The organism is Cupriavidus sp. FW305-3-2-15-C-LB2 (genome assembly GCF_058787575.1).
Window position 1 is genome coordinate 1 of the sequence record NZ_JBYSZW010000028.1, and the last position, 57671, is coordinate 57671.

The following is a 57671-nucleotide window of genomic DNA, read 5'->3' on the forward strand; positions in this document are numbered from 1 at the left end:
GGGGCGGCGGCGGCTTCGACGGCGGCGGCGCCTCGGGCAACTGGTGACAGCACAAGGAACGAAGACAATGCCGAATCTCCGACGTGCCCTGCACCATATCGCCACCACGGCCAGCGCAGCCCGCAAGCACTTTCCAGCCGAAGCCCAGCAGCAGCTGCATGCAGCCGTGCATGCCGGCGAAGCCAGCCACCGCGGCGAGATCCGCGTGGTGATCGAAGCCAGCCTGCCGGTGGGCGATGCCTGGTCCGGCGTCACGCCGCGCGAGCGCGCCCGCTTCCTGTTTGGCGCGCTCGAGGTCTGGAACACCGCGGACCATACCGGCGTGCTGCTCTATATCAACCTGGCCGACCATGCGGTCGAGCTGCTCGCCGACCGCGGCATCGACGCCAGCGTGGGGCCCGCCACCTGGCGCGAGCTGTGCGACGAACTGGTGCTGGGACTCAGACAGGACCTGTCGGTACGGCCGGTGCTGGCCACGGTGGCGAGCATCCATGCACTGCTGGCCACGCACTTCCCCTCCGACGGCGGGCACAACCCGAACGAGCTGGACGACCGTCCGGTCTTTCTCTAGGGTCTGGCCGTTCGACCGCGCTCGGCCGCTTTGCCGGGGTTCGGTCGGCGATCCCGTGATTCGGCCCTCCGTCCCCCCCGGGGAATCATGCCCACCAGCTTGCTCAGCACTGCAGGCAATGAGCTGTTTTCATTGGCGAAACATACTTTTGCCCGATATGACGTCTGGCGCTCACAGGCTACGCTTGGTGAACAACTGCATTACAGCCAGTGAGGCGGAGCGCCCAGACTCCGCTGAAACAAGGGGATGCCATGCCAGAAAGCCCAGCGGACAAGGATCGGGGGAGCCCTGCGCCCAGAACAGACCTTCGAGAATTCCTCTTGGAGGCTAGTCTCAGAAGTGCCACCGCCGCACTGCTTGCAGGATTCGCGTACGCTGCTATTCGGCACTGGCTCGCTGACCCAACGCGAATTACCTTGCTGATGCTCGTGTTGGCAAATTGCCTGACCCTTGGCCTGTCTCTATTTGTCCGGGTTCCGAAGAGACGAGACTGGAATCCGGTCACAATCATCTGCTCGTTAGGCGCTTCATACTATTTCCTTGCAATTCAGCTGGCGCCAGGAGAGCGCCTGGTACCGGAAATACTTGGCGCGGGCCTGCAGGTCATAGGGATCACCTGGCAAATCTATGCAAAGATCTCGCTCCGTTTCTCGTTCGGGATACTGCCTGCCAATCGCGGAATCGTGTCGAGCGGGGCTTACCGATTCGTGCGACATCCGATCTACCTTGGCTACCTCATCGCTGACGTCGGCTTCGTGCTCACAAACTTTGGGCTGCAAAACTTGCTTGTCTATGCCGGGTTGTACGCGCTGCAGGCTGTGCGGATAAATCGCGAAGAAAAGCTGCTGTCCGACGACCCCGAATACTGTCGGTATCGCGAGAAAGTGCGATTCCGCGCGTTGCCAGGCGTGTACTGAGCGTGCCGAACCCTTCCTTGGGATTGGGGTAGGCCGCCAACCGCGGGCGACGACGCGAAGGGGATTCAGGTCGGGTCAGTCATCGTCAGCGAGGGCGGCGCGCACCCATCAGGTACCACACGGCCGCAGATATTTGCAGCGCCACCAGTCCGCCCCACGCCGTCAGGTGTGCAGCCTTAGGATAGTGTCCGGCCGTGGCGGGCCACAGATCCAACACCAGCCCCACACCCACCTGGCAGGCAAAGGTCGACAGGAACACGGTCAGCGTCAGTGCCGTGGTCGCCCTTCCGATCAGCGCATCCGGGAAACTACGCGCCAGCACCGCATAGGTCAGGATGCCGCTGGAGCCGAACACGCCATAAGCCACCCACAGCAGCACCGGCGGCAGCGGGACCTGCGCCATCAGCAGCAGCTGGACCACGATAAAGGCGGTCATGCCAGTGCCGGCAAAGGCATACAGGCTTACGCCGATACGCTCCAGGTGGCGCGCGGCCCAGCCCGCGCCGACGCAGCCGGCCATCATCGCGAAGCCGATCACCGAGACCAGTTGTGCGCTGCTGGCTGGATCGAAGCCGGGCACGTCGCGCAGGAACGCACCCACCCATAGCGTCTGCACCGCCATGAACACGCCCTGGTTGAGCAGTGTCAGCGGCACCACGCGCCAGAAACGTTCGCTGGCCAGGATCTGGCGCGTGCCGCGCAGCTGTTCGCGCAGGCTTTCCTTGCCGGCGCGCGGCTTGTCCGGCACGCCGAACCACAGCAGCACCGCCATCGCCAGCGATATGCAGGTCAGCCCCATGCTGACCGTGCGCCAGTCAGTCAATGACAGCAGCCACGACAGCGGCGCGCCGACCAGCACCGCGCCCAGGCCGCCGATGGCCATCACCACGCCGTTGAGCAAGGGCATGCGCGACAGCGGGAACCACATCGACAGCGCCTGGATGGTGGCGCCCAGGCACACCGACACGCCTACCCCGATCAGCAGCCGGCCGGCGGCCAGCCCGCCCATGCCGGGCGCCAGCGCGAACACCATCGAACCGGCCACCGCCACCAGCAGCATCACGGCCTCGGTGCGGCGCGGGCCGTAGCGGTCCAGCAGGATTCCCGCGGGCAACTGGGCGCAGGCGAAGCCGAGGAAGTAGAAGCTGGTGAGCAGGCCCAGGTCGCCGGCATTGAGCCCGAGCTCGCGCGTCAGGTTCGGCGCAAAGCCCAGGTTGACGCCGCGGAACAGATAGGACACCAGGAAGCCCAGCGAGAATACCGCCAGCACGCGCCAGCGGGCGCCGGCAGCAGCACCAGGGGCAAATCGCGCTTGCGAGGGCGCGGAAGACAAGTTTGAAGTCGTAGTCGTCATGATGGCCCGAATTGTCGTTCTTCCGGCAAACCAAAGCCAACGAAAGATACCCGCGGCAATTGTGAGTAGAATTTGACGGCCATGGCCAAATCCCCCGCCAAACCCGCCCAACGCCCCGTCCACCTGCCGCCGCTGCAAGCGCTGCGTGCGCTCGAAGCCGCCACGCGCCACCGCAGCTTCTCGCGCGCGGCCGAGGAACTGGCCCTGACGCACAGCGCCATCAGCCACCATATCCGCGCGCTCGAGACCAGCCTGGGCACCAAGCTGTTCCAGCGCACCGGCAGCCAGATGACCCCCACCAGCGTGGGCGCGCGGCTGGCGGAACAGGTGCGCGGCGCGCTCGACAGTATCGAAAGCGCGCTGCGCGAGGCCGGCAACAGCGCCGCGCCGCCGGTAACACGGCTGCAGGTCAGCGTGATGGCCGACCTGGCCAATGCCTGGCTGATCCGGCGCCTGCCCAGCCTGCACGCCCAGGTGCCGTCGCTGGACCTGCACCTGCGGCTGCATGCGGAGATCACGCCGCCCGACCCGTACAGCGTCGATGTCGGCATCTGGCACCAGCGCATCGACCTGCCCGGTTTTGAATGCCACAACCTGATCGAGGACCATGTGATCGCGGTGGCCAGCCCGGCGCTGCTGGCGCGCTACCCCGGCTTCACGCTGGCCGACGTGCCGCGCATGCCGATGCTGCGCTTTGCGTTGCGCCCGTGGCGCGACTGGCTCGAAGCCGCCGGCCTGCCAGGCGACGAGCCCGAACGCGGCCCGATCTTCCAGGATGCCGGCCTGATGCTGCAATCGGCCGTCGCCGGGCTCGGCGTAGCCACTGCGCGCGCCCAGCTGGCGCACGATTACCTGGCCAGCGGCGAACTGGTGCAGATCGGGCCCACCCGCATCCCGTCCAGCCTCCATTACTGGGTCACCTGGCGCGAAGGCAATCCGCGCGAGAAGGCCATCCAGCAGTTCCATGCCTGGCTGGAGGAACAGGTCCGGCAGGAAGCCGGCCACGTCCACCCTGGCGCCGACGGCAGCACGCCCGCCAAGCGGTTTCATGCATGAAATTGTTTGAGGCGCAGATGTTGGCAATACGAATCATTTTCGTCTAGACCAGTGAAATCAAGGGCTTGGCGGGTGCCGCAAGCCCTGCGATGGCCTGCCGTACGCGGTGCCGCGGCGTTGCCAGAGCGGTCCGAGTTTCACCAATGCAACCAGATCGCACACCGTGCCAGCGTCCGTGAAAAATCTACCCGCCCCATCCAAAGAGATGAGATACGGCCGGGCCCGCCCGGCGCCGCATCGTGCAAACGCTTGTCAACGCGTCGATTCCGTCCACCCAACCGCGCCCGCAACCGCGTGCGCGGCGCCAAAAGGCTGAAGACAACCGCGGCACGCCGGGGTGGCTACCGAGGTACAGAGTTCAAAACGTTGTAACGGAAATGAAACTACCTGGCAGCTTCACTCGCGTGCTGCATTCGAGCCCTGACGCCTGTCCGTTTGAAATTTTGCTCTCCCTCCTTCGGATGGGCATTGCCGGTGAAAAGTAGGTTTGTCGACACTCGCTTGCCACGCACTGTGATCCATGCGCCTAATTACCCGCTCGCCGAATGCTGCGCTGCAATATAGAAATCCCGCCAGATGTATCAGAAGCGGAACGTTATTGATCGCCAGCAATTGCCCAAGGTCAGCCGAAAATTTCCTTTTCCTTTTGTTATCAAAGGATTAGCCATATCTGGCACGTTCGTCGCACATATGTCCGCGCGAACAGAAGCCCGGAACAGGGGGACGTCTGAAACCGAAGCGGCAACACACTGGCACGCGTTCGCCGAAGATCAGTTTCAGGACGACCCCGCATCCCAGGGCGGGATTCGGACTGGCGCTGTAAGCGTGGGCCACGCGGCAGGAACTGGTCCGCATCGGCTGGCCAGGTGCAGGGGTCGTCGACAAGATTAGCGGAGGTCGTTCAGGAACACGGGCCGCAAGCGGACGAAAAGCGGCCCGTGGTACCTGGACTATGCGGCACGCCACGGCTGAACGGGGCGGCACGCAGACAACAAGCGGACGCATCGGCCGAGCCGGCGCATCCGGACAAGAAACGGGGTGAAGCAACAGCCTGCCATGCAGGCGATGCGAAGCGGCAGCCGCCGCGACCGATGCCAGGGAGGTGAGGTCGCGGCGGCGGCGAAAACGGGCCCACCGGCCCGCGCAACGCAGCGCCGCGGGCAGCAATTTTGGGAGAGCGCCAGGCCGTGGCATTGACATGTTGCGGCAGGCGCAAGCCTTAGAGCCAACGAAACCAGTGACCCGCAACAGCAGGCCACCGGCTTTGTAAAAGCAAAAGATCCGGGGAAATTTATGAGCGCGTACACCAACCGCCCGCTGCTGTACCTGTCGCAGCACCACGACGCCATGCTCTGCAGGTTGCTCGCACAGCGTGGCTGGAAGATCAGCTTCGCCTCCAACCTGCAAGACCTCCACGCGCTACCCCCGGGCAACCAGCCGCTTGCGGCGATGCTCGACCTGCAAGGCGGCTTCAGCGATGCCGACCTGGAATCGTTCGAGCCCTGGCTCTCGCTGCCGCATATCGGCTGGATCGGCATCATCGCCGGCCAGGAGTCCCTGACCGAATCCGCGCGCCGGCTGCTGGGCCTGTACTTCGTCGACTATTACACCGCACCGGTCCAGCACCCTCGCCTGGCGGAATCGCTCGGCCACGCGCTCGGCATGGCGCAACTGCGCCCGGGCGCGCAGCATGCCCGCCCCGGCACCGCACGCCCGGACGGCATGATCGGCAGCTGCCCGGCCATGCAATCGCTCTTCCGCGGTATCGAGAAGGTGTCGCGCTGGGACACACCCGTGCTGATCTCCGGCGAGTCCGGCACCGGCAAGGAACTGGCCGCTCATGCCATCCACCGCGCTTCGGAGCGGGCCTCGCGCCCCTTCGTCGCGGTCAACTGCGCGGCGATCCCTCCCACGCTGCTGATGTCAGAGCTGTTCGGCTATGAGCGCGGCGCCTTCACCGGCGCGACCAAGCGCAAGCCCGGCCGCATCGAGATGGCACAGGGCGGCACCCTGTTCCTGGATGAAATCGGCGACATGCCGATCGAAAGCCAGACCAGCCTGCTGCGCTTCCTGGAGACCGGCCGCATCGAGCGGCTGGGCGGCACGGAATCGGTGGAGGTCGATGTGCGCATCATCTCCGCCACCCATGTCGACCTGGAAGCCGCGATCGCCGCCGAACGCTTCCGCGGCGACCTCTACCACCGGCTGTGCGTGCTGCGCGTGCGCCAGCCACCGCTGCGCGAACGCGGCAGCGACATCCTGCTGATCGCCGAACACGTGCTGGACAACGTGCGCAAGCAGTCGCCGGCACGCATCCGCGGCTTTTCGCCGATGGCGCTGCGCGCGATCCAGCAGCACAACTGGCCCGGCAACGTGCGCGAGCTGATCAACCGCATCCGCCACGCCGCCGCCATGTGCGAAGACGGCGTGATCCAGCCCGACGACCTGGAGCTGGCCACCCCCGCCGACGACCGCCCGCTCACGCTCGCGGCCATCCGCGAAGCGGCCGAGCAGACCGCGATCGTCGAGGCGCTGCAGCGGCATCATGAACGGCTGATTGACGTGGCGGCAGAGCTGGGGATTTCGCGGGTGACGCTGTTCAGGTTGATGCGGGATTACAAGCTGCAGGTGAAGAAGGGGGACCTGGGGTTGATCTGCGTGCAGGGTTAGCAGCGGCATGTCAGCTTGCGGCAAACTCTCGGGCTCACGCAGCACCACGACAGGCGTATCCACGCGCCGCCACTGCCCGGCAGTCTGGCGCCATCTGTGCGCGCGATCAGAGGGACAGATGGTAAGGCCGGCGTTCACGTCCATGTGACCGCCGGTTACGGCCGCGTCAGTGGCGACGCCCCTTGGAACGGGCCTGCAAGCCGCACCACCCCTGGCCGAATGGCATCACTTAGTCTTGCTTGTTCGCGACCAGGGAGATGACTCTGGCCTCCCGCCCCGCGCGCTCTTGTGGGCGACGCGCCTGATAGCGTCGCTTGACCAGGTAAATCGGGCGCCCCTTCGATTCATCGTAGATGCGAGCAACATATTCACCCATTATCCCCAGGCCGATTAGCTGCAATCCGCCGACGAACAGCATCAGCGTGAGCACCGGCGCATAGCCCGGCATGTCCACGCCAGATATGAGGTTGCTGGCAACGATGTATATGCCGTAGCAGCCTGCAAGCACGGCGCTGCAAATACCCAGGTATGTCCAGCTGCGCAGCGGCACTGCGCTGAACCCGGCAACACCCTCGAGCGCTCGAACCCTTGGCCCCCAGTCTGGACGTCCAGTCCGGCCCGCGTTGCCGAAAGGCTGTTCATACTGCACGGTCACTGTGTTGAAGCCGACCCATGCAAGCAGACCCTTCATGAAACGGTGCCGCTCCGGAAGCTGCTTCAGCGCATTGACCACGGCACGGTCCAGCAATAGAAATTCGCCGACGCTCCTGGGGCTCTTCTGAGCCGATACATAATCCTGCAACCGGTAGCGGGCGATCCGGCCCAGTCGCTTCAAGACCGAGCCGTTTCCGCCCCCCTCGCATTGGGCAAGTACAACCTCCGCGCCTTGGCGCCACCGACGAACCAACGTCGGAATAAGCTCAGGCGGATCCTGAAGGCCGACATCGATCGGAATCACCGCGTCACCAATTGCCTCATCGATGCCGGCGGTCAGCGCCGCTTCTCTGCCAAAGCTGCGTGTCAGGTCCAGCACCCGTATCCTGGCGTCGCAGCGCGCCGCATCGACAAGCTTGGCCAGCGTGTCGTCCGAGCTGCCGTCGTTGACGCAAACGATCTCGCACTGCATGGCGGGAAGCAACTCCAGAATCGGCAGCACGCGCGCAAAGAATGCAGGCATCGCTGCCCCATCGTTGTAGCACGGCACCACCAGGGACAGCAGCCTGGCTTCATTGTCAGACATACTCTGCTTCCTCCCCGGCACGCACAGCAAGAAGCCTGGCTTCGATCCACGCGCCGAAAATTGTCATCAGCGGGAAAGCCCGGCACAGCGGCGCGACACGGACTCATGCTCTCCTCGCTCAGTGTTATCGCGCCATCTAGCAGAACGCAAGACGGCGAGCATCTTCCGCACAGGCACGACCGCCGTGAATCATCGGCACGATTTGCGATGTTTCTGCTCTGAATCACGCGGCTCCACCGGTCGACGAGCCACAAATACACAAGGATTGCAGCGAATCCCTCCGCCATTCCGGGCTCCGGCGGAGGGTCAAGGGAACCGATCGACGTTTCGTTCCAGAAACGCTGGCCCGACAGGCAGCGCCCTCGTCCATCAGACGGCCACATGTTGAGACCAGCCGCCGCAGGCTGCAATCGCCTCCTTCGTCTGCGGTATGCGCGGCACGCATCCGTTCGCGCCACATCATGCTTTTGGCTGAAGGGAAAGCCTCGTCCTGACCAACCGTGCGCGCGGCGTTGCAACGCGCCCTCATCCATTGGTCGCCCCATCCACATTGCCTTGTGCGGCGCGCGTTTCCAGCCGGCAACGAAGAGCGGCCAAAACACCGCTTCAGGGACGACAGGACCGGATCCGGGCACGCCCCGCTTTCCGAAAAGCCTTATGGCAGAACGGTTTCGCATGGGCTGGCCCGTGGATTGCCTATGTCCTGGCAACGCAGCAACGCCATCAGGATCGAATTGCCGCGATGCCGGCGCAACTGGCCGGCACTAAGAACGATACGGGGAGCTTCACCATGCCTGCCGTCCGCCAACCCGCGCTGCCGCACCGGAACGCTTGCCACGCTGGCACTGCCCGCATTGGCCCCAGCGCACCGTTTCGCCGCATGGCCCGCATGGGGCATGCACAACATGCGGCGCGATGCATGCACGCCTCTGCGGAACGCCGGTTGCAGGCGCGCAGCCCACAGGGTTCGCGCGGCGGACCCGGCCGCTGGCCGTTCCACGCATGCGCGATCTGCGCACCGCCCTGCTGCCGCGTTTCCCGGCATTGATATCCGGTGCCGGTGTTGCCTGATCCGTAATTCCGTAGTTCCGTAGTCCTGCAGTGCTTGTTCCCAAAACCAAAGGAGTTAGTCATGCAAAATCTGACCACCATGCTCAAGCAATTCATCCGTGATGAAGACGGTGTGACCGCCATTGAATATGGCCTCATTGCCGCGCTCATTGCAGTTGTCATCATCGGGTCGGTCCAAATCGTCGGTACGCAATTGGACGCTACGTTTACCGCGATTGGCACGGCTCTGACAGCCGCCAACTAGTAGCGGGTGCAAGCGCATGGCGGGCCTCTGCCGGGCCGCCATGCAGTCGGCACTGCGCCCAACACCCCACGATGTATCACCGGAGACGCCAAATGCAGAAGTTCCTCACCCGCATTAGGGACCTGTTGCACGAAGACAATGGCGTCTCCTCCATCGAATACGCATTGCTCGGCATGTTGATTGCGATGGCCATCATCGGCTCCGCCATCACGCTCAGCGATACCTTGAAATCGACGTACCAGTTGATCGCCGCCAGGATGCCTTGACGCATGCGACCAACGAACTCCCTGAACACCACCCGAGCTACCAGCCCATATCGCCATGCAAGCCGCCACTGCCCTCGCCCCCCTCGTCGGCCCCGCCACGATCGGCATCGTGCTCACAGCCGCGGCCATCGACCTGGACCGGCGCCGCATTCCCAACTGGCTCACCTTCGGCGCCTGGATCACCGCACTGCCCGTGCTGGCAGCCATTCACGGCCTCGCTGCCGGGTCGCTGGCGTGGCTCTGTGGCTGGACGGTGGGCCTGGTGCTGTTTCTGCCCTTCTATCTAATGCGCGGCATGGCGGCCGGCGACGTCAAGTTGATGGCAGCCGTGGGCGCCTGGCTTGGCGTAAGCATGGTGCTGAAAATCGCGTTGGCAACCTGCGTGATTGGTGGGGTCTGGGCACTGGTACTGCTGCTCGCCACAGGACAAGGACGCGCGACCCTCACCCGCGTGGGCCACATGCTGATCGCCACCCTGGTGCCTGGTTCCCGGCCGGTGCAACCTCAAGCCGGGGCTTCCGCCGGCTCCATACCCTACGGCGTAGCGATTGCCGCCGGGACGCTGACCATGCTCTTTGCCGGCACATGACACGAGCGACACAACGCGCCGGCCAGCCACAGGCGCCTTCAGGAATGAGAACACACTGACCAGAAAACAGGGGACGGCAATGAACGAGCATCACGACACAGGTCACGCACCGCGGCTCCTCGAGCCCGTCGCGACCAGCAGAAGTGCCCATGCCGAACATGGCACGCTGCCGCTGCCGCCATGGCACGTCCTGCCGCGCACCATCGCCGACACCGGCCTGGAGATCGCGCAGTTGCTCGGGCTGCTGATGAAGGCCGCCTACCAGCACCGCACCGTCACGCTGGCGGTACTGACCGACACGCTCAAGCTGCCGGCCCTGGTGGTCAATGAAGTTGCCGCGGTGGCCGTGCGCGAGCGCCTGCTTGAAATCGCGCACCGCGGCGCCAGCGACCTGGATGTGCGCTTCCGGCTCACTGATGCCGGCTATACCCGCGCGGCGGAAGCATCGGCGCGCTGCAGCTATGTCGGTACGGCGCCGGTCACGCTGGATGCGTACCTCGATGCCATCAAGCGCCACTCGGTCAATCATGCTTCGGTGACCAAGGCGGACGTCACCGCAGCCTTCCATGACCTGGTGATCCCGGTCCACCTGCTCGACGCGATCGGCATGGCGCTGAACACCTGCCGCGCGCTGATGATCTATGGCCCGGCCGGCAGCGGCAAGACCTACCTGGCACAACGACTTGGCACGCTGCTGCCCGGCGCAGTACCGGTGCCGCACGCGATCACCGTGGCCGGCGAGATCATCCAGGTGTTCGATCCGCTGGTCCACGTGCCGTTCGACGACAGCCAAGCCTCGCTGGCGCGCCGCTCGCTGGACCGCCGCTGGGTCCTGTGCCATCGCCCGGTGGTACTGTCGGGCGGCGAGCTGACTCTGTCCATGCTGGACCTGCGCTATGACCGCACCTCCGGCTTCTACCAGGCGCCCCCGCACATGAAGGCCAACAACGGCATCTATATCGTCGATGACCTGGGCCGGCAGATGGTCGGCGTCACCGACCTGCTGAACCGTTGGATCGTGCCGCTGGACCGCGGCATCGACATGTTCACGCTGCAGACGGGCGTGCGTTTCTCGGTGCCGTTTGATGTCTGGCCGGTGTTCTCGACCAACCTCGAACCGTCGGCGCTCGAGGACGACGCCTTCCTGCGCCGGCTTGGCAGCAAGCTCTATGTGGGCCCCCTGTCCGTGGACGACTACCGCGAGGTCTACCAGCGCACCGCCGCCAACTTCGGGCTGGCCAGCACGGATGCGATGTTCGACTTCCTGGTGGACAGCCTGCACTACGCCAGCGATACGCCGCTGCTGGCCTGCATTCCGCGCGACCTGCTGCGCCTGGTGGATTCGGGCGTGCGCTACCACGGGCAAGCCGCGCAGGTCACAGAGGCCGGCCTGGTGGCTGCCTGGCAGAGCTACTACGGACTGCGTACCTCGGCCGACGCCATGCCGCCACCTGGCGCCGCCCATCGATGGTCGGACGATCACCGCGCCGCAAGCTGAACTGCACCACCGAATACTCGGACAACTGTAGGGGAGAGTCATCATGAAGAACACACGTGCAATCCTGATGCTGTTGATTGCCCTCGTCGCCGGCGTGGCGGCGGTGGTGTCGGCGTCGCGATGGCTGATCCAGCAGTCATCCAGTTCGGTCAGGCAGGTGGTGGTTGCGGCCAACGACCTCAACCTCGGGCAGCCGCTCAACGGCAGCCAGTTGCGGCTGGTCAGCTGGCCGGCGGGCAGCGTGCCGCCGGGTGCGTTCGAAGACCTCAAGGTGCTGGAGGGCCGCGTGGTGCGCACCAGCCTGCAGCGCGGCGAGCCGGTCCTGGACGCCAAGCTGGCACCGGTCGGCACCAAGGGTGGCCTCTCGGCGGTGATCAATGACGGCAAGCGCGCCATCACGGTCCGCGTCAACGATGTGGTGGGTGTGGCCGGCTTTGCGCTGCCGGGCAACCACGTCGACGTGATCGTCAATACCAACGAAGAAGCGAAGACCACGCAGAACAGCAGCATCTCCAAGATCGTGCTCGAGAAGATCCTGGTGCTGGCGGTAGCGCAGCAGGTCAGCCGCGACGACACCCAGCCCAAGGTGGTCAATGCGGTGACGCTGGAAGTCACGCCCGAGCAGGCCGAGAAGCTGGACGTGGCGCGCAGCGTGGGCACCCTGTCGCTGGTGCTGCGCAACCAGATGGACGTGGCCGACATCAACACCGGCGGCGCCACCAAGGGCACGCTGCTCGGCAAAGCGCCGGAAGCTCCCGTCAAGGTTGTCACCCAGACGGCGACGCGCACTGTGGTGAAGACCCGCACCGTTGCCGCGCCAGCCCGCTCCGGCAATTGCATCGGCGTACTGGCAGGCATGCAGGGCGGCATCGAGTGCTTCTGACCACGTTCCACACAGCATCCAACGAATTCTGAGCTGCAACACAGCCTCTCCGGGGGGAGATTCAAAATGAACCAGAAACGATCCGAAGCTGCAGGCGGCACCCGCATCCTGGTGCTGGCCGCCTTCCTCTGCACGCCGCTGGCAGTTGCGGCACAGGCCGCCATCGAGGCCGGCAACCTGACCAGGGCGACCGCGCCCGCTGCCGCCAAGGCGCCCCAGGGCCCGGCGCAAATGACCATCAGCATGACGCACGGAGCGGCCGCGCCGGCCACGTCGGCCCCGCCCGTACCGCCCGCGGAGGCGCGCGGCCCCAACTGCACTGGCGCGATCCGCAGTGAGTCCAGCGTGATGGTGCCGGTCGGCAAGTCGCAGCTGATCACGCTGCAGGAGCCGGTACGCAACCGCACACTGGGCAACCCCAGCGTGGTGCAGGCCACCATGGTGTCGCCGCAGACACTCTACGTGCTGGGCCGCGCGGTGGGCACCACCAACATGATCGTGCAGGGCCGTAGCGGCAGCTGCAGCATCATCAACGTGGTGGTCAATGCCGATGCCGGTGGGCTGCAGACTTCGCTCGGGCAACTGCTGCCGGGCGAGCCCGGCATCCGCGTGATGACGGCCGCCGACAACCTGGTGCTGACCGGAAGCGTCACCAACGCGCAGTCCGCGCAGCAGGCCATGGACATCGCTCAGGCGTATGCCAACGCTGCGCAGGGCGACGGCAGCAAGAACGGGAACGGAAACGGGAACGGCAACAAAAAAGGCGGCGTGCTCAATATGCTGTCGGTCGACAGCCCGCAGCAAGTGATGCTGGAAGTCAAGGTGGCTGAGGTTTCCAAGACACTGCTGAACCAGCTCGGCTCGACGGTGAACCTGCAGGGCGGCTTTGGCTCCTGGAGCGGCGGGCTGGTGACGTCGCTGCTGACCGGTGCCTCGACTGCGATCTTCGCCAGCAAGGCCAACAACCGGCCATTCGACATCGCCCTCGATGCGCAGAAGAACGACAGCCTGGTCAAGATCCTGGCCGAGCCCAACCTGGTCACGATCAGCGGCCAGGAGGCCAGCTTCCTCGCCGGCGGCAAGATCTACATCCCGGTGGCGCAGAGCAATGCGATCGGCGGCAACGCGACCATCACGCTGCAGGAAGAAGAATTTGGCGTGGGGCTGAAGTTCACGCCTACCGTGCTGGCCAACGGCCGCATCCACCTGAAGGTGTCGCCCGAAGTGTCGGAGCTGTCGCCCACCGGCGCCACCGTGCGCGGCAGCAGCCTGACCGGCCAGACCGTGCTGCCGGTGATCACCACGCGGCGCGCCTCCACCACCGTGCAGATGCGCGATGGCGAGAGCTTTGCCATCGGCGGCCTGCTGACGGACAGCGCGCGCGGCTCGCTCAAGGCGGTGCCGGGTGCCGGCGAGGTGCCGGTGCTGGGCACGTTGTTCCGCAGCACGCAGTACCAGCAGGACCTGACCGAGCTGGTGTTCATCATCACGCCGCGCCTGGTCCAGCCGATGCAGACCAGCAACTACCCGCTGCCGACCGACAGCTTCTCCACGCCGAACCCGCTGTCGCTGTACTTCATGGGCAATATGGAAGGCAGCGGCAAGCGTCCGCCGCAACCCGCGCCGGCACCGTCGCAGCCCGCCGCACCGGCCGCAGCGCCTGCCACGCCGCCCACGGCACCGCGCAGCGAAGGCGCGCCCGGCACCTCGGTCTCGGCCGTGCCGAATGGCAAGCCGCTGGATGAGCCCGTGCCGGCCGCCCGGGAACCAGCTGCCGCTACCAATACGCGCCCTGTCCTGCCAGCCCCGGCGCCCGCCCGCAACACGGCGGCCGCGCCGCCGGCCGAGGACACCACAGCGCGCATCGCCCGCATCGAAGCCACCGCCGCCCGCCTGGCCCAGGCCAGGGCCGCGGCCACGGCCGGCCGCACCGCCTCGGGCGGCAACTGATCCGCCGCGCCACCAGCAGAATCGGAGAACGACCATGAGCAAGACACTGAAGCTTTCGCGCGGCGCCGCCGTCCTGACGCTGGGCAGCCTGGCCTGCCTGGGGCTGTCGGCCTGCATGACCTCGACGCCCGTGTGGGACGGCCAGCGCGGTGTGGCACTGGCCACCGTCACGCAGATGCAGATCATCAATCCTGACGCGCCCGCCGGGCTGCCCACCGTCACCGGAACGGACGGCAAGACGGCCGTGGCGGCGATGAGGAACTTCGACCGTTCGCTGTCAAAAGGCCAGCAAGGCGGCACGCCCGCCATGACGATCGACTTCGGCGCCGGCGGCTATGGCGGCGTGGGCATGGGCGGCGGCGGCTCACGCTGAGCTCAGTGCTCATGGAGTGAGGTTCGGAGATGACTGAAAACTGGAGATGACACCATGCTGAAGATCCTGATCACATCCGAAGACGCCGACCGCCTGGCAGAGATCAACCGGCTCAGCGTCGTGGTCGGGAACTTCCAGGCCATGTTGCTGCAGGAGGGCCTGGCTCGCTTCCCGTTCCATGCCAACCGTCTGCGCATGGCCGATCTGCTGATCCTGGAGCTGCCCGCCATCGGACCTACCCAGATGCAGGCCATCGAAACCCTGCGCCAGCAGCATCCCGATCTGCCATGCATCCTGATCACGCAGGCGCCGGGCTCCGACGTGCTGATCAAGGCCATGCGCGCCGGCATCCGCGACGTGTTGTCGTGGCCGCTGGACAAGGGCCAGCTGGCTGAGGCGCTCAAGCGCGTGGAAGCGACCCACGTGCCGCGCGTGCACGAGACCGCGCAGGTGATTTCCGTGATCTCCTGCAAGGGTGGCGCAGGCACCAGCTTCGTGGCTGCCAACCTGGCCGACGCGCTGGTCAGGCACCAGGGTAAGCGAGTGCTGGTGGTGGATCTGAACCGGCACTTCGGCGACCTCACCCATATCGTCAGCGACAAGACCCCGCCCTCTACGCTGCCCGACATCTGCGGTCAGATAGACCGGATGGACGCCTCCTTCCTTGATGCCTGCCTGGTCCACGTGGAGAAGGGCTTCGACCTGCTCGCCGGAGCCACGGATCCCGTCAAGGCCACGCAGATCCAGAAGGACAAGCTGGAGTGGATCCTCTCCGTGATGCAGCCCAACTACGACTTCGTCGTCTTCGACATCGGCCAGAGTATCGACCCCTTGTCGATCAGCGTGCTGGACCAAAGCGACCGCATCTGCGTGGTGGCCGAGCCCACGGTCGCCTTCGGGCGTCCCGGCCGCCGCCTGGTCGACATCTTGCGCGCGCTGCACTACCCGGCGGACAAGATTCAGCTGGTGCTGAACCGCACCGGCCGCAAGAACGAGGTACCGCGCGCGACGATGGAGGAAATCTTCGGCATGAAGGCGGCGATTTCCCTGCCCGACGACCCCTCGGCAGTGGAAGAAGCCGTGAGCCATGGGGAGCCTGTTGCCAAGCTGAGCCGGCGTAGCGCCATTGCACGCGCGCTGCAGTCCTTGTCCACGCAGCTGTTGGCCACGCCGGAACCCGAGCGCCGTAGCCGGCCTGAACCCGTATCACCGCTGCGCCGGCTGATGCTGCGCGCGAAGAGTACCTGATTGCAGCCGGCCTGGTCCGGTCAACAGATTCCGACTTGAAGGAGCCCAACATGTCAATCCGCGAACAGCTGGCTGGTGCCGGCCCCGCACTCATCGCCAACGGCCACGCCGCGATCCAGTTTTCAGCATCCGCGAGGCCGACGTCATCGGGCTATCACACCCTCAAGCGCGATGTGCATGAAACCGTGCTGGACCGGGTAGAGCTTGAGCGGCTGGCGCGCTATCCGCAGGAGCAGGTAAGGCAGGAGATCGCCACGCTGGTCAACCTGATCATCGACGAGCAGAAGGTGCTGCTCAACGACAGCGAGCGCCGCCAGCTGACGGTGGAGATCTATGACGAGATGTTTGGCTTCGGCCCTCTGGAGCCGCTGCTGAAGGATCCCACGGTGTCGGACATCCTGGTCAACACCGCGCGCCAGACTTATGTGGAACGACGCGGCAAGCTGGAACTGACCGACGTGCTGTTCTACGACGACGCGCACCTGATGAAGGTGATCGAGAAGATCGTGTCGCGCGTGGGCCGCCGCATCGACGAGACCAGCCCGATGGTGGACGCGCGCCTGCCGGACGGCTCGCGCGTCAATGCCATTATCCCGCCCTCTGCAATCGACGGGCCGCTGCTGTCGATCCGGCGCTTCTCCGTGAATCCGCTGCAGGTGTCCGACCTGGTCGATCTGCGCAGTCTGACGCCGCCGATGGCGCAGCTGCTGCAGGCGCTGTCGCAGGCCAAGGTCAACGTGCTGGTGTCGGGCGGCACCGGCAGCGGCAAGACCACGCTGCTGAACATCCTGTCGGGCTTTATCCCCGAGGACGAACGCGTGGTCACCATCGAGGACGCGGCCGAACTGCAGCTGCGCCAGCCCCATGTACTGCGGCTGGAAACGCGCCCGCCCAATATCGAAGGCAAGGGCGAGATCACGCAGCGCGCGCTGGTGCGAAATGCCCTGCGGATGCGCCCGGACCGCATCATCCTGGGCGAAGTGCGCGGCGGCGAGGCGCTGGACATGCTCAACGCGATGAACACCGGCCACGAGGGCTCGCTCACCACCATCCACGCCAACACGCCGCGCGATGCGCTGACGCGCCTGGAGAACATGGTCAGCATGGCCGGCCTGACCATGCCGGCCAAGGCCATGCGGCAGCAGATCGCCTCGGCCATCACGGTGATCGTGCAGGCGGCGCGCATGAACGATGGGCGCCGCAAGATCGTCAGCATCCAGGAGATCACCGGCATGGAGGGCGACATCATCAACATGCAGGAGATCTTCGCGTTCCAGCGCACCGGCGTGGACAAGGACGGCACGGTCCGCGGCCATTTCCGCGCCACGGGGGTGTACCCGAAGTTTGCCGAGCGGCTGCGGGTGTTTGGCGTGGGACTGCCCGATGAGACCTACGACCCGGCAAAGCGCTACGAAGTCTGAGCCTGCAACGGACAAACACAACGAACACCACCGGGGAGACACACATGAGCATGATCTTCTATGCCTTCGGCATCCTGCTGTTCGTGGCCGTGGTGCTCTGTGTCGAGGGCATCTACCTGTGGTGGAACAGCACGCACGGCCCGGCGGCAAGGCGCATCGAGGCACGGCTCCGGGCGCTGTCCGCGGGTGGACAGGTCAGCGCTGAGCAGCTATCGATCCTGAAGAAGCGGCTGCTGTCCGGATCGCCACGCATGCAGCGCTGGTTGATGAGCGTGCCCCGCATCGGCGCGCTGGACCGCTGGCTGGAACAGTCCGGCAGCAGCTGGTCGGTAGGGCAGCTGCTGGGTTACTGCGCGATGGTAGGGCTGTGCACGGTCGCGCTGATCCCGCTGGTGCCGGTGCCTGTGCCGCTGATGCTGGGCGGCGCGGCGCTGGCCGCCCTCCTGCCGGTGCTGCATGTGGTGCGCCTGCGCGGCAAGCGGCTCAAGCAGATGGAGGCGCAACTGCCGGATGCCGTCGATATGATCAGCCGTGCGCTGCGCGCCGGCCACTCGTTCAGCGGCGCGCTCGGCATGGTCGGACAGGAGATGAAGGCGCCGATCGGGCCGGAGTTCCGCACCACCTTCGAGGAGATCAACTACGGCGTGGCGCTGGACGAGGCCATGACCAACCTCGCCATCCGCGTGCCGGTGGGCGACCTGCGCTACTTCGTGATCGCGGTGCTGATCCAGCGCGAAAGCGGCGGCAACCTGGCGGAGATCCTCGACACCATCGGCACCATGGTACGCGAGCGCCTGAAGCTGTACGACAAGATCCGCGTGCTGTCGGCGGAAGGCAAGATGTCCGCGTGGGTGCTGGGCCTGCTGCCTTTCTGCACCGCGGGGATGGTCATGGTGGTCAATCCGGGCTTCATGGAGGTGCTGTGGAAAGACCCGATTGGCTTGAAGATGGTCGGCGGCGCGCTGATGTCGATGGCCTTTGGCGTGCTGTGGATGCGCAAGATCATCCGCATCCACGTATGAGGCCCCAAAGCCGGGACGGAAGAAACGCAGGGTCTCAACATGCAGGGCCGGACAGCTATCCTGACGGGAGTCCATCATGCAAGGCATTATCCAGGGGTTTCAGGCAGGCCAGTTTGTCGTGCTGGCGCTGATTTTTGTGGCGGCGTTCGGCACGGTGTTCGGCGTGCTCTATGTGTTCTCGCCGAACCGCATGCGCGGCCGGGCGGAGCAGCTCGCCGGCCAGGCGGGGCAACCCGGCGCGGACCGGGGCAGGCAGCAGGCGCTGGTCGAGAAGCTCGTGCAATGGTCGCAGCCCGTATCGCGGCTGTCGCTACCCAAGGAAGGCTGGGAAAACTCGCAGCTGCGCGTGCGCTTCATGAACGCCGGATGGCGCAACGCCGGCGCCGCGCCGCTGTACTTTGGCGCCAAGACGGTGCTGGCCATCACGCTGCCGATGATCGGGCTGGTGGCAGTAGGCGGGCGTCCGGGGTTCCAGGACCAGTACATGATGTTCTCGCTGCTCGCGGTGCTGGGCGCCATCGGCTACTACCTGCCGAATGTCGTGCTGGCGCGCAAGCTGTCGCAACGCCAGCGCACGGTGTTCGAAGAGTTCCCGGACGTGATCGACCTGCTGACAGTCTGCGTGGAAGCCGGCCTCGGGCTTGATGCCGCGCTGATGCGCGTGGCCGACGAGTTGGCGCTGCGCTGCCCGGTGCTGGCCGATGAGCTCCAGCTGATGCTGCTGGAGCTGCGCTCAGGTTTCTCCAAGGAAAAGACACTGTCGAACCTGTCGCTGCGCACCGGAGTAGAAGACGTCGACAAGTTTGCCTCCATGCTGATCCAGGCGGACCGGTTCGGCACCAGCCTGGGCGAGTCCCTGCGCGTGCTGTCCGACATGCTGCGCACCAAACGCCGCATGCTGGCCGAGGAGCAAGCCGCCAAGATCGCGCTCAAGCTGCTGTTCCCGCTGATCTTCACCATCTTCCCGTCGCTGTTGCTGGTGCTGCTCGGGCCAGCCTTTATCCAGATCTATCGCGTCCTACTGCCGACCATGGCCGGACAGGGAGGGTAATACTTCCGGGAAACCGCGATCGTTTCCCCCGGCTGTCTCCCGGTGCAATGCCGGCTAGACAGTCACTTGCCCGGACCTGGTTCCGGGCTTTTTTGCTTTTCGGTGGGATCCGCGGGACTTGACCTGACGGGCTGGCTTATTAAGAATGCAGGCAACCGCCTGCCGCCGTAGCGGCCCATGCAGCGAGCCCCAAGCGCCTCCGGAGTCCCGATGAAGCTACGCATCCTGAGCGACCTCCACATCGAGCACAACATGCCGCAGTCCGTGCCCGCCTGCGATGCCGACATCGTGGTGCTGGCCGGCGACATCGCCAACGGGCGCGACGGCATCGACTGGGCTGCGCGCACCTTCAGCCAGCCGGTGGTCTACGTGCCGGGAAACCACGAATACTACGAAAGCAACTTCGAGACGGTGGATCGCCTGATGGCGGAAGCCACCGAAGAGCACCCAGGCATACAAGTGCTCAATGGCGCTGTGGCCGAATTCAACGGCGCACATGGACGCGTACGCATCATCGGCACCACCTGGTGGACGGATTACACGCTGTTCGGCACGGACCGGCGCGAAGACGCGATGCAGGCTTGTGCGGCGGTGATGCTGGACCACCGGCTGATCGAACTCCACGGCGACGACGGCCGTCCGCGCCATTTCATGCCACAGGACGCACTGGCACGCCACCAGGCAGCATCGGACTGGCTGGCGGCGCAACTGGCACAACCCTACGATGGCAGGACCGTGGTGGTCACTCACCACGGTCCTGACCTCGGCAGCCTGGACCCGCGCTACTCGCACGACCTGGTCTCCGGCGGCTTCCTGTCGCGCCGGCCCGACCTGGTGGCGCAGGCGGACCTGTGGATCCACGGCCATACCCACACCAGCTTCGACTACTGCATCGACGATTCGCGCGTGGTCTGCAACCCGCGCGGCTACGTCAGCCGCCGCACCGGCGAGCTGGAAAACAAGTGTTTCGACTGGTGCTGCATGGTCGAGGTCTGAAGCGGTGCCATCCTCTTATGGCTGGCTGACGGAGCCGCAGCACAGGTGCTGTGGTAGGCCACGGTCGAATTCCGACCAGCCGCCGGGCCACAAAAGAAAGAACCCCCGCGGACACCGGCGGGGGCTTTCTGGACCAGGATTTTCAGCTGTCGCAGACAGCGCTACTACCCGCGTCCTGTCCCATGATCTCCCTGGGAAGGTAAGTCAGGAATCCGGGTACAGCCAGGCTGGAGAATCCGACCCAGGCCGCCGGAGAGACCGGGGAAACGGCCAATCCCGTCACGCTGACAGCGACTCCCGTGCAGGATGCGCTGTCGCAACTGGCGCTCAGTCCGTTTGCGTCGTACCAGTTGACAGAGACATTGGCAGATTTGAGACTTGGCAGAATTTCCTGCATTCGGTTGAGCACTGATGGCGATCCTCTGCCACAGACAACCGCTTGCCTCGCTCCCCACCGGGTGGCTTCTGCGACGGCATTCCACGTATACAGCACCCGTCCGAACTCCAATATGCCAAGCAGTAACCCAAAGAAGAGCACTGCCGCAATGGCGAATTCCACCGCTGTCGCACCTCGCTGACGCCTATTCATAAGCCTGCCTCATCGTAGCTGAGATATCGCTGAAGGAAATCGACGTAAGTGAATCGCTGCCGCCGGTATAAAACCGCGTAAATCCGAGCAGGTCCAGGATAGGCGTGAACGTATAGCCGGAAATCCGGACCGTCACAGTATTGATTGCAGGACTGGCGCCCTGGCCCATATTGGAAGCGCATGCCGGATCCGCGGCGTCGCAGACGCTTACCATGCTGGTTTTCAGGCCAGGCGCCAGGGTCGGCTGACCGTCGGTAGCCACCGGCGTACCGTACACGACCAGTTGCTTCGCCATAGCGTGCGCAGCCGCGTTGCCCGCCGCCTGCGTACTCAGGTAGCGGGCCGCATCACGGACTGATTTGGCCAATGTGTTGTACGTGTAGATTGCCCGGCCGAACTCAGTGACGGCGAAGCAGATCGCCAGTAGTAAGGAAATTGTGATGGCGAGCTCGACGAGCGCCACACCTTTTTGTCGCTTCTTCATTGATTTCCCCTACTGGACAAGCGCCGGGATCATGGGGCCGAAATTGCCACCGGCCAGGCCGTTGGTCGTGCACGGGCTACTGACCGTCGCCGCATTACCCAGGTATTCGAACTGAACCGTTTCAGTAGGTCCGCTGATCGGCTGCAGCATGAGCATGCAGGCGAAGTCCACAACTTTCGAAGCCGTCGATATGACTGGCACGATCACAAGGCGGCGACTCATCCCCAGCTTTGCATGATCGCCATTGGCGCCTGGCACAGCCAGATCCTTGTAGCCGCCTTTCATGTTCAGGTTGGTGATCGTGTCGCCGGCCTGGACATCCGTGCCCGTATCCGCGTAGCTTGCGAACGTCAGCCGCTTGGTCTTGAAATTGGTCGCAGTCGGGTCAGTACCACCTGATGAACCGGAATATGCCTGCTTGCCATTCGGCCAGTTCGTGGTGGTGTAGGCATATCCCGTAAAGTCCGGCCGCATGAGCGACATGTCGCCGTTGTTCTTGTAGATGCCAAAGCGGCTGTTCCACTGGTCATCCACGGCGACCTTCGCCCCAGGGGTCCGGAGCGTATCTTCGACCTTGGAGTTGCAGTACCCGACGGCCATCTCTTGTTTTGTCTCGTTGGCGTTAGTGGATCCATCGAGGTTGTACCAGCCCATTTCCCCGGGAGCGGCCGTCCTGGTGCCGTCGTAAAGCACAGTTACCCATTCACCAATCGCAAATCCATAGTCAGGGGCGATAGCCCCCGCTTTGGGAAGCAAGCCAACAGGGATGGGACAGGTGCTCTGGGCATGAGTGCGGGTGGCAACACCGACGGCAGCAACAGCATTGCTGGAGGGGCCTCCGACCATCTGGATCAGGTAGGCCGAAATCCCGCTCGTAAGATGATCGCATTTCACGTAGCGCGCGTTGGCAACAGGCGTGAAGGTCGAGCTGTAGGATCCGTTGAGCGTATCGCTGAAGGTGACGTCAGTGTCGACGAGGGCCGCCGAGCCCTTCTGGTACCTGACTTTGTTGGCGTTCCCAGCTGTCAGCCCAGCGCTCGTAGCCCGTGTCAGGGCGTCCGCAGCGCCATCGAGTTCCTGCGCCGCGGCCAGCGCGCAGCTATCGACGGCCGACTGTAGCTCGGTCTTCGCGACAAACATGCCCCCAAGGTCGATGACCAGACCGGCCATGCCTAGCAACACGGCCAGGGTCAGGCCCACGATCGGAAGAATGACCCCTTTTGCCTTCTTTTTGCTATACGTGGACATATGCATCGCCCTTGGATAAGAGACATGAGCACCCAGCTTGGGCGGATAACGGGAATAGCCTCACAGGTCTGCTGTCATTGCCGAGGTCCACGGCTGCGAGCGACACACTTAGGCGTCCGGCTGACTACACCGGGAACATCCCGATACCTGGCTTCGTACATGCATTCTTGGTCATGCCAACGGCAATTGGTATCGGCCCAATGGCGGAATCAGTAGGTAGGGACACAGCCTGGAGAGGGCACGCTGGACGACTCGCCAGGATATTGCAGCCCCTGACCAGCGAGTCCGGCTTCCGGCCCAATGCCGATGCAAATCGGCATGCCTCGCCTCAATGGTGCGATCAAGGTCACTTACCGGGCTCAGAAGCCTGCTTGCTATGCCTGCTCGGCTCTACAAGCGCGTGGAAAAGGCTGCCTGCTGCACAGAGGTGTGTTACAGATTTGACTCATACCTCGGCCACCAATTGAGCGTCATGCGGCCAACAGGCGGATGACGCTCTCCGTGAGTCCGGCACCAAAGCAAGGGCTCTCGCGAGCGGCTTCCCCTTCAGTTGTAGTTGAAATTGACCGTTGCCACGCTGTCGACCGTGCCTGGCGTGACCGGGCCTACCCGGTAGTACCTCACCCCCAACGGAATGGCCATGGTCATTGCCGCGCCGACATTGCCCATGCCGACATCGGCGTTGAGCGGCAGCGGGGTGCCCGCCGGGCCGCCATTCAGCATCTGCAGGCCAACGCCTTGCGCCGAGCCGTTGTTCCGCAGGACGCTGCCCACGGCGGTGGCATCGCCGCTGATGTTCATCGTGACGATCGACTGGGTGACGCAATTCTCGAGAGTGAGCCCGAATCTCGTCGCGCCCGCGGTCGAGCCGATGGTGGGCAGGGACGAGGCGCTGATCTTGGGCAAGGTAATGACCTGGTTCGCCGTGCCGGCGCTGAGGTTGCAGCTTGGCGGAATGAAGCGGAAGGTCACTGTCGAAGTCATTTGCTCGCCGAACTGGGCCGTCCACGGCCCCGGTCCCGAGCCCCCCGTCCAGCTGTCCTGGTAGCCGAAGCGCATCAGGCTGTCACTGAACGTGCCGCTGGTCAGCACCGTGCTGGTCCGCACCAGGTCCAGCCGGAACCGGAAGGTCTGGGTCGAGGTGCCCAGCGGCATCGTGCAAGGCACCCCGCCCGAAGCCGCCCCCATGCAGTTGGCGCCGAAGTTGTCGCCGCCGTTGGTGCCGTAGCTGGTCGGTGCAATCAGGTTGCCGTCGGGCATGTACATGCGATAGCCCAGTCCCGGCATGGCGGTGGCAAAGGTCTGCTGCGAGATCGAAGTCGCCACCAGTGGCGTCTGCGGCGTGTAGTTCAGGGCCCAGCCATTGGTAGATGGATGCCGCAGTCCGGTGTCGTCGCACGTCACCGTTACGGTAATGGTGGCGCTGGAGATCACCTGGCCGATGCCGGTGGTCTTGCTGATGCTCACCGTGGCCGGCAGGAACGGCGAGGTCACGGTGGTTCCCATGCAGGCAGCATGCGCCTGGGCGTATGCCAGGCACATGAGTGCCGCGCAGGCAAGCACCGAAGGCACGCGCCTGATGCGCGCGGTGGCATGAACCAGCCAGCGTCGTGGCGATGTAGTGATTTCGTTTTCTATGGCAGCCATGCTAGGAGGTGGGTTGATCCGGGATTTGCCCGCGGGTTCAATAGGCGGCGATTAGAAATGTAGCCGGCGCCTTCCGCTCCACAAATAGGGCAAGCCTTAGATCAGGGTGAGAGTTTTCTGCACTCGTGCATGGCAAGGCGCGAGCGTCGCGCTGCCCGGAACGAAAAAACCCCCGCGGGCTCGCACCCGCGGGGGTTTTCCAAGACAGCCTGCCCGTGAGGGCAGTCGGTCGGCGATGAATTACATCATGCCTTCCATGCCGCCCATGCCGCCCATGCCGCCCGGCATTGCCGGAGCCGATTCTTCCTTCGGCGATTCGGCAACTGCGCAGTCGGTGGTCAGCATCAGCGAAGCCACCGAAGCGGCGTTCTGCAGTGCGGTGCGGGTGACCTTGGTCGGGTCCAGCACGCCCATTTCCACCAGGTCGCCGTACTCGCCCGAAGCGGCGTTGTAGCCGTAGTTGCCCTTGCCTTCGATAACCTTGGCAACGACCACCGAAGCTTCTTCACCGGCGTTCAGCACGATCTGGCGCAGCGGCTCTTCCATGGCGCGCAGCACGATCTTGATACCGGCGTTCTGGTCGGCGTTTTCGCCGGTCAGTGCCGAGATCGCAGCGCGGGCACGCAGCAGGGCCACACCACCGCCGGGGACGATGCCTTCTTCCACCGCAGCGCGGGTGGCGTGCAGGGCGTCTTCCACGCGGGCCTTCTTTTCCTTCATTTCGACTTCGGTGGCAGCGCCAACCTTGATCACGGCAACACCGCCGGCCAGCTTGGCCACGCGCTCTTGCAGCTTCTCACGGTCGTAGTCCGAGGTCGCTTCTTCGATCTGGGCGCGGATTTGCTTGACGCGGCCTTCGATCGCAGCTGCGTCGCCGGCGCCGTCGATGATGATGGTGTTTTCCTTGCCGATCTCGATGCGCTTGGCCTGGCCCAGGTCGTTCAGGCCAGCCTTTTCCAGCGTCAGGCCGATTTCTTCAGCGATGACGGTGCCGCCGGTCAGGATGGCGATGTCTTCCAGCATGGCCTTGCGGCGGTCGCCGAAGCCCGGAGCCTTGACGGCGGCGGTCTTCAGGATGCCACGGATGTTGTTGACCACCAGGGTCGCCAGGGCTTCGCCCTCGACGTCTTCAGCGACGATCAGCAGCGGGCGGCCGGCCTTGGCCACTTGCTCCAGCACCGGCAGCAGGTCGCGGATGTTGCTGATCTTCTTGTCGAACAGCAGCACGAACGGGTTGTCCAGCTGGACAACCTGCTTTTCCGGGTTGTTGATGAAGTACGGCGACAGGTAGCCGCGGTCGAACTGCATGCCTTCCACGACTTCCAGCTCGTCGGCCAGCGACTTGCCGTCTTCAACCGTGATCACGCCTTCCTTGCCGACCTTGTCCATGGCTTCGGCGATGCGCTCACCGATGGAGGTGTCGCTGTTGGCCGAGATCGCGCCAACCTGGGCGATTTCCTTGCTGGTGGTGGTGGGCTTGCTGACCTTCTTCAGCTCTTCCACGGCGGCGGCAACAGCCTTGTCGATGCCGCGCTTCAGGTCCATCGGGTTCATGCCGGCGGCAACGAACTTCATGCCTTCGCGCACGATCGACTGGGCCAGCACGGTAGCGGTGGTGGTACCGTCACCGGCGTTGTCGCTGGTCTTGGAAGCCACTTCCTTGACCATCTGGGCGCCCATGTTCTGCAGCTTGTCCTTCAGCTCGATTTCCTTGGCCACGGACACGCCGTCCTTGGTCACGGTCGGGCCGCCGAAGCTGCGCTCCAGCACCACGTTGCGGCCCTTCGGGCCCAGGGTCACCTTGACTGCGTTGGCGAGGATGTTCACGCCTTCGACCATCTTGGCACGTGCGGCGTCGCCGAACACTACGTCTTTAGCTGCCATTCTTGAATCTCCTGAAATCTGTACGGGGTGGCGGTCAGTTGGTGAATTACTTGTTCACCACGGCCATGATGTCTTCTTCGCGCATGACCAGCAGTTCCTGGCCTTCCACCTTCACGGCCTGGCCGGCGTACTTGCCGAACAGCACGCGGTCACCGACCTTGACGTCGAGGGCGATGTTGTTGCCCTTGTCATCCTTCTTGCCAGGACCGATTGCCAGCACTTCGCCTTGATCGGGCTTCTCGGCAGCGTTGTCGGGAATCACGATACCGGACGCGGTCTTGGTTTCGTTGTCCAGACGCTTCACGATCACGCGGTCGTGCAAAGGACGCAGATTCATACGGACTCCTAGATACAAAGTGAGTTTTTGATCACAAATCGGCCGGCTACCGAGGCGACGGCCGTCAGAAATGTTCAGGTGTCGCAGGAGGCTGTTAGCACTCACCCCTGACGAGTGCTAATTATAGGGACGGGGTAGGGGCATTTCAAGACGCGGGTGTGATGCGGGTTTTCCCGAGGAGCGGTTGATGCCTTGCGCGGCATGGGCTCCCGGCCGGCAACGACCCGCCTGTAGGAATAATCCCGGCACCCATTCGGGCGTGTGCCTGACAGCGCAACGTGGTGCCGCTACCTAGACTGGGCTTGTCGCCGCGCGCCCGTCTTGGCCGGATGTACGGCGTACGCCGCGCCGAGCGCTTCCGTTGCCGGCGCCTCCGACAGCGACTCTGGAGGTATTCCATGGATACGAAACAGCCTGCTCGCCTTACCCGAATCGCCAGCGTGATTGCCGCAGGCCTGGCTGGCCTCAGCTGCGCTGCGGCCATTGCCCAGACAACCGCCACCCCCGCTACCCCGGCCACGCCGGCAACCCCTGCTGCCCAGGGCATGCCCGCGACCCCGGCGATGCCGGCAACCTCTGCCACGCCGGCAGGCGGCCAGGGCGTGCCGCCCGGCATGACCCAGATCGAGCCGCCGAAGGACCCGCTGGTGGAACGCCGCGAGGCGCGCCAGAAGGCCGCCGCCGAGTACAAGGCCAAGAAGAAGGCGGCCAAGGGTGAGTACAAGGAAGAAGTCGGCGCTGCCAAGCAGGAGCGCAAAGTAGAGAACAAGGCAGCCGATGCAACGGCCAAGCAGGAAATGGCCGCACCAAAGCAATAGCGCCAGCCTTTGCGAGACGGGTGGCCGGGATCAGCCGGCCACCTTCTTCGTGCCAGACATACCCCTCCCGTTTGCCCTTCGGCAGCATCCGGACCCTGGCGGCTTGCAAGAGGCAGGATCGCGCCTAGACTCGATACGAGCGAGTCGTGCGCCTTTCTGCCCGGCTTGCCATCTGCGCCATGTCCGCTGCCCACCCACGCCACTGGTTCGCAGGCCTTCTCCTGTCCGGCCTGGTGGGCGCACTCAGCCTGTGCAGCACGTTTGCCGCGCAGCAGAAGCCGGCGCCGGCGTCCGCGCCCGTTGCGGCCCCCGCGGCAAAAGCCGCAACCGGCAAGGCAGATGTCGCCAGGCCGCGCGGCCTCAACCTGGCCAACAAGCCGCGCATGGGCGACTTCGATGTGATGGTCACCAGTCGCGTCATCCGCGTGCTGGTGCCTTACAGCCGCACCCTCTACTTCAGCGACAAAGGCCACGAGCGCGGAATTACCGCAGAACTGGTGCGGGAATTCGAGCGCTACCTGAACAAGACCTACGCCAGTCGACTGGGCAAGCGCCCGCTCACCATCATCATCATCCCCACCACGCGCGACCGGCTGCTGCCCGACCTGGCGGCGGGCCTGGGCGATATCGCCGCCGGCAACCTGACCGAGACCGAGGCCCGGCTGAAGATGGTCGACTTTGCCGCGCCGCGCGACCGCAAGCCGGTGCGCGAGCTGATCGTGACCGGCCCCAAGTCGCCGGCGCTGAAGAGCCTGGACGACCTGGCGGGCAAGACCGTCCACGTGCGCCGCGCGAGCAGCTACTACGACAGCCTGACTGCACTGAACGACCGCCTGCGCCAGTCCGGCAAGGCGCCGATGAAGCTGGTGCTGCTGCCCGATGCCCTTGAAGACGAGGACGTGCTCGAGATGCTGAACGCGGGCCTGCTGGAGATCGTCGTGGTCGACGACTGGAAGGCCGCAATGTGGGCGCAGATCCTGCCTGACATCAAGGTGCGCCAGGACCTGGCGGTGCGCGAAGGCGGCTATGTCGGCTGGGCCTTCCGCAAGGACAGCCCGCAGTTGCGGCAGGTCATTGACGATTTCTATGTCAATTACGTCAAGAAGCAGGGCATGGCGGAATACCTGATCAAGCAATCCATGCGCCGGGTCAAGCAGATCAAGAACAACACCGAGGACGCCGAATACAAGCGCTTCCAGCAGACCGTTGCCTTCTTCGAGAAGTATGGCAAGGACTATGGCTTCGACCCGCTGATGCTGGCGGCACAGGGCTTCCAGGAGTCACAGCTCAACCAGCAGGCGCGCAGCCGCGTGGGCGCCGTCGGCATCATGCAGATCATGCCCGCCACCGGCAAGGAACTGAACGTGGGCAATATCCAGATGGTCGAGTCCAACATCCACGCCGGCGCCAAGTACATGGACCGGCTGATGACGAAGTACTTCCCCGACGCGCATTTCTCGGAATCCAACCGGCCGCTGTTCGCCTTTGCCAGTTACAACGCCGGGCCCGGCAATATCGCCAAGATGCGCAAGGAGGCTGCGGCGCGCGGGCTGGATCCCGACAAGTGGTTCAACAATGTCGAGATCGTGGTGGCGGAGAAGATCGGCATCGAAACCACCACCTATGTGCGCAATATCTACAAGTACTACGCGGCCTACCGGCTCACGCAGGACCGGGAGGCCGCGCGTGAGCGGGCACTGAAGGAAGTCCGGAAGTAGCCCGGCCACGCCGCAAGGATCAGTCGGCCAGTCCGCTGGCGTCGATATAGCCCAGTGCCTCGGTCACGGCGCGGCGCGCCTTGAGCACGTAGCAAACGCGGCGCTCCTGGATCGACAGCGCCAGCACATCGGCCTGCACCAGTTCCAGGAACACGTGGCCGGCGCGCGCCAGGCTCAGCCGTGCGACCTGCGCCAGGTCGGTGGCCGGCAGGCCCGCCTCGCCGGCCTCCAGCAGCGCCCGGCAGATCCGGATCCGCGCGGGCTCGGTCATCAGCGCAAGGGTCAGCGTACTTTCCTGGGTCTCCATGATCACACCTCGGTCTCCGGGCACGCCCCCGGTCCGCGAAACGCGGCGGCAGGGCGGTGCTGGCGTATTTTTTTCCGCGCTGTTCCTTGCGCGCAGTTTTTCCCGTTCTACGCGGCTCGCCGCGCAAACGCAATAGGGTGGAGCCACGGCCCGGCAAAGACTGGTGCGATTACAACAAATAGCGCGTGCCAGCCGCATTCGGGGGATGCGCGACGCGGCTGCACCTCCCCTTCGGCGGCCGGCTGCGGTCAGACCATCAAGCCATCACAAACGGCAATTGCCGCTGGCGCTTGCCCGTCAGCGTGAACAGCGCGTTCGCCACTGCCGGCGCGATCGGCGGCACGCCCGGCTCGCCCAGGCCGGTGGGGTTCTCCTGCGAGGGCACGAAGAACACGTCCACCACCGGCGCATCGGTGATGCGCGGCGGCGGATAGTCCGGGAAGTTGCTGTTCTTCACGGCGCCGTTCTCGATCTCGATGGCAAACCCCGGCTTGGTCATGGCCAGCCCAAAGATGCAGGCACCCTGGATCTGGGCCTCGGCGGACATCGGGTTGACCACGCGGTTGGCATGCACGCCGGCGGTGACGCGGTGCACGCGCGGCTCGCCCTTCACCACCGAGACGTCGACCACGTAGGCCACCACGGTGTTGAACGACTCGTGCACGGCCACGCCCCAGGCATGGCCCTTGGACAGCTTGCGCTTGCCATAGCCGGACTTGTCCACCGCCAGCTGCAGCGCGGCGCGGTGGCGCGCGTGCTTCTTCTCGTCGAGCCGGGCCAGGCGGAATGCCACGGGGTCCTGCTTCGAGGCTGCGGCCATTTCATCGGCCAGCGTTTCCTTGACGAAGGCGGTATGCGTATTGCCTACCGAGCGCCACCACAGCACCGGCACGTCCACCTGCGGATGGTGCACCGACATCTGCAGCGGCAGGTCATAGTCATTCTCGACGATGCCTTCGGTCATGGTGGCGTCGACGCCGTTCTTGACCATGAAGGGCTCGAACGGCGTGCCCTTCAGGATCGACTGACCGACGATGGTGTGCTGCCAGCCCACCACCTTGCCCTGCGCATCCAGCCCGATGCGGGCGCGGTGCAGATGCAGCGGTCGGTAGTAGCCGCCGCGGATATCGTCCTCGCGGCTCCACACCACCTTGAGCGGCTCGGTGTGGCCGGCGGCTACCCAGGCCTTGAGCACGTTGGCCGCTTCCACGATGTAGTCCGAGGTCGGCACCGCGCGCCGGCCGAAGCCACCGCCGGCCATCATGGTGTTGAGCACCACCTTGTCCGGCGCCAGCCCCAGCGTGCGCGCCACCGCGGCCTGGTCGACGGTCTGGAACTGCGAGCCCACCCAGACCTTGACCGACTGCACCTTGCCGCCGGCCACTTCCGGCTGCAGCGTGCAGTTCAGCGGCTCCATCGGCGCGTGCGCCAGGTACGGGAAGCGGAAGTCGGCCTCGATCTTGCGCGCGGCACCGTTGATGGCCGAGCCGATATCCCCGCTCCCCGCGCGCGCCACCGTGCCGGGCTGGCCGGCCAGCCTTGCGTATTCGTCGAAGAGCGCCTGCGACGACACCTTCGAGCCCGCGTCTTCCCACTGGATCTCGAGCGCATCGCGGCCCATCTTGGCCGGCCAGTAGCCGCTGGCAATCACCGCCACGCCACTGCCGCCGCGGTCGACCGGCACCTGCAGCACGCCGCGCACGCCCTGCACCGCGCGCGCCTTGTCGGCGCTGAAGCTCTTGACCTTGCCGCCAAAGCGCGGCGGGCGCGCCACCACGGCCACCACCATGCCCTTCAGGTGCGTGTCGATGCCGAACGGCGTGGTCGCGTCCATCTTGCCGCGCGCATCCAGCCGCGGCGTGGGCTTGCCGACGATACGGAACTGCGACGGGTCTTTCAGAGTGACCCGCTGCGGCACGGGCAGCTCCATCGCCGCGGGCGCCAGCTCGCCGAAGGTGGCACGATGGCTGCCGGACGTGATGACGCCCTGCTCCACCTTGCAGCTGGCCGGATCGACCTTCCACTGCTGCGCGGCCGCCGCCACCAGCATCGCGCGGGCGCGCGCGCCCAGTTCACGATATTGCTCGAACGAGTGGTTCAGCGCGGTGGAGCCGCCGGTCATCTGCATGCCGAAGGCGGGGTCCTTGTACGGGTCGCCCGCCGGTGCCAGCGTGGCGCGCACGTTGCGCCAGTCGGCGTCCAGCTCTTCGGCCAGCGCCATCGGCAGCGCGGTGTGCACGCCCTGGCCGAACTCGAGCCGGTTCACGGCCACGGTCACGGTGTTGTCCGGCGCGATGATCAGGAACGCCTGCGGCGCCGGCGCTGTGGTCCTGGGCCTGGCCGCGTCCTGCGCCTGCGCCAGCGGCGCCACGCCCAGTGCCAGCCCGCCGCCGGCCAGGCCGGTCAGCTTCAGGAAACTGCGGCGGTCCAGCGTGGCGATACCGGTGTGCTGACGCGCTTCGCCATCATTGCCGCCCTGGCCGCCGGCCAGTGCCTCGATGCCTCGGATTCGCATTATCATTCCTCCCGCTCAGGCCAGCGCACGGGCGGCGTCTTTGATCGCCGCGCGGATGCGCTGGTACGTGCCGCAGCGGCACAGGTTGCCGGCCATGGCCTGGTCGATGTCGGCGTCGGTAGGCCGCGGCTTGGTGCGCAGCAGGCCGATGGCGCTCATCACCTGGCCGTTCTGGCAGTAGCCGCATTGCGCCACGTCATGCTTGAGCCAGGCGTCCATCACGGCGCGCCCGACCTTGTCAGTGCCGATGCCTTCGATGGTGGTGATGCGCGCTCCGGCAGCCGCGGATACCGGCGTCACGCAGCTGCGCGTAGCCTGGCCGTTGACGTGCACGGTGCAGGCACCGCATGCGGCCATGCCGCAGCCGAACTTGGTGCCGGTCATTTCAAGGTTGTCACGCAGCGCCCACAGCAGCGGCGTGGACGGGTCCACGTCGACTTCACGGGTCTTGCCGTTGACGTTGATATTGAGGGTGGTCATGGGGGGACACTCCTTGGGTACGTTGCCCGCTGGTTCTTTCCAGTGCCCCCGCCGGGCGCAATCGTGCGGCGCGCGGGCACTGCCCATGCGCCGCAGCCTGGCGCAAAGGACAAATGAGGATAGTGCAATTTCGGTCACCTTGCCGGACACCATGCGCACTACCCTGCCCCCGAAGCCGTTTTGCACGAACTTTGGGCATGTGGCGGCTGTCCCTCATGAATCCCTTCGCTTTCCGATTTCTGCCGCCGCAACAGTGCCATCGACTGTTCCAGAACACACTTATTCCGGCGCCTCCGCGGCACCGGTCCCGCACGCCACCGCTGCCACGCGCGTGCCGGCGGCCCAGTCCCCGTCAGTGGCGCGGCTCGACAGCATCCAGGCCCTGCGCGGGCTGGCCGCCGCGTTCGTGGTGGTCTACCACTCCGGCCTGGCGCTGGGCGGCGCCGATGCGCCGGCGCTCAACTGGCTGACCGACAACGTGATCAAGCGCGGCCATGTCGGCGTGGACGTCTTCTTTGTCATCAGCGGCTTCATCATCGCCTGGGTCGCGGTGCTGGCGCGGCCCCAGCCTGAGCGCCCGCTCAGCTTCATGATCCGGCGCTGCTGCCGGCTGGCGCCGCCGTACTGGATCATGTCGGCCATCCATGCGCTGCTGCTCAATCCGGTCACGCCGGCGGTATTCGCGGCGTCGCTGGCCTTCCTGCCGACTGCAGCCGACCACGCGCCGTACTATGGCTACCCGGCGCTGTACGTGGGCTGGTCGCTCAACTATGAGCTGGCGTTCTATGCCGCCTTCGCGCTCGGCCTGCTGGCCGGGCGGCGCGCGCTGCTGGTGGTGCTGGGGGTCTTCGCGTTGACCACGCTGGTGCTGCCGTGGTGGCGCTTCGGCGCGCTGGCGGCAGATCCGGCGCAGGGCTACCCGTTCGCCACGCCGTGGCTGGCCATGGCCAGCAATCCGCTGGTGCTGGAATTCCTGCTGGGCTGCGGACTGGCGTGGGCCTACGCGCGCTGGCGCCACCTGCTGACGCCGGCCATCGCGGTGGGCATGCTGGCAACCGGTTGCGCGGCGTTCGCGCTGTCGCTGCCGCTGGTCGGGCCCGACTTCAGCCTGGCCGGACGCGGGCTGCCCGCGGCGGCGCTGCTGGCCGGCGCCGTGGCGGCCGAGCACGCCGGCGTGCTGCGCGTGCCGCGCGTACTGGTCTGGCTGGGCGAACTGTCGTATGCGCTGTACCTGACGCACCCCACCGTGATCGAGGGCGTCAAGCACCTGATGCCCGAACTGGCGCCCTACCAGACCGCGCTGCAACTGCTGCGCTTTGCCATCGATGCCGGCCTGGCGCTGGCGCTGGCGCTACTGCTGCACCGCTGGGTGGAGCTGCCCGGCATCGCCGCCGGCCGGCGGCTGGCGCGGCGCTGACGCGCGCGCTCAGCGCTGCGGCATGCCGGCCAGGAACAGATAGAGCGCGGTCAGGTCGGTATCGTTCATGCGTCCGAACGAATTGAACGGCATCACGCGGCTTACTTCGGTGCCATCTGGGCGCTTGCCGCTGCGCATCATCGCGATAAAGGCCGAAGCCTGGCCGTAGCGCGACATGGCGCCGCCCGGCACGGGGCGCAGGTCCGCCGCGGGCGGCCAGTCGGGCGGCGCGCCCGGGATCTTGCCGCCGCGGAAGTCCGGCCCGTGACATCCCAGGCACGCATTGGCGACGTAGCCGCCGTACCTGGCCGTGGGCGCCGGCACCATTGCAGGCTGCACCGGCAAGCTGTGGTCGATCTTGGCGGCCGCGTCCTGCACGATGCCCACGCCGTACAGCGCCCGCACCAGCCATGGCATGCGGATTTCCGCGGGCGCCCCCATCGCCGGCGGCAGGCTGCGCAGGTAGCCCACCAGCGCGCCCAGGTCCTCGTCGCTCAGGCGGTTGTAGTCCTCGCTGGGCATGATCAGCAGCGGCCGGTGCGAGGGCGCCACGCCATGGCGGATGCTCCGTACCCAGTCAACCGGCTGGTAGGCGGCAATGTCCGGATTGGCGCGCGTCAGGTCCGGCGCGCGCACGCGCAGGCCGCCGGGGTCGTCGATCACCTGCTTGCCGCCGCCGCCGGCACCGTGGCATTCCATGCAGCCGCGCGATTCAAACAAGTACTTGCCGAGCGCGATGCCGGCGGCATCTTCACGGATGGCGATGGGTGAAACCTTGACCTCGACAATGCGCGACGCCTTGCGCTCGCCGACCCATACCGCGGCATAGGCCCCCACGGCCACGGCGACAGCCGTGCCGGCCAGCCCCCATGCCGCCACCCGCAGAAATCGCGCCATTTGCCTTCCCCTGTCTGCCGCACTGGATGCAGCAGCTTGCCGCCAGTGGGCGGGGGGCTGTCGGTGGGGCAGGCCACATAGCGGCGGCGCGCGCCTCGGTCAGGCCAGCCCGGCCGGGGCCCGGTCGATGAAGCCGGTCATGCGCGCCAGCCGGCCATCGGCGGAAATCGTGGCGAAGTCGGTGCCGACCACCAGCGCCGGCTCTCCCGCCGGGGCCAGTTCCCACGTAAAGCGCAGGTGCTCGCCGTGCGCATCGACCGGGCTCACGCGGGTAAAGCGAAACCCGGGGAACTTCGTCTGCACCGCGGCGATCATCGCGTCGATGCCAGCATGGCCGTCCCCGCGCATCAGCGGATCGACATAGCTTGCCGATTCCGTCCACGCCAGCGCGATCAGCTCGCGCCGGCGCGCGGCATCGGTCTCGTTCCAGGCGGCGAGGCAGCGGTCGGCAAGGGTGGCGGGATCGGCAGTGACTTGGGCTTGGATGGCGGCAGACATGGCGTACTCCTGGTCTTGGTTGGGAATCCGTATAGCGGCCTCAGGTCAGGCCATGGCTGCATGATGGGCGCGGCGGGGCCGTGGCGCGATTACTCGTGAGGTTATGAACTGGCTTACCCGCATGCCTGACGGTCCCTACCAAAAAATCGCCCCCAGCACCAGTGCCAAGATAGCCCCCAACCTGCCCCCTGTCCTGCCAATGGCCGCGTCCTTATCCTCGCTACATTGCCCCTACGCTGGGCGGCATTCCGTCCCCGCATCCGGGGCCGTGCCGCCCGGGCGCGCCGGGCAAGCCGCCTCCTCCCACTCAGACGCACCGCCTTTTTGCATCGTTCTCGTCCATGACGCCCCACACGGCCCCGCCGAGCCACCAGGCCGCCAACGACCATCCTGCCGCGCAGCGCCGCTGGCTGCCCTTGCTGCTGGCCGGCGCCGGCTATTTCGTGCTGGCGGCGGCTGCGCTGTGGCTGGCGCGGCTGCCCGGTACCGTGGCGGCGGTGTGGCTGCCCAACGCCTTCGGGCTGGGCCTGCTGCTGCACCGGCCGCGCGCGGAGGGACCGTGGCTGCTGGCCGGCATGCTGGGCGCCAGCGTGCTGGCCAACCATGCGGCCGGCGACAGCGTCGCCACCGCGCTGATGCTGACCGGCGCCAACCTGGCCGAGATGCTGTTCGCGCTCGGGCTGCTGCGCCTGCTGGACCGGCATGCCGCCCTGGGGCGCCACGGTCCGCTGGCCGCCTTCGCGGTGATGCTGGCGGTGGGCGGCATCCTGGCGCCGGCACTGGGGGCCACCGCCGGCGCCATGGCCATCGCCGCGACCCATGGCACCAGCTTCGCCTCGGTCTGGTGGACGTGGTGGCAGGCCGACGCGCTCGGCATGGCGCTGTTGCTGCCGATGATGTTGTCGATGACGAAGGTGCGCGTGCGCGCCGCCGTCGCGCGGCCGGTGCTGGCGCCGCAGGCGGGCGCGCTGGCGCTGTGCCTGGCCATCGGCGCCTTTGCGCAGTGGCAGAGCCATGACCCGTTTGCCGCGATGTCGCTGCCGCTGGTGCTGGTGGCGCTGGCCGGCAATCCGTTTGCGACCGCGCTGCTGACGCTGGTGGCCACACTCTGCCTGCAGGCGCTGATGCTGCTCGCGCACCGCCATGAAGCAGTGCCGCTGTCGGCGGCGGTGATCATGGTGTTCCCGGTCTGCATCGCCTACCTGACCGAGCAGAACCGGCACGGCCGCGCCAGCCTGCGCAGCAGCGACAAGCGCTTTCGCCAGGCCATGGAGCATTCAGCCATCGGCATGGCGCTGGTCGGCATGGACGGCCGCTGCCAGACGGTGAACCGCGCCATGACCGAGCTGCTGGGCTACAGCGCGGCCGAGCTGCACGAGCTGAGCTACCAGCAGCTGACCCACCCCGACGACCTGACCGGCGACCTGCGCCAGGTCGACAACCTGCTGTCCGGCAAGATCGAGTCCTACCGCCTGGAAAAGCGCTACCGCCATAAGGACGGCCATTACCGCTGGGTTCTGCTGGCGGTGTCGCTGGTGCGCGACGAACAGACCGGCGAGCCGCAGCACTTCATCACCCAGGTGGAAGACATCCACGCGCGCAAGCTGGCGCAGCAAGAGCTGGAACGGCTGTCACGCCGCATCCAGCTGGCGGCTGAAGCCGGCGGCGTGGGCATCTGGGAGTGGGACTTCACCAGCGCCGGCGTCACCTGGGATGCGCGCATGCATGCGCTGCACGGCACCGACCCCGCGGGCGGCACGCCAGTGGTGGAGCAATGGATCGCGATGCTGCATCCGGACGACGTCAGCCGCGTCAGCGGCGAGATGCGCCAAGCCATCCGTGGCGAGGCGCCGTTCGATACCGAATACCGCATCGCACGCCCCGGCGGCAACGTGCGCCACGTGCGCGCGATGGCCATGGTCACGCGCACCGACGATGGCACCGCGCAGGCCCTGGTCGGCACCAACTGGGACATCACCGAGCAGCGGCGCCTGACCGAGGCGCTGTTCGAAGAGAAGGAACGCCTGCACATCACGCTGCGCTCGATCGGCGATGCGGTGATCTGCACCGATGCGGCCATGCACGTGACCTTCATGAACCCGATCGCCGAACAGCTGACCGGCTGGACCATGGCCAGCGCCACCGGCCTGCCGCTGGAGCAGGTCTTCCGCATCGTCGACGAAGCCACCGGCGACCCCATCCCCAGCCCGGTCGAAGCCTGCCTGCGCACGCTCGCGCCGGCTTACCTGCAGGACGGCGCCGTGCTGCAGAGCCTGACCGGCGAGCGCCACGACGTGCAGGACTCGGCCGCTCCCGTGCTGACCGCGCGCGGCGAGGTGCTGGGCGCGGTGCTGGTGTTCCAGGACATCACCACCGCGCGCGCGCTGCAGCGCGAGCTGGCGCGTTCGGCCATGCACGATGCGCTCACTGGCCTGCCTAACCGCACCTGGTTCGAGAAGCGCCTGCGCGAAGCCTGCGACGCGGCGCGGCTGCACGGCCACCGCGCCGCGCTGTGCTTCATCGACCTGGACCGCTTCAAGATCGTCAACGACACCGCCGGCCACGGCGCCGGCGACGTGCTGCTGCGCGAACTGGGCTACATGATCCGCAACCACGTGCGTCCCGACGACGTGCTGGCGCGCCTGGGCGGCGACGAGTTCGCGCTGCTGCTCAAGGACTGCACCGTCGACCAGGCCGAACAGGTCTGCCAGGGCGTGATCGACGCCATCCGCGGCCGCCGCTTCCCGTGGGAAGGACGCGTGTACGACATGGGCGCCAGCATCGGCATCGCCGCGATCGACCTGGACGTGCCCCCGGTCAGCGAACTGATGAGCCGCGCCGACGTGGCCTGCTACGCCGCCAAGGCCGCCGGCCGCAGCCGCGTCTCGGTCTACCGCCGCGACGAGAGCGACGCGCGCCGCCACCACCGCGAGCTGGAAGTCGCCGCCGGCATCCATTCGGCGCTGGAAGCGAACCGCTTCCGCCTGTTCGCGCAGGAGATCCGCGCACTGCAGCCGGAGGAGAACGAAGACGGCGCCGAACACTGCCATATCGAGATCCTGGTGCGCATGGTCGACGAGCACGGCGATCTGATCATGCCCGGTGCCTTCATTCCCGCCGCCGAGCGCTACGACCTGATGGGCCACGTCGACCGCTGGGTCATCCGCAACGTGCTGCGCGGCTACGGCGAACGCCTGGGCGCCGTGCCCGGGCTGTCGGTATCGATCAACCTGTCCGCCAACTCGCTCGGCGAGCCCTTCCTGCTGCCCTTCCTGCATGCAGAGCTGGAGGCCAGTGCGCTGCCCGCCAGCCGCATCCGGCTGGAGATCACGGAAACCGCGCTGATCAACAATATGGCCGCGGCCAACCGGCTGGTGACGGAGATGCGGCGCGCCGGCTGCACCGTGTCGCTGGACGACTTCGGCTCGGGCCTGTCGTCGTTTGCCTACCTGAAGCAGTTCCCGGTGGACTTCCTGAAGATCGACGGCAGCTTCATCCGGCAACTGGCCGACAACGCGGTCGACCGCGAGATCGTCAGCTCGATCAACGACATCGGGCACCGGCTGGGGGTGCGCACGGTGGCGGAGTGGGTGGAGGATGAACGCACCCTCGATGCGCTGCGCGCGATCGGGGTGGACTATGCGCAGGGGTATGTGATCGGGCGTCCGGTGGCGCTGGATGTGTTCCTTGCCGGATGCCGGCAGCGCGACGCGCAGGCCTCCCAGGCCGCCGGGTCGTGATGGATCCGGCGCCAGTCACCAGGCCAGATGTCCGCCCCCCGGTGCTCCGCTTCCATTGTGACTAAAACACCATATTGAGGCTCATCCGTCCTACGGGATTACACCGATTCATACATGCCTGTATATACAGGACTATACATGCCTATGCATCGCCCAGAAAAAGCGTTCCCGACTGCACGACCGAAGGAGTTCCCGTGACCAAGACCACCACCAACCCCACGCGTTTCCGCGACACCGAAATCCGCGCCCCCCGCGGCACCACGCTGACGGCCAGGAGCTGGCTCACGGAAGCCCCGCTGCGCATGCTGATGAACAACCTCGACCCCGAGGTGGCGGAGAACCCGAAGGAACTGGTGGTCTATGGCGGCATCGGCCGCGCCGCCCGCAACTGGGAATGCTATGACCGCATCGTGGAAGCGCTGACCCGCCTGGAAGACGACCAGACCCTGCTGGTGCAGTCGGGCAAGCCCGTGGGCGTGTTCCGCACCCATCGCGACGCGCCGCGCGTGCTGATCGCCAACTCCAACCTGGTGCCGCACTGGGCCAACTGGGAACACTTCAACGAACTCGATGCAAAGGGCCTGGCCATGTATGGCCAGATGACCGCCGGCAGCTGGATATATATCGGCAGCCAGGGCATCGTGCAGGGCACCTATGAGACCTTCGTCGAAGCCGGCCGCCAGCATTTCGGCGGCAACCTGAAGGGCCGCTGGGTGCTGACCGCCGGCCTGGGCGGCATGGGCGGCGCGCAGCCGCTGGCCGCCACGCTGGCCGGCGCTTGTTCGCTCAATATCGAATGCCAGCAGAGCCGCATCGACTTCCGCCTGAAGACCCGCTATGTCGACGAGCAGGCCACCGACCTTGACGACGCACTGGCCCGCATCGACCGCTACACCTCGCAAGGCAAGGCGATCTCGATCGCGCTGTGCGCCAACGCCGCCGAGGTGCTGCCCGAACTGGTGCGCCGCGGCGTGCGCCCGGACATGGTCACCGACCAGACCAGCGCGCATGACCCGCTCAACGGCTACCTGCCGGCCGGCTGGAGCTGGGACGAATACCGCGAGCGCGCGCAGCGCGAGCCGGCGGCGGTGGTCAAGGCCGCCAAGGCGTCGATGGCCGCGCATGTGCGCGCCATGCTGGCGTTCCAGCAGATGGGCGTGCCGACCTTCGACTACGGCAACAATATCCGCCAGATGGCCAAGGAAGAAGGCGTGGCCAATGCCTTCGACTTCCCCGGCTTCGTGCCCGCGTACATCCGCCCGCTGTTCTGCCGCGGCATCGGCCCGTTCCGCTGGGCCGCGCTGTCGGGCGACCCGCAGGACATCTACAAGACCGACGCCAAGGTCAAGGAACTGATCCCCGATGACGAGCACCTGCACCGCTGGCTCGACATGGCGCGCGAGCGCATCAGCTTCCAGGGCCTGCCGGCGCGGATCTGCTGGGTGGGCCTGGGCCTGCGCGCCAAGCTGGGCCTGGCCTTCAACGAGATGGTGCGCAGCGGCGAGCTGTCGGCGCCGGTCGTGATCGGGCGCGACCACCTGGATTCGGGCTCGGTCGCCAGCCCCAACCGCGAGACCGAGGCCATGCAGGACGGCTCCGACGCCGTGTCCGACTGGCCGCTGCTGAACGCGCTGCTCAACACCGCCAGCGGCGCCACCTGGGTTTCGCTGCACCATGGCGGCGGCGTGGGCATGGGCTTCTCGCAGCATTCCGGCGTAGTGATCGTGTGCGACGGCACCGATGAAGCCGCCGCCCGCATCGCCCGCGTGCTGCACAACGACCCCGCCACCGGCGTGATGCGCCATGCCGACGCCGGCTACGAGATCGCCGTCGACTGCGCGCGCGAGCAGGGCCTGGACCTGCCGATGCTGAACCACGCATCGCGCGACTGATCCCGCGGCCAGCAAGAGCCGTTCTGCCGCCGGGCCGCCGCGTGCGCCCCGGCGCCTTATCGTTTTACGGAGACACCCATGTCCATCGACACCACCGCCGGCGTGGCGGTCGCTGCGCCCCAGGCGCAACTGTCACGCACGCGCGCCATTGCCGCGATTACCATCGGCAATGGCCTGGAGTTCTATGATTTCGTCGTCTACAGCTTCTTTGCCACGCTGATCGGCCGGCTCTACTTTCCGGTCGACAACCCTACCGGGCAACTGCTGATGTCGTTCGCCACCTTTGGCGTCGGCTTCCTGATGCGCCCGCTGGGCGGCCTGCTGATCGGCATGTATGCCGACCGCGCCGGGCGCAAGCCGGCGGTAGCGCTGACCTTGTGGCTGATGGGGCTGAGCTCGCTGATCTTCGTGGTGACGCCGCCGTACGCGCAGATCGGCATCCTCGCGCCGGTGCTGGTGGTGGTGGCGCGGCTGGTGCAGGGCTTTGCCATCGGCGGCGAGATGGGCGCATCGACCGCGCTGCTGCTGGAATACGCCGATGACCGCACGCGCGGCTTCTATACCGCATGGCAGCCGTTCAGCCAGGGCCTGGCGGCGCTGCTGGGCGCAATCACCGGCCTGGTGCTGAGCAACGTGCTGGCGCCGGCCGAGCTGGAAGCCTGGGGCTGGCGCCTCGCCTTCCTGATCGGCATTCTGGTGATCCCGGTCGGCCTGGTGATCCGCCGCCGGCTGGAAGAAACCGCCGCGCCCGTGCGCCACGGCGAGCACGCCGCGCAATGGCCGCTGCTGCGCCGCCATGGCCGCGAGATCATCGCCAGCATCCTGCTGATGATCGGCCTGGCCTCTTCGACCTATATCGTCGTGTACTACCTCAGCAACTACGCGGTCAGCGTGCTGAAGATGCCGCTGTCGCTGGGCATCTGGGCCGCGTGCGTGGCGGCGCTGGTGCAGGTGGTGCTGTCGCCGTTCGCGGGCTGGCTGGCTGACCGCATCGGCCGCAAGACCGTAGTGCTGTGGTCGCGCGTGGCGCTGCTGGCAATGGTCTACCCGGCCTTCGTGCTGATCAACGCCGAGCCGTCGCTCGCGCGCCTGCTGGTGGTGGTGGGCTGCCTGTCGGTGCCGATGTCGATGACCGCGCCGGCCTCGATGGTCCTGGTCAGCGAGGTGCTGCCGCAGCGGCTGCGCGCCACCGGGCTGTCGATCGCGTATTGCGTGGCGATCGCGATCTTCGGCGGCTTTGCGCAGTATTTTTCGACCCGGCTGATCCAGGTCACCGGTGACGCCAATGCGCCCGCGCTGTATGTGATCGGCTGTGGCCTGGTATCGCTGTTCGGCCTGGCAATGGTGCCGGAAACGCTGGGACGGCGGCTGAAATGAGTTCCCCGGCGCCTGCAAAGGGTGCTCCAAAGCCGCCCGAGCTAGCCTAAGCAAGGTGTTCTCCCTCTCCCCTCATGGGGAGAGGGTGGTTTGGCCAGGAACCACATCAAGCAAGGCCCTCGTTTTTTCCAGCCCTGTGACGCCGGCAAACGCCCCACCGTCCCCCGCTGCCAGCACCTCAAAACCCCGGGTTAACACCTAGAACGCCGTTCGGATTCCCGAACGGCGTTTTCGCATGCCGGTCCGGATTCCCGAATCTGGCGCCGGAATCACATCTTTTTCTCCTTTGTATTCAACAAGTTGCACAACTCCTGCAGCCCTTTCGGGCTGGCACGGCGCGTGCAATATAGGCCGCCGCTTACAGCGCCAGACGGGTATGCCGGCATGCCGCCCGGCGTCCCGGCCGATGCCAAAAACAAAGGAGGACACACATGACCGACCCCGCCTTGCCCACCCCCTTCGCCACTCCGGCGAACCCACGGCACCTGTTGCCGCGCTGAACCACGACAAGGCCGGCCCGGCGCCCCGACATCGCCGCCCAGCCTTCCCGCAATACACAGACGCCCGTCCCTGCCACAGGAGACGGACGCACAGGCCTGATCCACGATGAAACTGAATCGACTGCCCACCCTGATCTTCATTGCGATGCTGCTCGGCGTGCTGGTCGGCACCGCCGCGCACAACATGGCGCCGGACGCCGCCACCGCCAAATCGATTGCGGACCACCTGTCCATCCTGACCGATGTATTCCTGCGGATGATCAAGATGATCATCGGCCCGCTGGTGTTCGCCACGCTGGTGGCCGGCATCGCCAGCATGGGCGATGGCCGCGCCGTGGGCCGCATCGGCCTGAAGGCAATGATGTGGTTCATTGGCGCCTCGATCACCTCGCTGCTGCTGGGCCTGGTGATGGCCAACCTGCTGGAACCCGGCCACGGCATGAACCTGCCGCTGCCGCCGGCTGACGCGGCCTCGAACCTGAAGACCGGCGCGCTGAACCTGCGCGACTTCATCGCCCACATGTTCCCCAAGAGCTTTGTCGAGGCCATGGCGCACAACGAGATCCTGCAGATCGTGGTGTTCTCGCTGTTCTTCGGCTTTGCGCTGGGCACGGTCAAGGACGGCGTGGGCAAGCCCGTGCTGCAAGGCATCGAAGGCCTCGCCACGGTGATGCTGAAGGTCACCAACTACGTGATGGCGTTTGCCCCGGTTGGCGTGTTCGGCGCCATCGCGGCGGTGATCACCGCGCAGGGCCTGGGCGTGCTGGTCGTGTACGCCAAGCTGATTGGCAGCCTGTACCTGGCGCTGGCGCTGCTGTGGGTGGCGCTGATCGCCGGCGGCTACTTCTTCCTGGGCCGTGACGTGTTCCGCCTGCTCAAGCAGATGCGCGCGCCGCTGATGATCGGCTTCGCCACCGCCAGCAGCGAATCGGCCTACCCGAAAGTGATCGACCAGCTGACCCGTTTCGGCGTCAAGGAGCGCATCACCAACTTCGTGCTGCCGCTGGGCTACTCGTTCAACCTGGACGGCTCGATCATGTACACCTCGTTTGCCGCGCTGTTCGTGGCGCAGGTGTATGGCATCGAGCTGTCGCTGACCCAGCAGATCACCATGCTGCTGGTCCTGCTTGTCACCAGCAAGGGCATCGCCGGCGTGCCGCGCGCCTCGCTGGTGGTGGTCGCCGCCGTGCTGCCGATGTTCGGCCTGCCGGAGGCCGGCATCCTGCTGGTGCTGGGCATCGACCACGTACTCGACATGGGTCGCACCGTGACCAATGTGCTCGGCAATGCGATTGCCACCGCCGTCGTCGCCAAAAGCGAAGACGCCATCGGCGCGCCGGTACCGTCCGAGGAGGATGAACCCGCCGCGGATACCACCACCGGCCTGGCACCTGCCCAGGTCCTCGCGGGCAAGTAATACCGTCCGCCAGGCGTGCCAGGGCCCGGTTGCCGATACGGCAACCGGGCCTTTTTGCATTCTGGCGCGGCACCGCCCCCCTGGTGTGGTAAAAGTAGGCACCCGCGCCGGCCCCTGCCCCTCTGGTCCGCGCGGCGGCTTTGCCACCTGCCTCACCCAACACCTGATGACCGGTCCGCTACACCCTCCCGGCGATACCACCCGCGCCACCGCACCCGCGTCCGCCGCACCCACCGGCTCGCGCCTGCCCCACGGCCTGCGCGGCCTTGCGCCGCTGCTCGCGCTGCTGGCGCTGGCCATGCTGGTGGGCCTGGCGGGCTCGCTCGGCTACCGCTACAGCTACGACACCGCGCTGGCGCGCCAGGCCGAACGCGGCCAGGTGCAGTTGCGGCTGTACACGCAGGCACTGGAAAGCGAGCTGGCCCACTACGACTACGTGCCCGGCCTGCTGTCGCTGGACGAGCGCATCGCCGCGCTGCTGCTGCGCCCGGACGACGCCGCCCGCGCGGCACGCGCCAATGACTACCTGAGCGCCCTCAATACGCGCGCCGGCACGCGCGTGATCTATGTGCTGGATGCGCACGGCAAGGTGCTGGCCAGCAGCAACTGGCAGCGCCCGGACAGCTACCTGGGCGAAGCGCTGAGTTTCCGCCCGTACTTCCAGGCGGCCATGGACGGCCAGTTGGGGCGCTTCTACGGCGTGGGCACCACCCGCAGCGAATCGGGCTACTACCTGTCGGCGCCGCTGGGCGAGCGCGACAACCCGGTCGGCGTGGCGGTGGTCAAGATTGGCCTGGAGCCGCTGGAGAACCGCTGGCAGGGCGCCGACAGCCAGATGCTGCTGACCGACGAGAACGGCGTGGTGATCCTGGCCTCGGACCCGTCGTGGAAGCTGGCCGCGCTGCGCCCCCTGTCACCCGAGGCGCGCGAGCGCCTGATGCGCAGCCTGCAGTACAACCGCGCCCCGCTGCCGCAACTGCCGCTGACCCTGGTGCGCAAGCTGAACAACGGCAACGGCAGCAGCAGCGACGAACTGGTGCGCCTGCGCCGCGGCCCGCCGATGCTGGCGCAGCATGCCGCGCTGCCCGGCACCGACTGGCAGCTGACGCTGCTGACCAATACCTCGCAGGCTCGCGTGGCAGCACTCAACACGGCGGCGCTGGCCGGCGTGCTGAGCGCCTTCGTGCTGCTGCTGGGGGCGGCGTGGAACGTGCGCCGGCGCATCGTCAACGAGCGCCTGGCGGCGCGCGCCGCGCTGGAGGCGGCCAACAGCGAGCTGGAGCGCAAGGTGGCCGATCGCACCGCCGACCTGTCCACCTCCAACCAGCGCCTGCAGGCCGAGGTGGCCGAACGCATCCGTGCCGAGACCGTGCTGCGCCAGGCCCAGGACGGGCTGCTGCAGGCCGGCAAGCTGGCCGCCGTGGGGCAGATGTCGACCGGCATCGCGCATGAGCTGAACCAGCCGCTGGCGGCGCTGCGCACCATCTCAGGCAATACCGGCAAGTTCCTCGAGCGCGGCGACTACGCCACCGTGCGCGCCAACCTCGACACCATCATCGGGCTGGTCGAACGCATGGGCCGCATCACCGGCGCGCTCAAGTCGTTTGCACGCAAGTCCGGCAACGGCCGCCGCCAGGCCAGGCTGGCCGAAGCGGTGGACAACGCATTGTTCCTGCTGCAGACGCGCGTGGACGCGGTCCAACCCGCGCTGCAGCGCGATATCGATCCGACGCTGGCGGTGGTGTGCGATCCCAACCGCCTGGAACAGGTACTGGTGAACCTGCTCGGCAACGCGCTCGATGCCCTCGCCGGCCAGCCCGCGCCGCGCATTGCGCTGCACGCGCACGTGGCGGGCGCCATGGTCCACCTGACCGTGCGCGACAATGGCGCCGGCTTGTCCGAGGAAGCCTTCGCACGACTGTTCGAGCCCTTCTTCACCACCAAGCCCGCCGGGCAAGGGCTGGGGCTCGGCCTCACGCTGTCGGCCGGCATCCTCAATGAAAACGGCGGCAGCCTGTCCGCCGCCAACCACCCGGACGGCGGCGCCTGCTTCACGCTGGTGCTGCCGCTGGCGCCGCACGACGCCAACCCACAGGACGCAAAGCATGCCGGCTGACCTGACTGTACTGATCGTCGAGGACGATGCCGACGTACGCCTGGGCTGCGAGCAGGCGCTGCGCCTGGAGGGCATTGCCACGCGTGGCGTGGGCAGCGCCGAGGCCGCGTTGCGCGAGGCCGGGCCGGGCTATGCCGGCGTGGTCGTCAGCGACATTCGCCTGCCGGGCCAGGACGGCATGGCGCTGCTCGCGCAACTGCGCGAGCGCGACCCCGCGCTGCCGGTGATCATGATCACCGGCCATGGCGACGTGGGGCTGGCGGTGCAGGCGATGAAGCAAGGCGCCTACGACTTCCTGGAAAAGCCGTTCTCGCCCGAGCAGCTGGTGGACGCCACGCGCCGCGCGCTGGAGCAACGCCGGCTCGCGCTGGAAGTGTCAGAACTGCGAGAACGGCTGGCGGGCCGCCAGAAGCTGGAAGCCCACCTGATCGGCCATTCGCCCACGGTCGAGCGGCTGCGCCGCCTGATCGCCGACCTGGCCGGCACCGACGCCAATGTGCTGATCCACGGCGAGACCGGCACCGGCAAGGAACTGGTGGCGCGCTGCCTGCATGAGGCCAGCCAGCGCCACGCGCGCAACTTTGTTGCCATCAACTGCGGCGGCCTGCCAGAGCAGCTGTTCGAGAGCGAGATCTTCGGCCATGAAGCCGGCTCGTTCACCGGTGCCGCGCGCCGCCGCATCGGCAAGATCGAACACGCCGAAGGCGGCACGCTGTTTCTCGACGAGATCGAGAGCATGCCGATGCCGCTGCAGATCAAGCTGCTGCGGGTGCTGCAGGAACGCGTGGTGGAACGGCTTGGCTCCAACCAGCCGGTGCCGGTCAACACGCGCGTGGTGGCCGCCACCAAGGCCGACCTGCGCGCGCTCTCCGATGCCGGCCAGTTCCGCGCCGACCTGTATTACCGCCTGAACGTGATCACGCTGGAATTGCCGCCGCTGCGCGAGCGGCGCGAAGACGTGCCGGCTTTGTTCGAGCATTTCGTCGCGCAGGCCGCGTTGCGCTTCAACCGCGAGGCTGTGCCCGCGACCCCGGCCGAGCTGGCCGCGCTGGTAGCCTACCCATGGCCCGGCAATGTGCGCGAGCTGCGCAACCTGGCCGAGCGCCATGTGCTGGGGCTGGGCTGCAACCCCGGCCACGGCACCACCGCTCCCGAAGCCCTGCCGCTGGCGCAGGCAGTCGAGCAATTCGAGCGCGCACTGATTGCCGATGCCATGCGCCGCCACGACGGCAACCTGAGCCGCGCCAGCGAAGCCCTGGGCGTGGCGAAGACCACGCTGTTCGACAAGGTGCGCAAGTACGGGCTTTGAAGCGTGGCCGGGGAATCGGGAACAGTCGCGCCGGCCATGCCGCGCAATCTGTCATGTCACGACAGAACTCTGAAGCGCCCGCTGTATTCAGCGGATGCTTCAGAGCTGCGTCGAACCCCGGGGAACCACCGGGGCAGGACAATGTCTGCGTTACTGTCGTGCCTGCCTGCAAGCACCAATGTGCGTTAAACAACCAATACGCGATGGATTTATGTTTTTTCTTACAGATGGATTGGCGTTTGCGGCATATTATTGGCTTCCAGCAGATCCGAGTCTGAGATCTTCAATACGTCCAGAAAGTCGCTGATCGGCTGGAAATGAAAGAAACAACAAATTTATAAAGAAAGCCGTCCGGCCGGCGGGGGAGCGGGCCAGGACACAGGGTCAGTCAACCATTGGCAGTGACAACCGCGCGGCGCATGTGCCTGGCGCCGCGGGCGCCGTCCCGGCGCGACTGCCTTCAGGACCACGGGTGATGGGATGAAACTGGATCCGGCACTGGCTGAAAAGCCTTATTACAGCACGCGTACAGCGGCAAAACTGCTTAACGTCTCTCTGGGCACCGTCCAGAAGATGGTCGAGCGCGGCGAACTTGGCGCCTGGAAGACCAACGGCGGCCATCGGCGCATCCACAAGGAAACCGTGCACCGCCTGCTGGCGACGCGCATCGGGCCGGAATCGGCGTCGCCGCACGGCCTGGACCTGGTGGTATTCCACCCCAACCACCAGGAAGCGCAGCGCATCCACGGCCAGCTTGCCAAGTGGGGGCTGCCGCTCAAGAGCGTGGTGGTCGACGATGTGCTGGACACCGTCATCACCTCGGTCAGCGAGCATCCGCGCGTGGTGCTGTACTACGTCGACGAACTGAACGACGCCGAGTCGGCCACCATCGAGAAGCTACAAAATTTCTTTGCCAGCCAGCACGTGATCTTCGCCGTGATCACCAACCGCCAGGCCTATGAAGGCGTGGCCGATGCCCTGCAGCACTGGGGCATCATGGTGTTCCTGAAGACGCCGTCGCTGGAAGAGGTCAAGGGCTTCCTGCGCGCCCAGCTGATGATGGGCCGCACCGCCTGAGCACGGCTGCGCCGGGGCCATGCCGGCCCCGGCATCGCTTGCAGCCTCAGGCCACTGCCGCCTGCCGCGGCGTTGCCAGCCCGGCTTCGTCGCCGTCGGCCTGCGCCATCATCCAGCCGTACAGGTTGCGCGGATCCGGCGGCATCGCCACCAGCTCAACCGCCCTGCCCGCCCGGTGCGCCTGCGCTGCGGTGTAGAGCCAGCGCAGCGCGGCGTAGTCTTCCAGCGCAAACCCAACCGAATCGAACACGGTCACCTCGTCCGCCGCCGCGCGGCCGGGCGCGTGGCCGGCCAGCACCTGCCACAGCTCGGTCACCGGCGCGTCGGCCGGCAACTGCTGGATCTCGCCTTCGATGCGCGTCTGGTCTTCGTATTCCACCACGATGCGCGCGCGGCGCAGGATATCGGGGTGCAGTTCAGTCTTGCCGGGGCAGTCGCCGCCAACCGCATTAAGGTGCATGCCGGCCCGCACCATTTCCGGCGTGAGGATGGTGGCGCGAGTCTTGTCGGCGGTGACCGTGGAGACAATGTCCGCCCCGGCCAGCGCGGCCTCGATCGATTCGGCACGCCGGATCGAAAGTCCGGGTACGCCACCAAGGTTGCGCATCAGCCGTGTGGTGGCGGCGGGATCGATGTCATAGGCGGCGATCTCGCGCACGCCCAGCATCGCCTGGAAGGCCAGCACCTGGAACTCGGCCTGCGCGCCGTTGCCGATCAGCGCCATCGTCGCCGCACCGGGCCGCGCCATGGCGCGCGCCGCCAGCGCCGAGGTGGCCGCGGTGCGCAGCGCAGTGGCCAGCGTCAGGTCGGCCAGCATCAGCGGGAAGCCGGTTTCCACCTCGGCCAGCAGGCCGCAGGCCATCACCGTCGGCATGCCATGCTGCGCATTGCGCGGATGGCCGTTCACATACTTGAACGCATACTGGATGCCGTCGCTGACCGGCATCAGCTCGATCACGCCACGCGCGGAATGGCTCGCCAGCCGCGCGGACTTGTCGAAGTCGTGCCAGCGCAGAAAGGCCTGCCGGACCTGCCCGGCCAGGTCCACGATGGCGGCCTGCGGGCCGATGGTGGCCACCAGCCGGGCCACGTCACTGGCGTCCAGGAACAGGGATCGGGCGGTGCTTTTCATGACCGTCTCCTTGGCTGTCTGTGCGATGCCTGCACTCAGGCCGCCACCGCGGCGATGCCCGGCCCGCTGCGGCGATCCAGGCGCAGCGTCATGCAATAGGCGCCGCCGCCGGACAGCATGAAGGGCGACAGGTCGACCTCATGCAGCTGGTAGCCGCGCCGGCCCAGCTCGGTGCGCAGGTGCGGCGTGGTGCGGGTCATCACCACCTGGTCGTCGAGATTGACGGCATTGACGCTGAAGTGGCGCAGGTCGTCGGCGCTGGCCTCGATGCGCAGCCGCGCCGGCACGCGCGCGCGCAGTTCGCGCAACGCCGCTTCGCTGAAGGCCGGCGGGTAGTACAGCACCTCGCCCCCGGAAAGCGGGCAGAAGCAGACGTCCAGGTGGTAGCTCTGCTCGGTGGCCAGTTCCAGCGCCACCACGTCCTTGCCGAAGTAGTTCGACACCGCCACGGCTGCCTCATGCGACGAGCGCGGACCGAACCCGGCCCAGAAGTGGCCGCGGCCGGCATCCCAGATGCAGTCGCCCGCGCCTTCCTGGAAGCAGCCCTCGGGCAGCAGCGCGACTTCGTCGAGCAGGCCGCGTTCGCGCAGCTTGCCGAAGATGTCGGCGAACGGCGCTTCTTCACCACGGCGTTGCGGGTAGCGAAAGCGCGCCAGCAACGCGCGGCCATCGAGCACCACCGCGGCGTTGGCCGGGAACACCATGTCGGGCAGCCCCGGCGCGCCGGGGGCCACCTCGACCGCAAAGCCGGCCCGGCCCAGCGCCTCGCGCAGCGCGTCGAACGACTGCATCGCGCTGCGGTGCATGCCGCGCGGGTCGCGTGCCCAGGCAGCCGGGTCCATCCACGGATTGATGCTGTACGACACGTCGTAGAAGGTCGGCTCGACCAGCAGGATCGTGGGGGAGTGGGTCACGGGGGCTCCTTTTTTGATGGCAGGTTTCGGGAAATCAATCGGTCGATTGAATTCTCGGGCAAGCTGGTGTTAACTAATAGCCAGCAAATTGCGCAATTTGCGCGAGGCATTTATCAATATGCCAGCCTATGCTGGCGCTTTGAAAAGACTGTTTGCCCACCCCATGGATGCCACCGACCACCAGTTGATTTCACTCCTGCGCGACAACGCGCGCATGCCGGTCACGGCGCTGGCGCAGGCGCTGCGCGTGTCGCGCGCGACCGTGCAGAACCGTATCGACAAACTGGAACAGGAAGGGGTAATCGTTGGCTACACAGTGCGCCTGCGGCCCGAGGCCGAAGCGCACCGCATCCGCGCCTGGATGACGATTGCCGTGGAAGGCAACAAGGCCCGCACCGTGCTGCAGGCGCTGCGCGGCGAGCCCAATGTGCAAGCGCTGCATACCACCAACGGCCGCTGGGACATCATTGCCGAGCTGCGCGCCGACACACTGGAAGCGTTCGACCGCGCGCTGGACCGGATCCGGCTGATCGACGGCATCAGCGCCACCGAGACCAGCATCCTGCTGTCGACCTACAAGTAAAGGGACCCGCCCAGGTCCCGGCGCTTCCCACCACCGGCAGGCGCGCCACGCCCAGTGCCGCCATGCGCTTGTGCGGTGCATCACGCCCCGCGATTGGGATGCGCTGCACCAAAGGCGGCCAAATATATCACCCCGTGATATATTACGCGCACCATTCCAAAGCGCCCCCCGTCACAAGAATGCCAACCGCCCCCGCTGTCGCTGCCCTGGCGCAGAATGCCCGTGCATGGCTGCGCACATTCGTTCCGCTACCCGTTGCCGCCAGCCGCAAGGAGCGCCTCAAAAGCTGCCTGGGCGCCCTGCTGGGCCTGCTCTGCACTGAATGGATCAGCCACCAGACCTTGGGCGGCTTCAACCCCTGGTTTGTCGCGCCGATGGGGGCCTGCGCGGTGCTGCTGTTCGCCGTGCCATCATCGCCGCTGGCACAGCCCTGGTCAGTGATTGGCGGCAACCTGATTGCCGCGGTGGTCGGCGTGGCGTGCGCGCGCTGGATCCCGGACCCTGGCCTGGCCGCAGCGGTCGCAGTGGCCGTCTCCATCGCCCTGATGTTCCAGTTCCACTGCGTGCACCCGCCCAGCGGCGCGGTGGCCATCACCGCCGTATTCGGCGGGCCGGCGGTCAGTGCGCTGGGCTTCGGCTTCGTTGCCGTGCCCGTGCTGTTCAATTCGATGCTGCTGCTGATGATGGCGCTGGCCTTCAACAACCTGTCGCGGCGGCGCTACCCGCACCGCCCGCCCGAGCCTGCCATGCAGCACGGGACCAAGGACGTGCCGCCATCCCAGCGCGTTGGCGTCACCCGCGCCGACCTCGATGCTGCGCTGAAGGTGCGCGGCGAATTCCTGGATATCGAAGAAGACGACCTCGAACAGATCCTGGTGGCCGCGCAGTTGCGCGCCTACCGGCGCCACTTCGGCAACGTGCTGTGCGGCGAGATCATGTCGCGCGACGTGGTCATGGTGACCCCGGACCAGCCTGCACATGAGGCCGGGCACCTGCTGTCGCGGCACCGTATCAAGGCCCTGCCGGTAGTGGACGCCACCCGGCGGCTGGTAGGCATCATCACCCAGAGCGATTTTTTTGCGGCGCAGCGTGATACCGGTGCGCGGCGGCTGGCTGGTACCGTGCGGGACCTGATGACACGCGCCGTTGTCACCGCCCGACCCGAGCAGCCGATGGTGGAGTTGGCCCAGGCATTCTCGGACGGCGGCTTGCACCACGCGCCGGTGATCGACGACCACCGGCGCGTGGTGGGGATGGTGACGCAGTCGGATCTGGTGGCTGCACTGCTCAAGAGTGGGGTGATGGCGGTGCCGGATTGAGGGCACCCGGACATCGCATCAACGCCTTTGGCTGCGCCCCGCGCAAGCGCAGAAGAAACCGACGATGCACTTTGAGCCCGCGCAGCAGCCGTAGGCGTCCCCGCGATGCCGCTCGCAGCAGGCGGCCTGCGCCCTGCATGGGGATCGTTCAATAGTGGGTTAACGCAGGCACTGCCCCTGACTCACATGGCGTAGCAGGGTCGAACGGGCAACCACGCCGGAACGGCAAGCACCACCGTGCGAACCACCAACACCCTGGAATTGATTGCCGGCCGCTCAGGCGACGCGTTTTTTGGTTACTTTTTGTCGCTCGGACAAAAAGTGACTCGCCAGCTACGCCGGCGAAACAGCCACGCCGACCAAGCGCCACATACCGACCGCTAGCAAAAAGCCCAGACACCCACCCGCTATCCACCGTCACAAACCTATGGCACTGTGCCCCCACGGGGGGGAACACGCCGCACGCAGCGGCCCACCGCCATAGTGACGACTAACCCACCGCCCCCCTTCCGCATCGCCCCACCCAACGTAAGCTATATTTACGCCGTTCCCGTCACACCGACGGGACCAAGGGAGATCCATCCATGAGTTCCGGCCAGTTAATTGAGAAGATCGCAGCCGTCTTCGCACTGATCGTGCTGATCGGCGGCTCGCTGCTGGTGCTCGCGCCGTTCACCACCGCGCTGCTGTGGGGCGCGATCCTGGCCTTCAGCTCGTGGTACCCCTACACGGTGCTGTCGCGCTGGCTGGGCAACCGGCGCAGCCTGGCAGCGTTGATCTGCGTGCTGCTGGCCACCGTGGTGGTGCTGGGTCCGTTCGTCTACGCCGGCGCCAGCTTCTCGGCGCACCTGGACGAGCTGTCCGCGCTGGTTGACCGCTATAGGGAACACGGCATCCCGCAGCTGCCGGCCTGGCTGAGCAGCCTTCCCTATGTCGGCTCCTACCTGCAGAACTCCTGGAACAGCGTCATCAATGCCGATTCCGAGATGGTCGCCAACCTGCGCAAGCTGATCGCCCCGGTTGGCCACATGCTGCTGGGCGCCGGGCTGTCGATCGGCGCCGGGCTGGGCCAGCTGGCGCTGTCGATCATCCTGGCGTTCTTCTTCTACACCGGCGGCGAGCTTGCCATTGCCTGGTTGCGCGCGGGCATGCACCGCATCGCCGGCGAGCGCGCCGACCACCTGCTGGAGCTGGCCGGCAGCACCGTCAAGGGCGTGGTCTACGGCGTGCTGGGCACGGCCTTCATCCAGGCCGTTCTGGCCGGCATCGGCCTGTGGATCGCGGGCGTGCCGGGCGCTGCCATCCTTGGCTTCGTGACCTTCTTCCTGTCGGTGATCCCGGTCGGCCCGCCGCTGGTGTGGCTGCCGGCCGCGCTGTGGCTGTACCACACCGGCGCCACCGGCTGGGCCATCTTCCTGGTGGTATGGGGCGTGGGCGTGGTCAGCATGGCTGACAACATCGTCAAGCCGCTGCTGATCAGCAAGGGCACCGGCATGCCTCTGATCTGGATCATGCTGGGCGTGCTCGGCGGCGCGCTGGCGTTCGGCTTCCTGGGCGTGTTCATCGGCCCGACGCTGCTGGCAGTGGCCTATGCGCTGCTGCGCGACTGGACCATCGGCTCGCAGGCAGAGGTAAAGCAAGACCTGAAGCAGAGCGAGGCACTGGCGGCCGCGCCGCCGGCGCCGGCCGTGGTCGACAACCCCGACGTCCCGCCGGCCACGACCGGCAAGCACCCCGGCTGATGGCAGGACAAGACGCGCCCGGCGCGCCCGCCACCCCGGACCTCTCGCCGGCCATGCTGCACCGGCTGGTGGCATGCGAATACTGTGACGCGGTCTACGAACGCACGCCGATCTCGCCCGGCGAGCGCGCGCTGTGCCTGCGCTGCGGCGGCCAGCTCTACCGCGAAAGCCGCCGCCAGTATCAACGGCTGCTGCCGCTGGTGATCACCGCGCTGATCCTGTTCCTGGTCTCAAACGCCTACCCGATCGTCGAGATGGACCTGCAGGGGGTCCGCACCCAGACCACGCTGCTGGGCGCCGTGCAGGCCCTGTACACCGACAAGATGGGGCTGGTGGCGGCACTGGTGTTCGCCACCACCATCCTTTTTCCTCTGTCCGAAATGCTGATGATGGCCTATCTGCTGGTGCCGATGGCGCAGCACCGCATGCCCGCCGGCTTCGACCGCATCGTGCGCGGCATCCGCCAGACCCGGCCCTGGGGCATGATCGAAGTCTTCATGATCGGCGTGCTGGTCACGCTGGTGAAGCTGTCCAGCATGGCGCGCGTGCTGCCCGGCATCGCGCTGTGGTCGTTCGCGGCGCTGGTGATCGTGCTGGCGGCGATGTTGTCGTTCGATCCGCGCGACCTGTGGCGCCATCTGGAAACACCCGATGACAACGCCGCGGCCGCGGGCGAGGAAGGCCGATGACGGACCAGCCGCAACCGCCGACGCAGCGTCCCCGCCAGCCAGGCGGCCGCCTGGCCCGCCCGCGCCAGCTGGCGCGCGAGGTGGTGGCCGAACTCACCGACGACGACGAGCGCAGCCCGCTGCCGCAGGTCCCGACCGCCAGCCGGCTGGGCCTGCTGTCGTGCCACGCCTGCGACCTGGTCAGCCCGCGCACACTGGAGGGCGAGCCCTGCCCGCGCTGCGGCGCCACCCTGCACCATCGCAAGCCCGACAGCCTGGCGCGCACCTGGGCTTTCCTGCTGGCCGCCTTTATCCTCTATATTCCCGCCAACGTGCTGCCGGTAATGGTGACCCAGTCCATCCTCGGCACGCAGCAGGACACCATCCTGTCCGGCGTGATCTACCTGTGGCTGTCCGGCTCGCACATGCTGGCCGGGCTGGTGCTGATCGCCAGCATCATCGTGCCGCTGCTGAAGATGGTGATCCTCACCTTCCTGCTGCTGTCCGTGCATTTCCGCTCGACCTGGCGGATCCGGCAGCAGACCCGGCTGTACGGGCTGGTGGAGGTGATCGGCCGCTGGTCGATGCTCGATATTTTCGTGGTGGCGCTGCTGGCCTCGCTGGTGCGGGCCGGGGCGCTGGCCACCATCATCCCAGGCGGCGGCGCCATGGCCTTCGGCGCGGTCGTGGTCATGACCATGCTGGCCTCGCTCAGCTTCGATCCGCGCCTGCTGTGGGATTCGCTGGAAGACAACAATGCCCGACACTGACAACCAAGCCTCCACACCCTCGGGTTCGCCCCCGCCGGCACCACCGGGCCTGCCGCGGCCAGAACGCCGGCGCCGCGCGCGCTGGCTGCCGTCGCTGGTCTGGCTGATCCCGATCGTCGCCGCGGTGGTCGGCATCTCGCTGCTGGTGCATACGCTGACCTCGCGCGGGCCGGAGATCACGGTCACCTTCCGCACCGCCGAGGGCCTGACGCCCGGCAAGACGGCGGTGCGCTACAAGGACGTCGACATCGGGCTGGTCAAGTCGGTGCGGCTGGCACGCGACCGCTCGCATGTGGTGGCGTCGATCGACCTGACCAAGGACGCCGAGAACTTCGCCGTGGCCGACACCCGCTTCTGGGTGGTGCGCCCGCGCTTTGCGGCCAGCGGCGTGTCCGGGCTGGAGACGCTGCTGTCGGGCGCCTATATCGGCGTGGACGCGGGCAAGTCGAATGAATCCGCGCGCGACTTCAAGGGGCTGGAAGTGCCGCCGGTGGTGACCACCGATGCCTCCGGCAAGCAGTTCGTGCTGCGCGCCTCCGAGCTGGGCTCGCTCGATATCGGCTCGCCGGTCTACTACCGGCGCGTGCTGGTGGGCCAGGTGGTGGCCTACCAGCTCGACCCCAACGGGCGCGACCTCACGCTGCGCGTGTTCGTCAACAAACCCTATGACAAGCTGGTCACCGCCGACACGCGCTTCTGGCATGCCAGCGGCGTCGACCTGAAGCTCGATGCCGGCGGGCTCAAGCTGTCGACGCAGTCACTGGTGACGGTGCTGCTGGGCGGCGTCGCCTTCCAGGCGCCGGACCACACCACCGCCACCGACGCCGCAGCCGAGAACACGCAGTTCCTGCTGGCCAACGACCAGGCCGAGGCGATGAAGGAGCCGGAAGAACTGGCGCCCACGCTGGCGGTGCTCAATTTCGACCAGTCCGTGCGCGGGCTGTCGCCGGGTGCACCGGTGGATTTCCGCGGTGTAATCGTGGGCCAGGTGCGTTCGATCGGCATCGAGTACCAGCGCGACAAGAAAGCGTTCCGCATGCCCGTGGTGGTGGAGCTGTACCCGTCGCGCATGGGCTTCCGCGAACGCGATGTCGAAGACCGCGAGCGCGCGCGCAAGATCATCCAGGGGCTGCTGCAGCGTGGCATGCGCGCGCAGCTGCGCACCGGCAACCTGCTCACCGGCCAGCTCTACGTGGCGCTCGACTTCTTCCCGAAGGCACCGCCGGCCAAGGTCGACCTGGACGCGCCGATCCCGGAATTCGCCACCACGCCTGGCACCTTCGACCAGCTGCAGGCGCAGGTGGGCGATATCGTCAACCGCATCGACAAGGTGCCGTTCGACCAGATCGGCCAGGACCTGCGCACCACGGTGGCCAGCCTGAACAGGACACTGGCAACCGCCGACAAGCTGGTGCAGCAGCTCAACGGCGACGTTGCGCCGCAGGTGCTGGCCGCGCTGCAGGATGCGCGCAAGACGCTGACGGCGGCCAACGGCACGCTGGCCTCGGACGCGCCGCTGCAGCAGGACACGCGCCGCATGCTGCAGGAGCTGACGCGCACCGCCACGTCGCTGCGCACGCTGACCGATTACCTTGAACGCCACCCTGAAGCGCTGCTGCGCGGCAAGCCGGAGCAAGAATGATGAAGCGCCTTTCTATCACCAGCCTCCTCGCCGGCGCGCTGACCGCGGCCGTGCTGGCCGGGTGCGCCTCGCCCGAGCCGCGCTACTACACGCTGGCGCAGGGCGCGGCCGCGCCGCTGCCGGCCACGACGACGCCGGCATCGACCAACACGCTATGGCTGGAAGTCGCGCCGGTGCGCGTGCCGGAGCGGCTCAACCGCCCGCAACTGGTGGT

48 protein-coding genes (1 of these 48 running past the window's edge) are annotated in these 57671 nt (G+C 66.6%); 33 read left to right on the forward strand and 15 right to left on the reverse strand.

Annotated features, from left to right (window positions below; translation table 11 throughout):
* Positions 1 to 67: 67 nt before the first annotated feature.
* Both AC3WRR_RS20065 and AC3WRR_RS20070 read left to right on the forward strand, forming a co-directional pair.
* A complete protein-coding gene (locus tag AC3WRR_RS20065; RefSeq protein ID WP_010813021.1) occupies positions 68 to 571 on the forward strand; it encodes a TPM domain-containing protein in 504 nt (167 codons plus the stop codon).
* A 422-nt stretch (positions 572 to 993) separates the two neighbouring features.
* A complete protein-coding gene (locus AC3WRR_RS20070) occupies positions 994 to 1488 on the forward strand; it encodes a methyltransferase family protein (protein WP_439669008.1) in 495 nt (164 codons plus the stop codon).
* Between the two features lie 85 nt (positions 1489 to 1573).
* On the opposite strand, the gene AC3WRR_RS20075 is transcribed toward AC3WRR_RS20070, so the two are convergent.
* Complete coding sequence (locus AC3WRR_RS20075) at positions 1574 to 2842, reverse strand: MFS transporter (protein ID WP_439668618.1); 1269 nt, start codon at positions 2840 to 2842, stop codon at positions 1574 to 1576.
* A gap of 81 nt (positions 2843 to 2923) precedes the next feature.
* Here AC3WRR_RS20075 and AC3WRR_RS20080 point away from each other — a divergent pair, with 81 nt between their 5' ends.
* Both AC3WRR_RS20080 and AC3WRR_RS20085 read left to right on the forward strand, forming a co-directional pair.
* The gene (locus tag AC3WRR_RS20080) at positions 2924 to 3898 is read left to right on the forward strand and encodes a LysR substrate-binding domain-containing protein (protein ID WP_010813023.1); all 975 of its coding nucleotides are present in this window, start codon (positions 2924 to 2926) and stop codon (positions 3896 to 3898) included.
* Positions 3899 to 5191: 1293 nt separating this feature from the next.
* The gene (locus tag AC3WRR_RS20085) at positions 5192 to 6568 is read left to right on the forward strand and encodes a sigma-54 dependent transcriptional regulator (RefSeq protein WP_492297919.1); all 1377 of its coding nucleotides are present in this window, start codon (positions 5192 to 5194) and stop codon (positions 6566 to 6568) included.
* 229 nt (positions 6569 to 6797) lie between these two features.
* Here the strand turns inward: AC3WRR_RS20085 and AC3WRR_RS20090 are convergent, their stop codons facing one another.
* Complete coding sequence (locus AC3WRR_RS20090; RefSeq protein ID WP_439668616.1) at positions 6798 to 7808, reverse strand: glycosyltransferase family 2 protein; 1011 nt, start codon at positions 7806 to 7808, stop codon at positions 6798 to 6800.
* A 1132-nt stretch (positions 7809 to 8940) separates the two neighbouring features.
* On the opposite strand from AC3WRR_RS20090, the gene AC3WRR_RS20095 reads away from it, so the two are divergent.
* The 12 genes from AC3WRR_RS20095 (at position 8941) to AC3WRR_RS20150 (ending at position 20420) form a co-directional block, all read left to right on the forward strand.
* Positions 8941 to 9123 carry a Flp family type IVb pilin gene (locus tag AC3WRR_RS20095; RefSeq protein ID WP_454750207.1) on the forward strand — a complete coding sequence of 61 codons (183 nt, stop codon included), beginning with the start codon at positions 8941 to 8943 and terminating at the stop codon, positions 9121 to 9123.
* A 92-nt stretch (positions 9124 to 9215) separates the two neighbouring features.
* The gene (locus AC3WRR_RS20100; protein WP_454750206.1) at positions 9216 to 9389 is read left to right on the forward strand and encodes a Flp family type IVb pilin; all 174 of its coding nucleotides are present in this window, start codon (positions 9216 to 9218) and stop codon (positions 9387 to 9389) included.
* A gap of 55 nt (positions 9390 to 9444) precedes the next feature.
* The gene (locus AC3WRR_RS20105) at positions 9445 to 9978 is read left to right on the forward strand and encodes an A24 family peptidase (RefSeq protein WP_454750205.1); all 534 of its coding nucleotides are present in this window, start codon (positions 9445 to 9447) and stop codon (positions 9976 to 9978) included.
* A 79-nt stretch (positions 9979 to 10057) separates the two neighbouring features.
* A complete protein-coding gene (locus tag AC3WRR_RS20110; RefSeq protein WP_439668612.1) occupies positions 10058 to 11476 on the forward strand; it encodes a DUF8689 domain-containing protein in 1419 nt (472 codons plus the stop codon).
* 43 nt (positions 11477 to 11519) lie between these two features.
* The gene (gene cpaB / locus AC3WRR_RS20115; RefSeq protein ID WP_439668611.1) at positions 11520 to 12359 is read left to right on the forward strand and encodes a Flp pilus assembly protein CpaB; all 840 of its coding nucleotides are present in this window, start codon (positions 11520 to 11522) and stop codon (positions 12357 to 12359) included.
* 66 nt (positions 12360 to 12425) lie between these two features.
* Positions 12426 to 14309 carry a type II and III secretion system protein family protein gene (locus tag AC3WRR_RS20120; protein WP_492297922.1) on the forward strand — a complete coding sequence of 628 codons (1884 nt, stop codon included), beginning with the start codon at positions 12426 to 12428 and terminating at the stop codon, positions 14307 to 14309.
* A 34-nt stretch (positions 14310 to 14343) separates the two neighbouring features.
* Positions 14344 to 14682, forward strand: a complete 339-nt coding sequence (locus AC3WRR_RS20125; RefSeq protein ID WP_454750202.1) for a hypothetical protein — start codon at positions 14344 to 14346, stop codon at positions 14680 to 14682.
* A 54-nt stretch (positions 14683 to 14736) separates the two neighbouring features.
* A complete protein-coding gene (locus AC3WRR_RS20130; protein ID WP_454750201.1) occupies positions 14737 to 15930 on the forward strand; it encodes a CpaE/TadZ family protein in 1194 nt (397 codons plus the stop codon).
* A 50-nt stretch (positions 15931 to 15980) separates the two neighbouring features.
* Positions 15981 to 17351, forward strand: coding sequence for a TadA family conjugal transfer-associated ATPase (locus AC3WRR_RS20135; RefSeq protein WP_492297925.1), 1371 nt, complete (start codon positions 15981 to 15983; stop codon positions 17349 to 17351).
* Positions 17352 to 17395: 44 nt separating this feature from the next.
* Entirely contained in the window at positions 17396 to 18373 is a 978-nt protein-coding gene (locus tag AC3WRR_RS20140; protein ID WP_454750199.1) for a type II secretion system F family protein, read from the forward strand.
* A 76-nt stretch (positions 18374 to 18449) separates the two neighbouring features.
* Positions 18450 to 19424 carry a type II secretion system F family protein gene (locus tag AC3WRR_RS20145; RefSeq protein ID WP_454750198.1) on the forward strand — a complete coding sequence of 325 codons (975 nt, stop codon included), beginning with the start codon at positions 18450 to 18452 and terminating at the stop codon, positions 19422 to 19424.
* A gap of 210 nt (positions 19425 to 19634) precedes the next feature.
* Positions 19635 to 20420, forward strand: coding sequence for a metallophosphoesterase (locus AC3WRR_RS20150; RefSeq protein ID WP_439668604.1), 786 nt, complete (start codon positions 19635 to 19637; stop codon positions 20418 to 20420).
* Between the two features lie 142 nt (positions 20421 to 20562).
* On the opposite strand, the gene AC3WRR_RS20155 is transcribed toward AC3WRR_RS20150, so the two are convergent.
* The 6 genes from AC3WRR_RS20155 to groES form a co-directional block, all read right to left on the reverse strand.
* Entirely contained in the window at positions 20563 to 21009 is a 447-nt protein-coding gene (locus AC3WRR_RS20155; protein ID WP_439668603.1) for a TadE/TadG family type IV pilus assembly protein, read from the reverse strand.
* Positions 21002 to 21493, reverse strand: coding sequence for a TadE/TadG family type IV pilus assembly protein (locus AC3WRR_RS20160; RefSeq protein ID WP_439668602.1), 492 nt, complete (start codon positions 21491 to 21493; stop codon positions 21002 to 21004). Before AC3WRR_RS20160 ends, AC3WRR_RS20155 begins: the two co-directional genes overlap by 8 nt.
* A 9-nt stretch (positions 21494 to 21502) precedes the next feature.
* Positions 21503 to 22741: a pilus assembly protein TadG-related protein gene (locus AC3WRR_RS20165; protein ID WP_439668601.1), complete on the reverse strand. Its 1239-nt coding sequence runs from the start codon at positions 22739 to 22741 to the stop codon at positions 21503 to 21505.
* Between the two features lie 546 nt (positions 22742 to 23287).
* Positions 23288 to 24247, reverse strand: a complete 960-nt coding sequence (locus tag AC3WRR_RS20170) for a fimbrial protein (RefSeq protein ID WP_492297929.1) — start codon at positions 24245 to 24247, stop codon at positions 23288 to 23290.
* A gap of 381 nt (positions 24248 to 24628) precedes the next feature.
* The gene (groL, locus tag AC3WRR_RS20175; protein ID WP_010813046.1) at positions 24629 to 26272 is read right to left on the reverse strand and encodes a chaperonin GroEL; all 1644 of its coding nucleotides are present in this window, start codon (positions 26270 to 26272) and stop codon (positions 24629 to 24631) included.
* Between the two features lie 46 nt (positions 26273 to 26318).
* Positions 26319 to 26609: a co-chaperone GroES gene (groES, locus tag AC3WRR_RS20180; RefSeq protein WP_010813047.1), complete on the reverse strand. Its 291-nt coding sequence runs from the start codon at positions 26607 to 26609 to the stop codon at positions 26319 to 26321.
* Between the two features lie 398 nt (positions 26610 to 27007).
* On the opposite strand from groES, the gene AC3WRR_RS20185 reads away from it, so the two are divergent.
* Together AC3WRR_RS20185 and AC3WRR_RS20190 are read left to right on the forward strand one after the other, a co-directional pair.
* Complete coding sequence (locus tag AC3WRR_RS20185; protein ID WP_011614662.1) at positions 27008 to 27427, forward strand: hypothetical protein; 420 nt, start codon at positions 27008 to 27010, stop codon at positions 27425 to 27427.
* 179 nt (positions 27428 to 27606) lie between these two features.
* A complete protein-coding gene (locus AC3WRR_RS20190) occupies positions 27607 to 29145 on the forward strand; it encodes an MltF family protein (protein WP_492297962.1) in 1539 nt (512 codons plus the stop codon).
* A gap of 19 nt (positions 29146 to 29164) precedes the next feature.
* Here AC3WRR_RS20190 and AC3WRR_RS20195 read toward each other — a convergent pair whose 3' ends face one another.
* The 3 genes from AC3WRR_RS20195 to AC3WRR_RS20205 all read right to left on the reverse strand — a co-directional run bounded on the left by AC3WRR_RS20195 (position 29165) and on the right by AC3WRR_RS20205 (position 32447).
* Positions 29165 to 29452, reverse strand: a complete 288-nt coding sequence (locus AC3WRR_RS20195) for a hypothetical protein (protein WP_037023964.1) — start codon at positions 29450 to 29452, stop codon at positions 29165 to 29167.
* 256 nt (positions 29453 to 29708) lie between these two features.
* Positions 29709 to 31967: a xanthine dehydrogenase family protein molybdopterin-binding subunit gene (locus tag AC3WRR_RS20200; RefSeq protein ID WP_010813051.1), complete on the reverse strand. Its 2259-nt coding sequence runs from the start codon at positions 31965 to 31967 to the stop codon at positions 29709 to 29711.
* 15 nt (positions 31968 to 31982) lie between these two features.
* The gene (locus AC3WRR_RS20205) at positions 31983 to 32447 is read right to left on the reverse strand and encodes a (2Fe-2S)-binding protein (protein WP_010813052.1); all 465 of its coding nucleotides are present in this window, start codon (positions 32445 to 32447) and stop codon (positions 31983 to 31985) included.
* 331 nt (positions 32448 to 32778) lie between these two features.
* Here AC3WRR_RS20205 and AC3WRR_RS20210 point away from each other — a divergent pair, with 331 nt between their 5' ends.
* Entirely contained in the window at positions 32779 to 33864 is a 1086-nt protein-coding gene (locus tag AC3WRR_RS20210; RefSeq protein WP_037023938.1) for an acyltransferase family protein, read from the forward strand.
* A gap of 9 nt (positions 33865 to 33873) precedes the next feature.
* Here the strand turns inward: AC3WRR_RS20210 and AC3WRR_RS20215 are convergent, their stop codons facing one another.
* Together AC3WRR_RS20215 and AC3WRR_RS20220 are read right to left on the reverse strand one after the other, a co-directional pair.
* Positions 33874 to 34761 carry a c-type cytochrome gene (locus AC3WRR_RS20215; RefSeq protein ID WP_492297932.1) on the reverse strand — a complete coding sequence of 296 codons (888 nt, stop codon included), beginning with the start codon at positions 34759 to 34761 and terminating at the stop codon, positions 33874 to 33876.
* A 99-nt stretch (positions 34762 to 34860) separates the two neighbouring features.
* Positions 34861 to 35259 (reverse strand): nuclear transport factor 2 family protein, encoded by a 399-nt coding sequence (locus tag AC3WRR_RS20220; RefSeq protein WP_492297933.1) that lies wholly within the window; start codon positions 35257 to 35259, stop codon positions 34861 to 34863.
* Between the two features lie 341 nt (positions 35260 to 35600).
* On the opposite strand from AC3WRR_RS20220, the gene AC3WRR_RS20225 reads away from it, so the two are divergent.
* The 7 genes from AC3WRR_RS20225 (at position 35601) to AC3WRR_RS20255 (ending at position 48687) form a co-directional block, all read left to right on the forward strand.
* Positions 35601 to 38999 carry a diguanylate cyclase gene (locus tag AC3WRR_RS20225; protein ID WP_492297935.1) on the forward strand — a complete coding sequence of 1133 codons (3399 nt, stop codon included), beginning with the start codon at positions 35601 to 35603 and terminating at the stop codon, positions 38997 to 38999.
* 194 nt (positions 39000 to 39193) lie between these two features.
* The gene (gene hutU / locus AC3WRR_RS20230; RefSeq protein WP_011614656.1) at positions 39194 to 40891 is read left to right on the forward strand and encodes a urocanate hydratase; all 1698 of its coding nucleotides are present in this window, start codon (positions 39194 to 39196) and stop codon (positions 40889 to 40891) included.
* A 78-nt stretch (positions 40892 to 40969) separates the two neighbouring features.
* A complete protein-coding gene (locus AC3WRR_RS20235; protein ID WP_492297937.1) occupies positions 40970 to 42268 on the forward strand; it encodes an MFS transporter in 1299 nt (432 codons plus the stop codon).
* 606 nt (positions 42269 to 42874) lie between these two features.
* Positions 42875 to 44185, forward strand: a complete 1311-nt coding sequence (locus AC3WRR_RS20240) for a dicarboxylate/amino acid:cation symporter (RefSeq protein ID WP_010813062.1) — start codon at positions 42875 to 42877, stop codon at positions 44183 to 44185.
* 166 nt (positions 44186 to 44351) lie between these two features.
* Positions 44352 to 46301 carry a sensor histidine kinase gene (locus AC3WRR_RS20245; RefSeq protein WP_010813063.1) on the forward strand — a complete coding sequence of 650 codons (1950 nt, stop codon included), beginning with the start codon at positions 44352 to 44354 and terminating at the stop codon, positions 46299 to 46301.
* Complete coding sequence (locus AC3WRR_RS20250; protein WP_010813064.1) at positions 46291 to 47610, forward strand: sigma-54-dependent transcriptional regulator; 1320 nt, start codon at positions 46291 to 46293, stop codon at positions 47608 to 47610. The genes AC3WRR_RS20245 and AC3WRR_RS20250 overlap by 11 nt, the downstream gene beginning before the upstream one ends.
* A 480-nt stretch (positions 47611 to 48090) precedes the next feature.
* On the forward strand, positions 48091 to 48687 hold the full coding sequence (locus AC3WRR_RS20255; protein ID WP_010813065.1) for a helix-turn-helix domain-containing protein: 597 nt from the start codon (positions 48091 to 48093) through the stop codon (positions 48685 to 48687).
* A 46-nt stretch (positions 48688 to 48733) separates the two neighbouring features.
* Here the strand turns inward: AC3WRR_RS20255 and ocd are convergent, their stop codons facing one another.
* Positions 48734 to 49819 (reverse strand): ornithine cyclodeaminase, encoded by a 1086-nt coding sequence (gene ocd, locus AC3WRR_RS20260; RefSeq protein WP_492297940.1) that lies wholly within the window; start codon positions 49817 to 49819, stop codon positions 48734 to 48736.
* 35 nt (positions 49820 to 49854) lie between these two features.
* Positions 49855 to 50733, reverse strand: coding sequence for a dimethylarginine dimethylaminohydrolase family protein (locus tag AC3WRR_RS20265; protein WP_011614653.1), 879 nt, complete (start codon positions 50731 to 50733; stop codon positions 49855 to 49857).
* Positions 50734 to 50896: 163 nt separating this feature from the next.
* Between AC3WRR_RS20265 and AC3WRR_RS20270 the strand changes: the two genes are divergently transcribed.
* The 7 genes from AC3WRR_RS20270 to AC3WRR_RS20300 form a co-directional block, all read left to right on the forward strand.
* Positions 50897 to 51316: an Lrp/AsnC family transcriptional regulator gene (locus tag AC3WRR_RS20270; RefSeq protein WP_010813068.1), complete on the forward strand. Its 420-nt coding sequence runs from the start codon at positions 50897 to 50899 to the stop codon at positions 51314 to 51316.
* Positions 51317 to 51495: 179 nt separating this feature from the next.
* Positions 51496 to 52635, forward strand: a complete 1140-nt coding sequence (locus AC3WRR_RS20275) for an HPP family protein (RefSeq protein WP_010813069.1) — start codon at positions 51496 to 51498, stop codon at positions 52633 to 52635.
* 584 nt (positions 52636 to 53219) lie between these two features.
* Positions 53220 to 54377 (forward strand): AI-2E family transporter, encoded by a 1158-nt coding sequence (locus AC3WRR_RS20280; protein ID WP_010811543.1) that lies wholly within the window; start codon positions 53220 to 53222, stop codon positions 54375 to 54377.
* Complete coding sequence (locus AC3WRR_RS20285; protein ID WP_492297942.1) at positions 54377 to 55066, forward strand: paraquat-inducible protein A; 690 nt, start codon at positions 54377 to 54379, stop codon at positions 55064 to 55066. The genes AC3WRR_RS20280 and AC3WRR_RS20285 overlap by 1 nt, the downstream gene beginning before the upstream one ends.
* Entirely contained in the window at positions 55063 to 55815 is a 753-nt protein-coding gene (locus AC3WRR_RS20290) for a paraquat-inducible protein A (RefSeq protein WP_439668593.1), read from the forward strand. Before AC3WRR_RS20285 ends, AC3WRR_RS20290 begins: the two co-directional genes overlap by 4 nt.
* Positions 55802 to 57457, forward strand: a complete 1656-nt coding sequence (locus AC3WRR_RS20295; RefSeq protein ID WP_010811540.1) for a PqiB family protein — start codon at positions 55802 to 55804, stop codon at positions 57455 to 57457. Before AC3WRR_RS20290 ends, AC3WRR_RS20295 begins: the two co-directional genes overlap by 14 nt.
* Positions 57454 to 57671 carry the 5' portion of a PqiC family protein gene (locus AC3WRR_RS20300; RefSeq protein ID WP_492294060.1) on the forward strand. Its footprint extends 388 nt past the window's final position, so only the first 218 of its 606 coding nucleotides appear in the window; it begins with the start codon at positions 57454 to 57456; its stop codon lies off the right edge, out of view. The genes AC3WRR_RS20295 and AC3WRR_RS20300 overlap by 4 nt, the downstream gene beginning before the upstream one ends.

Excerpts from the sequence above, each read along its gene's own strand:
- AC3WRR_RS20225 (WP_492297935.1), top strand. The coding sequence starts at position 35,601 with ATGACGCCCCACACGGCCCCGCCGAGCCACCAGGCCGCCAACGACCAT.
- AC3WRR_RS20125 (WP_454750202.1), top strand. The coding sequence starts at position 14,344 with ATGAGCAAGACACTGAAGCTTTCGCGCGGCGCCGCCGTCCTGACGCTG.
- AC3WRR_RS20235 (WP_492297937.1), top strand. The coding sequence starts at position 40,970 with ATGTCCATCGACACCACCGCCGGCGTGGCGGTCGCTGCGCCCCAGGCG.
- AC3WRR_RS20155 (WP_439668603.1), bottom strand. The coding sequence starts at position 21,009 with ATGAATAGGCGTCAGCGAGGTGCGACAGCGGTGGAATTCGCCATTGCG.
- AC3WRR_RS20135 (WP_492297925.1), top strand. The coding sequence starts at position 15,981 with ATGTCAATCCGCGAACAGCTGGCTGGTGCCGGCCCCGCACTCATCGCC.
- AC3WRR_RS20270 (WP_010813068.1), top strand. The coding sequence starts at position 50,897 with ATGGATGCCACCGACCACCAGTTGATTTCACTCCTGCGCGACAACGCG.
- AC3WRR_RS20100 (WP_454750206.1), top strand. The coding sequence starts at position 9,216 with ATGCAGAAGTTCCTCACCCGCATTAGGGACCTGTTGCACGAAGACAAT.
- AC3WRR_RS20280 (WP_010811543.1), top strand. The coding sequence starts at position 53,220 with ATGAGTTCCGGCCAGTTAATTGAGAAGATCGCAGCCGTCTTCGCACTG.
- AC3WRR_RS20065 (WP_010813021.1), top strand. The coding sequence starts at position 68 with ATGCCGAATCTCCGACGTGCCCTGCACCATATCGCCACCACGGCCAGC.
- AC3WRR_RS20195 (WP_037023964.1), bottom strand. The coding sequence starts at position 29,452 with ATGGAGACCCAGGAAAGTACGCTGACCCTTGCGCTGATGACCGAGCCC.
- AC3WRR_RS20090 (WP_439668616.1), bottom strand. The coding sequence starts at position 7,808 with ATGTCTGACAATGAAGCCAGGCTGCTGTCCCTGGTGGTGCCGTGCTAC.
- AC3WRR_RS20075 (WP_439668618.1), bottom strand. The coding sequence starts at position 2,842 with ATGACGACTACGACTTCAAACTTGTCTTCCGCGCCCTCGCAAGCGCGA.
- AC3WRR_RS20290 (WP_439668593.1), top strand. The coding sequence starts at position 55,063 with ATGACGGACCAGCCGCAACCGCCGACGCAGCGTCCCCGCCAGCCAGGC.
- AC3WRR_RS20070 (WP_439669008.1), top strand. The coding sequence starts at position 994 with ATGCTCGTGTTGGCAAATTGCCTGACCCTTGGCCTGTCTCTATTTGTC.
- AC3WRR_RS20250 (WP_010813064.1), top strand. The coding sequence starts at position 46,291 with ATGCCGGCTGACCTGACTGTACTGATCGTCGAGGACGATGCCGACGTA.
- groL (WP_010813046.1), bottom strand. The coding sequence starts at position 26,272 with ATGGCAGCTAAAGACGTAGTGTTCGGCGACGCCGCACGTGCCAAGATG.
- ocd (WP_492297940.1), bottom strand. The coding sequence starts at position 49,819 with ATGAAAAGCACCGCCCGATCCCTGTTCCTGGACGCCAGTGACGTGGCC.
- AC3WRR_RS20095 (WP_454750207.1), top strand. The coding sequence starts at position 8,941 with ATGCAAAATCTGACCACCATGCTCAAGCAATTCATCCGTGATGAAGAC.
- AC3WRR_RS20105 (WP_454750205.1), top strand. The coding sequence starts at position 9,445 with ATGCAAGCCGCCACTGCCCTCGCCCCCCTCGTCGGCCCCGCCACGATC.
- AC3WRR_RS20165 (WP_439668601.1), bottom strand. The coding sequence starts at position 22,741 with ATGTCCACGTATAGCAAAAAGAAGGCAAAAGGGGTCATTCTTCCGATC.
- AC3WRR_RS20140 (WP_454750199.1), top strand. The coding sequence starts at position 17,396 with ATGAGCATGATCTTCTATGCCTTCGGCATCCTGCTGTTCGTGGCCGTG.
- AC3WRR_RS20120 (WP_492297922.1), top strand. The coding sequence starts at position 12,426 with ATGAACCAGAAACGATCCGAAGCTGCAGGCGGCACCCGCATCCTGGTG.
- AC3WRR_RS20080 (WP_010813023.1), top strand. The coding sequence starts at position 2,924 with ATGGCCAAATCCCCCGCCAAACCCGCCCAACGCCCCGTCCACCTGCCG.
- AC3WRR_RS20205 (WP_010813052.1), bottom strand. The coding sequence starts at position 32,447 with ATGACCACCCTCAATATCAACGTCAACGGCAAGACCCGTGAAGTCGAC.
- AC3WRR_RS20150 (WP_439668604.1), top strand. The coding sequence starts at position 19,635 with ATGAAGCTACGCATCCTGAGCGACCTCCACATCGAGCACAACATGCCG.
- cpaB (WP_439668611.1), top strand. The coding sequence starts at position 11,520 with ATGAAGAACACACGTGCAATCCTGATGCTGTTGATTGCCCTCGTCGCC.
- AC3WRR_RS20085 (WP_492297919.1), top strand. The coding sequence starts at position 5,192 with ATGAGCGCGTACACCAACCGCCCGCTGCTGTACCTGTCGCAGCACCAC.
- AC3WRR_RS20245 (WP_010813063.1), top strand. The coding sequence starts at position 44,352 with ATGACCGGTCCGCTACACCCTCCCGGCGATACCACCCGCGCCACCGCA.
- AC3WRR_RS20145 (WP_454750198.1), top strand. The coding sequence starts at position 18,450 with ATGCAAGGCATTATCCAGGGGTTTCAGGCAGGCCAGTTTGTCGTGCTG.
- AC3WRR_RS20190 (WP_492297962.1), top strand. The coding sequence starts at position 27,607 with ATGTCCGCTGCCCACCCACGCCACTGGTTCGCAGGCCTTCTCCTGTCC.
- AC3WRR_RS20160 (WP_439668602.1), bottom strand. The coding sequence starts at position 21,493 with ATGAAGAAGCGACAAAAAGGTGTGGCGCTCGTCGAGCTCGCCATCACA.
- AC3WRR_RS20130 (WP_454750201.1), top strand. The coding sequence starts at position 14,737 with ATGCTGAAGATCCTGATCACATCCGAAGACGCCGACCGCCTGGCAGAG.
- AC3WRR_RS20200 (WP_010813051.1), bottom strand. The coding sequence starts at position 31,967 with ATGCGAATCCGAGGCATCGAGGCACTGGCCGGCGGCCAGGGCGGCAAT.
- AC3WRR_RS20285 (WP_492297942.1), top strand. The coding sequence starts at position 54,377 with ATGGCAGGACAAGACGCGCCCGGCGCGCCCGCCACCCCGGACCTCTCG.
- AC3WRR_RS20110 (WP_439668612.1), top strand. The coding sequence starts at position 10,058 with ATGAACGAGCATCACGACACAGGTCACGCACCGCGGCTCCTCGAGCCC.
- AC3WRR_RS20255 (WP_010813065.1), top strand. The coding sequence starts at position 48,091 with ATGAAACTGGATCCGGCACTGGCTGAAAAGCCTTATTACAGCACGCGT.
- AC3WRR_RS20240 (WP_010813062.1), top strand. The coding sequence starts at position 42,875 with ATGAAACTGAATCGACTGCCCACCCTGATCTTCATTGCGATGCTGCTC.
- AC3WRR_RS20185 (WP_011614662.1), top strand. The coding sequence starts at position 27,008 with ATGGATACGAAACAGCCTGCTCGCCTTACCCGAATCGCCAGCGTGATT.
- groES (WP_010813047.1), bottom strand. The coding sequence starts at position 26,609 with ATGAATCTGCGTCCTTTGCACGACCGCGTGATCGTGAAGCGTCTGGAC.
- AC3WRR_RS20215 (WP_492297932.1), bottom strand. The coding sequence starts at position 34,761 with ATGGCGCGATTTCTGCGGGTGGCGGCATGGGGGCTGGCCGGCACGGCT.
- AC3WRR_RS20275 (WP_010813069.1), top strand. The coding sequence starts at position 51,496 with ATGCCAACCGCCCCCGCTGTCGCTGCCCTGGCGCAGAATGCCCGTGCA.
- AC3WRR_RS20220 (WP_492297933.1), bottom strand. The coding sequence starts at position 35,259 with ATGTCTGCCGCCATCCAAGCCCAAGTCACTGCCGATCCCGCCACCCTT.
- AC3WRR_RS20170 (WP_492297929.1), bottom strand. The coding sequence starts at position 24,247 with ATGGGAACCACCGTGACCTCGCCGTTCCTGCCGGCCACGGTGAGCATC.
- AC3WRR_RS20295 (WP_010811540.1), top strand. The coding sequence starts at position 55,802 with ATGCCCGACACTGACAACCAAGCCTCCACACCCTCGGGTTCGCCCCCG.